Source organism: Leptolyngbya sp. PL-A3, assembly GCF_039962325.1.
GTDB lineage: Bacteria > Cyanobacteriota > Cyanobacteriia > Elainellales > Elainellaceae > Vacuolonema.
Genome location: NZ_JAMPLB010000048.1, coordinates 1 through 52,455, shown reverse-complemented (window position 1 = coordinate 52,455; position 52,455 = coordinate 1). Strand labels below are relative to the sequence as shown.

The 52,455-nt window shown below is 49.3% G+C and carries 38 protein-coding genes; 18 read left to right on the top strand and 20 right to left on the bottom strand.

Annotated elements, in window-relative coordinates:
• Positions 1 to 315: 315 nt before the first annotated feature.
• From NDI52_RS25675 to NDI52_RS25660, 4 genes are all read right to left on the bottom strand, one after another.
• The gene (locus tag NDI52_RS25675) at positions 316 to 690 is read right to left on the bottom strand and encodes a response regulator (RefSeq protein ID WP_348256551.1); all 375 of its coding nucleotides are present in this window, start codon (positions 688 to 690) and stop codon (positions 316 to 318) included.
• A gap of 7 nt (positions 691 to 697) precedes the next feature.
• On the bottom strand, positions 698 to 2,449 hold the full coding sequence (locus NDI52_RS25670) for an ATP-binding protein (RefSeq protein ID WP_242035643.1): 1,752 nt from the start codon (positions 2,447 to 2,449) through the stop codon (positions 698 to 700).
• Between the two features lie 612 nt (positions 2,450 to 3,061).
• A complete protein-coding gene (gene ilvB, locus NDI52_RS25665) occupies positions 3,062 to 4,948 on the bottom strand; it encodes a biosynthetic-type acetolactate synthase large subunit (protein ID WP_190772055.1) in 1,887 nt (628 codons plus the stop codon).
• A 283-nt stretch (positions 4,949 to 5,231) separates the two neighbouring features.
• Positions 5,232 to 5,765 carry a hypothetical protein gene (locus NDI52_RS25660; protein ID WP_190772054.1) on the bottom strand — a complete coding sequence of 178 codons (534 nt, stop codon included), beginning with the start codon at positions 5,763 to 5,765 and terminating at the stop codon, positions 5,232 to 5,234.
• Between the two features lie 293 nt (positions 5,766 to 6,058).
• Here NDI52_RS25660 and NDI52_RS25655 point away from each other — a divergent pair, with 293 nt between their 5' ends.
• From NDI52_RS25655 to NDI52_RS25640, 4 genes are all read left to right on the top strand, one after another.
• On the top strand, positions 6,059 to 7,147 hold the full coding sequence (locus NDI52_RS25655) for a glycosyl transferase (RefSeq protein ID WP_190772053.1): 1,089 nt from the start codon (positions 6,059 to 6,061) through the stop codon (positions 7,145 to 7,147).
• Positions 7,148 to 7,219: 72 nt separating this feature from the next.
• Positions 7,220 to 7,636, top strand: a complete 417-nt coding sequence (locus tag NDI52_RS25650) for a secondary thiamine-phosphate synthase enzyme YjbQ (protein ID WP_190772052.1) — start codon at positions 7,220 to 7,222, stop codon at positions 7,634 to 7,636.
• Positions 7,637 to 8,017: 381 nt separating this feature from the next.
• The gene (locus NDI52_RS25645) at positions 8,018 to 8,143 is read left to right on the top strand and encodes a DUF4278 domain-containing protein (protein WP_190789245.1); all 126 of its coding nucleotides are present in this window, start codon (positions 8,018 to 8,020) and stop codon (positions 8,141 to 8,143) included.
• A 124-nt stretch (positions 8,144 to 8,267) separates the two neighbouring features.
• Positions 8,268 to 8,396, top strand: a complete 129-nt coding sequence (locus NDI52_RS25640) for a hypothetical protein (protein ID WP_277874859.1) — start codon at positions 8,268 to 8,270, stop codon at positions 8,394 to 8,396.
• 166 nt (positions 8,397 to 8,562) lie between these two features.
• On the opposite strand, the gene NDI52_RS25635 is transcribed toward NDI52_RS25640, so the two are convergent.
• Entirely contained in the window at positions 8,563 to 8,817 is a 255-nt protein-coding gene (locus NDI52_RS25635) for a SemiSWEET transporter (protein ID WP_190773683.1), read from the bottom strand.
• A gap of 470 nt (positions 8,818 to 9,287) precedes the next feature.
• Between NDI52_RS25635 and NDI52_RS25630 the strand changes: the two genes are divergently transcribed.
• Both NDI52_RS25630 and NDI52_RS25625 read left to right on the top strand, forming a co-directional pair.
• Positions 9,288 to 9,602 carry a YbjQ family protein gene (locus tag NDI52_RS25630; protein WP_190773682.1) on the top strand — a complete coding sequence of 105 codons (315 nt, stop codon included), beginning with the start codon at positions 9,288 to 9,290 and terminating at the stop codon, positions 9,600 to 9,602.
• A gap of 98 nt (positions 9,603 to 9,700) precedes the next feature.
• Positions 9,701 to 10,147 carry a heavy metal-binding domain-containing protein gene (locus tag NDI52_RS25625; RefSeq protein ID WP_190773681.1) on the top strand — a complete coding sequence of 149 codons (447 nt, stop codon included), beginning with the start codon at positions 9,701 to 9,703 and terminating at the stop codon, positions 10,145 to 10,147.
• A 188-nt stretch (positions 10,148 to 10,335) separates the two neighbouring features.
• Here NDI52_RS25625 and NDI52_RS25620 read toward each other — a convergent pair whose 3' ends face one another.
• Positions 10,336 to 10,590 carry a hypothetical protein gene (locus NDI52_RS25620; protein ID WP_190773680.1) on the bottom strand — a complete coding sequence of 85 codons (255 nt, stop codon included), beginning with the start codon at positions 10,588 to 10,590 and terminating at the stop codon, positions 10,336 to 10,338.
• Between the two features lie 47 nt (positions 10,591 to 10,637).
• Positions 10,638 to 11,792 carry a Gfo/Idh/MocA family oxidoreductase gene (locus NDI52_RS25615; RefSeq protein ID WP_190773679.1) on the bottom strand — a complete coding sequence of 385 codons (1,155 nt, stop codon included), beginning with the start codon at positions 11,790 to 11,792 and terminating at the stop codon, positions 10,638 to 10,640.
• A gap of 1,412 nt (positions 11,793 to 13,204) precedes the next feature.
• On the opposite strand from NDI52_RS25615, the gene NDI52_RS25610 reads away from it, so the two are divergent.
• Positions 13,205 to 13,750 carry a response regulator gene (locus tag NDI52_RS25610; RefSeq protein ID WP_190773004.1) on the top strand — a complete coding sequence of 182 codons (546 nt, stop codon included), beginning with the start codon at positions 13,205 to 13,207 and terminating at the stop codon, positions 13,748 to 13,750.
• Positions 13,751 to 13,992: 242 nt separating this feature from the next.
• Here NDI52_RS25610 and NDI52_RS25605 read toward each other — a convergent pair whose 3' ends face one another.
• Together NDI52_RS25605 and NDI52_RS25600 are read right to left on the bottom strand one after the other, a co-directional pair.
• Positions 13,993 to 14,538: a hypothetical protein gene (locus NDI52_RS25605; RefSeq protein WP_242035972.1), complete on the bottom strand. Its 546-nt coding sequence runs from the start codon at positions 14,536 to 14,538 to the stop codon at positions 13,993 to 13,995.
• Between the two features lie 538 nt (positions 14,539 to 15,076).
• Positions 15,077 to 16,885: a ShlB/FhaC/HecB family hemolysin secretion/activation protein gene (locus NDI52_RS25600; protein WP_199330831.1), complete on the bottom strand. Its 1,809-nt coding sequence runs from the start codon at positions 16,883 to 16,885 to the stop codon at positions 15,077 to 15,079.
• Positions 16,886 to 17,356: 471 nt separating this feature from the next.
• On the opposite strand from NDI52_RS25600, the gene NDI52_RS25595 reads away from it, so the two are divergent.
• Together NDI52_RS25595 and NDI52_RS25590 are read left to right on the top strand one after the other, a co-directional pair.
• A complete protein-coding gene (locus NDI52_RS25595; RefSeq protein WP_190773002.1) occupies positions 17,357 to 20,557 on the top strand; it encodes a TIR domain-containing protein in 3,201 nt (1,066 codons plus the stop codon).
• 24 nt (positions 20,558 to 20,581) lie between these two features.
• The gene (locus NDI52_RS25590; RefSeq protein ID WP_190773001.1) at positions 20,582 to 21,382 is read left to right on the top strand and encodes a DUF928 domain-containing protein; all 801 of its coding nucleotides are present in this window, start codon (positions 20,582 to 20,584) and stop codon (positions 21,380 to 21,382) included.
• A 218-nt stretch (positions 21,383 to 21,600) separates the two neighbouring features.
• Here NDI52_RS25590 and NDI52_RS25585 read toward each other — a convergent pair whose 3' ends face one another.
• Together NDI52_RS25585 and NDI52_RS25580 are read right to left on the bottom strand one after the other, a co-directional pair.
• The gene (locus tag NDI52_RS25585) at positions 21,601 to 23,448 is read right to left on the bottom strand and encodes a hypothetical protein (RefSeq protein ID WP_190773000.1); all 1,848 of its coding nucleotides are present in this window, start codon (positions 23,446 to 23,448) and stop codon (positions 21,601 to 21,603) included.
• Between the two features lie 48 nt (positions 23,449 to 23,496).
• Positions 23,497 to 24,462 (bottom strand): lysylphosphatidylglycerol synthase transmembrane domain-containing protein, encoded by a 966-nt coding sequence (locus NDI52_RS25580; RefSeq protein WP_190772999.1) that lies wholly within the window; start codon positions 24,460 to 24,462, stop codon positions 23,497 to 23,499.
• On the opposite strand from NDI52_RS25580, the gene NDI52_RS25575 reads away from it, so the two are divergent.
• Positions 24,461 to 24,604, top strand: coding sequence for a hypothetical protein (locus NDI52_RS25575; RefSeq protein ID WP_348256550.1), 144 nt, complete (start codon positions 24,461 to 24,463; stop codon positions 24,602 to 24,604). The two genes, NDI52_RS25580 and NDI52_RS25575, sit on opposite strands and share 2 nt — an antisense overlap.
• Before the next feature lie 108 nt (positions 24,605 to 24,712).
• On the opposite strand, the gene NDI52_RS25570 is transcribed toward NDI52_RS25575, so the two are convergent.
• The 3 genes from NDI52_RS25570 to NDI52_RS25560 all read right to left on the bottom strand — a co-directional run bounded on the left by NDI52_RS25570 (position 24,713) and on the right by NDI52_RS25560 (position 29,433).
• Positions 24,713 to 27,484, bottom strand: coding sequence for a glycoside hydrolase family 15 protein (locus NDI52_RS25570; RefSeq protein ID WP_190772998.1), 2,772 nt, complete (start codon positions 27,482 to 27,484; stop codon positions 24,713 to 24,715).
• A gap of 168 nt (positions 27,485 to 27,652) precedes the next feature.
• Positions 27,653 to 27,964: a hypothetical protein gene (locus NDI52_RS25565; protein WP_190772997.1), complete on the bottom strand. Its 312-nt coding sequence runs from the start codon at positions 27,962 to 27,964 to the stop codon at positions 27,653 to 27,655.
• Positions 27,965 to 28,356: 392 nt separating this feature from the next.
• Entirely contained in the window at positions 28,357 to 29,433 is a 1,077-nt protein-coding gene (locus NDI52_RS25560) for a zinc ABC transporter substrate-binding protein (protein WP_190772996.1), read from the bottom strand.
• Positions 29,434 to 29,501: 68 nt separating this feature from the next.
• Here NDI52_RS25560 and NDI52_RS25555 point away from each other — a divergent pair, with 68 nt between their 5' ends.
• The 3 genes from NDI52_RS25555 (at position 29,502) to NDI52_RS25545 (ending at position 32,120) form a co-directional block, all read left to right on the top strand.
• Entirely contained in the window at positions 29,502 to 30,245 is a 744-nt protein-coding gene (locus tag NDI52_RS25555; RefSeq protein WP_190772995.1) for an ABC transporter ATP-binding protein, read from the top strand.
• A 99-nt stretch (positions 30,246 to 30,344) separates the two neighbouring features.
• Positions 30,345 to 31,205 carry a metal ABC transporter permease gene (locus tag NDI52_RS25550; RefSeq protein ID WP_190772994.1) on the top strand — a complete coding sequence of 287 codons (861 nt, stop codon included), beginning with the start codon at positions 30,345 to 30,347 and terminating at the stop codon, positions 31,203 to 31,205.
• A gap of 141 nt (positions 31,206 to 31,346) precedes the next feature.
• Positions 31,347 to 32,120 (top strand): hypothetical protein, encoded by a 774-nt coding sequence (locus tag NDI52_RS25545; protein WP_190772993.1) that lies wholly within the window; start codon positions 31,347 to 31,349, stop codon positions 32,118 to 32,120.
• 255 nt (positions 32,121 to 32,375) lie between these two features.
• Here the strand turns inward: NDI52_RS25545 and NDI52_RS25540 are convergent, their stop codons facing one another.
• The 4 genes from NDI52_RS25540 to NDI52_RS25525 form a co-directional block, all read right to left on the bottom strand.
• Positions 32,376 to 35,540 (bottom strand): hypothetical protein, encoded by a 3,165-nt coding sequence (locus NDI52_RS25540; RefSeq protein WP_190772992.1) that lies wholly within the window; start codon positions 35,538 to 35,540, stop codon positions 32,376 to 32,378.
• Positions 35,541 to 36,769: 1,229 nt separating this feature from the next.
• Positions 36,770 to 37,834 (bottom strand): LysR family transcriptional regulator, encoded by a 1,065-nt coding sequence (locus tag NDI52_RS25535; protein ID WP_190774337.1) that lies wholly within the window; start codon positions 37,832 to 37,834, stop codon positions 36,770 to 36,772.
• 210 nt (positions 37,835 to 38,044) lie between these two features.
• On the bottom strand, positions 38,045 to 38,209 hold the full coding sequence (locus NDI52_RS25530) for a hypothetical protein (protein ID WP_190774338.1): 165 nt from the start codon (positions 38,207 to 38,209) through the stop codon (positions 38,045 to 38,047).
• A 605-nt stretch (positions 38,210 to 38,814) separates the two neighbouring features.
• Entirely contained in the window at positions 38,815 to 40,431 is a 1,617-nt protein-coding gene (locus NDI52_RS25525; RefSeq protein WP_348254093.1) for a DUF6798 domain-containing protein, read from the bottom strand.
• A gap of 792 nt (positions 40,432 to 41,223) precedes the next feature.
• On the opposite strand from NDI52_RS25525, the gene NDI52_RS25520 reads away from it, so the two are divergent.
• The 3 genes from NDI52_RS25520 (at position 41,224) to NDI52_RS25510 (ending at position 47,133) form a co-directional block, all read left to right on the top strand.
• A complete protein-coding gene (locus NDI52_RS25520; protein ID WP_190774340.1) occupies positions 41,224 to 43,380 on the top strand; it encodes a S8 family serine peptidase in 2,157 nt (718 codons plus the stop codon).
• A 575-nt stretch (positions 43,381 to 43,955) separates the two neighbouring features.
• Positions 43,956 to 45,926, top strand: coding sequence for a CHASE2 domain-containing protein (locus tag NDI52_RS25515; RefSeq protein WP_190774341.1), 1,971 nt, complete (start codon positions 43,956 to 43,958; stop codon positions 45,924 to 45,926).
• Positions 45,927 to 46,245: 319 nt separating this feature from the next.
• Positions 46,246 to 47,133, top strand: coding sequence for a hypothetical protein (locus tag NDI52_RS25510; protein ID WP_190774342.1), 888 nt, complete (start codon positions 46,246 to 46,248; stop codon positions 47,131 to 47,133).
• A 169-nt stretch (positions 47,134 to 47,302) separates the two neighbouring features.
• Here the strand turns inward: NDI52_RS25510 and NDI52_RS25505 are convergent, their stop codons facing one another.
• The gene (locus NDI52_RS25505; RefSeq protein ID WP_190774343.1) at positions 47,303 to 48,076 is read right to left on the bottom strand and encodes an ABC transporter permease; all 774 of its coding nucleotides are present in this window, start codon (positions 48,074 to 48,076) and stop codon (positions 47,303 to 47,305) included.
• Entirely contained in the window at positions 48,069 to 48,992 is a 924-nt protein-coding gene (locus NDI52_RS25500) for an ABC transporter ATP-binding protein (protein WP_190774344.1), read from the bottom strand. The genes NDI52_RS25505 and NDI52_RS25500 overlap by 8 nt, the downstream gene beginning before the upstream one ends.
• Before the next feature lie 719 nt (positions 48,993 to 49,711).
• Between NDI52_RS25500 and NDI52_RS25495 the strand changes: the two genes are divergently transcribed.
• Positions 49,712 to 50,980, top strand: coding sequence for an HhoA/HhoB/HtrA family serine endopeptidase (locus NDI52_RS25495; RefSeq protein WP_190774345.1), 1,269 nt, complete (start codon positions 49,712 to 49,714; stop codon positions 50,978 to 50,980).
• A 39-nt stretch (positions 50,981 to 51,019) separates the two neighbouring features.
• A complete protein-coding gene (locus tag NDI52_RS25490; protein ID WP_348256549.1) occupies positions 51,020 to 52,375 on the top strand; it encodes a carotenoid oxygenase family protein in 1,356 nt (451 codons plus the stop codon).
• Positions 52,376 to 52,455: the final 80 nt, after the last annotated feature.

Here is a 52,455-nt window from a genome sequence, read left to right as displayed (position 1 = left end):
ATCACGCAGGGGATGTTTTTGGCGACGGGTCATAGCAGGGCACCCAAGGGTTCCCTACTATCTTGACAGCCGCCTATAAAAAATGGCGATATTCGAGTCAAATGACCCACTAGTAGGCTGCGGTCTAAGTTCGCAACCTATGTTTTGTGTGGGGTGCGAAGCACCCCACACAAAACATAGGTAATGGATTTCTGCCTCAGCGTACTAGTAGGCTACGGCCTAAGTTCGTTGCCTATTTTTTGTGGTGGGGTGCGAAGCACCCCACCACAAAAAATAGGTTGTACACTTCTGCCCCAGCCTACTAGTAACAGGGCTCTACAACACCCAATTAAGAATATGGGCGATCTTTGACGGTAGCTCCAGAGCGTTGAAAGGTTTTGGAATCATTCCGTCCACAGGTAATGACTGCCATTCTTCGCCATGTGTATGGGTTTGAGCGGTTAAGAAAATGACAGGAATGTGTTGAATTTCCGCATGGGCTTTTAGCTCTTTGAAGGTCGCTACCCCATTCATCTCAGGCATGATGAGATCCAGTAGGATGGCGTGGGGTTGGTGCGTGCGGGCGATCGCTACTCCCTCTTCCCCCGAACTAGCGGTCAACACCTGCCACCCCGCTGTCATCTGGATGCCAAATTGCACAACGGTTTGAATCGTTTCTTCGTCGTCAATCAGTAAAATCCGTCGAGCCACAATACATTCATGATTCACAATCGGGTTTAGCGACAGGCAGTGTGAAGGAAAAGGTGCTGCCCTCACCCCAGACACTCTCGGCCCAAATCATACCGTGATGTTGGGTAATAATTTTACGGCAAATGGATAATCCCAGGCCTGCTCCTCCTTTACGACGAGAGTGGGGATGGGCCTGCTGAAATTCCTCAAAAATCCGCTCCAACTGATCAGGCGGAATTCCTTGACCCTGATCCCGAACCTGGAACAGGGCGGCGCTTTGGCTAGCCGTGGAGGGCTGTTCTTGAGGAGATGACAGGCCCGGTTTAACTGTCAGAGTTAGCCGGACGGTTCCCCCAGGAGGTGAAAACTTGATGGCATTACTCAACAAATTAGTTAATACCTGCACGAGGGCATCGGGGTCGGCCCAGAGTTTCGCATCAACAGGCTCGGATACAAGGATGACCTGCTGCTGCTGGGCCAGGGGCGCCATGGCGGCGATCGCCTGCTCCATCAGCGGGGCCGCTGCACAAATTTGGGGATTCAGCACCACCTTACCTGCTTCAAACCGTTGCAGGTCCAACACATTCGTCACCAATCGCATCAACCGCTCGGCGCTCTGGTCAGCGATGGACAGCATTTGCTGCCCCGCTGCCGAGAGGGAGCCAAGTTGACCTGTCGCCAGAATTTTTAGGGCGCTATGCAGAGAAGAGAGAGGAGTTCTCAATTCATGGCTGATGACTGAAACCCATTCATTCTTGGCCTGCTCACGGCTTTTATACTCACAGATGCCCTGATGCAAATGATGATTGGTGACTTGCAATTCGGCAGTACGGGCTTCCACTTCTGTATCGAGGTAATGGGCCCATTGCAGATGGGTGAGAGCCAGGCTGACTTGATCCGCCAGTTGCCGCATCAGATTTAGCTCAAAATCGACCCACTGCCGGGGACGGCCGCATTGATGAGCCACTAATAGCCCCCATAGAGCATTCTGCCTGCTTGCTCTGCCCACATCATAGGCAATGGGCACCACTAACTTAGCGGTAACGCCGAACTGTGCGATAAAGTCCACTAGGCAGGGTGCCAGCCCGGCCCCTGGGTCATGCACGTCAGCGATCGCTCGCACCCGCCCAGCCGCATATAGGTGCTGAGCACTGCGCGGAAACACCTCCTCCGAAAAGGTCTGATGCATCAGGACGGGAACATAGGGCAACGTAGCTTCGCTGACCGCTTTGCCAGAACCATCGGGCAAAATTTGGTACACCAGCACCCGATCTGCTTCTAAAATGCGCCGCAACCCTGATACCAGGCTATAGAGAATGTCGTTGAGCTGTGTTGCCTGTCGGATTTGTTGGGTCAGTTCGTTACACAGGGCCAACCCCTGCTGATGCCGCTGCAGTTCGGCTTCCATAGCGGCTCGTCCCGAGTGAATGGGGTGAAAGCGCACCAGATGGGTCTGGGCGATCGCCCGTGGAGTCAGTGTATAGGTAACCTCTCGATAGGTTCCATGGGGGCTCAGGAGCAGCAGCTCACCACATAAGGGGTAGCCACTGGTGCACTGAAGGGGAATTGTGGCGACATCAGCTCCAACGCCACTGAAGTCGGCTAGAGCCTTACCCAGAAGGCGATCGCGGGGTATACCAAATAGATTACAGGCCGCATCGTTGAGGTCAAGGAAGTGGCCCTGGTCGCTGAGGAGGGCGATCGCCTCCTGAGCCTGCACCATTGTGACGGGCAAAAACCGGGAAGACGCAGCTGCGATTGCGGAGGAAACCCGAAGCATCCCTCAACTCCATGGCGACAACTTGGGAAAAAGCGCTCAGATACCTATTGTGTTACATGAATTTTGCGAGCGTTGTTTATTCAAATTATCGGGAGCTTTAAGGTATGTGACGCAGGTGTAGCAAAAATTAATCAAAAAAGCCGGCATTACTGAATAGGGGAATGAAATGGAACGCCAACCCATAGTTCAGCGCTCCATTTCACTTCCCTATTCAGCAATGCCAGACAAAGTCGATTGTAGTGGGATACTTTGCCCCGCCGTTAGTCTAAGGAGGTTTCTGCATAAGAATTTACCCAGAATGTTGGTGCTTTGCCCGCTTAGCGGGCAAAGCACCAACATTCTGGGGGTAATTTCATTACTGGAAATCTCCTAAGTTCTAAGAGGACAGCCCGTTGAATAGGAATGGCGATCTAAAATTTTGGGAAAAACGTAGATGCACCCTGATTTAGGTTGCATTAGGAGCCAATAAAAGCACGCAAGAGAAACTACATTTGACAAGTTTGCCATTTCGCAAAAAAAACAGCTTTTACTTGGCGAGCAACGCTACGCAAAATAAAAGCTGTTTTCAGTCTGGGCTATGGAGTGAGCTAAAACTCACCCCATCGCTATTTTCTACAGTTTCGTGCCGCACTCGGGGCAGAAGCGATTGCTGGGCTGATTCTCGGCACCACAGTTGGTACAACCAGTGGGCTCAGTAGCCGCTTCAGAAGGGCGCTCGGGAAGCCCAATCATCTGAGCGTTGCTCTTGCCGGGGGCCACCATGGGATAGCAGTTTTCGTTACGCTTCACAACTACATTCAGCAGACAAGGGCCGTCGTGAGCAATCATTTCGGCGACGGCTGCGGTCAAATCTTCTCGCTTGTCGATGGAGATGCCTTTGATGCCGTAGGCGTCAGCCAACTTCACAATGTCGGGTGCGCCGGTCTTCATGTCCGAGCAGGAGTAGCGCTCTTCGTAGAAGGTTTGCTGCCACTGGCGAACCATTCCCTGCCAACCGTTGTTGACGATGACCACTTTGACGTTAATGCCGTACTGAGCCAGCGTTCCCAACTCTTGCAGGTTCATCTGAAAGCTAGCATCGCCGCTGATACAGATCACTTCTTCCTCAGGCAGCGCCACCTTCACACCCATCGCAGCCGGAACCCCGAAGCCCATAGTTCCCAGGCCAGCGCTAGAAATCCACTTGCGAGGGCCGTTCTTGAGGAACTGAGCAGACCACATCTGATGCTGCCCTACATCAGTGGTGTAGTAAGCCTCAGGTGCCTGACGGCCCACTTCCACAATCACTTCCTGAGGGGATAGGGAATCCTCGTAGTGAGGCACGACCAGCGGATAGTCTTGCTTCCAACGGTTGATGCGATTGAGCCATTCCTGAGTCAGGGTCGCGTCGGGGTGTACACCGCTTTCGTAATCACGGCGTAGCATCTCAGACAGTACATAACGTACGTCGCCCACGATAGGCACATCGGGAGTACGGTTCTTACCGACCTCAGCGGGGTCTACGTCGATATGGATGACTTTGGCATGGCAGGCGAACTCGTCGAGCTTCCCCGTTACGCGATCGTCGAAGCGAGCACCAACAGCTATCAGTAGGTCACACTCGCTCACAGCGTAGTTGGCGTAGGCGGTGCCGTGCATCCCCAGCATCCCAACGGAGAGAGGGTGATGCTCGTCAAAGGCCCCTTTGCCCATGAGAGTGGTGGTGACGGGAAGGTGATAACGCTCTGCCAGGGCTTTGATCTCGGCGTGGGCATCAGCACTGATGGCACCGCCACCCACGTAGAGCAAAGGACGACGGGCCTGACGGATTAGCTTAAGAGCCTGATTGATCTGACGGGGGTTACCCTTGACCGTGGGCCGATAACCGGGCAAACGGACTTCACCGGGTTCGACGGGGGTGTAGTCAAATTCTTCGAGGCCGACATCTTTGGGGATGTCTACCAGTACGGGGCCGGGACGACCAGAACGGGCGATGTAGAAGGCTTCTGCAACGATCCGTGCCATATCTTTGGTGTCACGAACCACATAGGAGTGCTTCACAATGGGCAGGGTGATGCCGTAGATGTCGGTTTCCTGAAAGGCATCAGTACCAATGGCGGCACGGCTAACCTGGCCGGTAATGACCACCATGGGGATGGAGTCCATCTGGGCGTTGGCGATGCCAGTGACGAGGTTGGTGGCACCGGGGCCGGAAGTCCCGAAGCATACACCCACTTGCCCAGTGGCACGGGCATAGGCGTCAGCGGCGTGCGCGGCTCCCTGCTCGTGGCGCACCAGGATATGTTGGATTTCGCCCCGGGCTTCGGCGCGATACAGTTCATCGTAGATGGGCAGAATGGCCCCGCCGGGATATCCGAAGATATGCTTGACCCCATGACGGCGCAGGCTGTCAATCAGGGCGAAGCCTCCGGTTGCCCGGACTGGACCAGTAGCCTTAGAGGATGTGGCGGTGTTAGTACCAAGGGCGATCGCCGGAGTAGCAGGGAGCACTTCTTGCATAGGTCTAGATGTATCGCGTGATGCAATAAATGTTAATTTCTCAGTCTAGTGCTGATTTGGCCAGCCTGTCGAGATCTAAAACTTGAGCAAATGATTACGCTGGACTTCTATCCTCTGGTGAAAATCCTTAAATTCGTGCTGGGGATCACGATATTCCGTTCTATTAGTTCAGGAATGGTTTGTTGAGCCTGTTGCAGACTTCCCCTTAAAAAATGTTGTTTTGTCATCGTTTGCCAGCTTTTAATCTTGTTTGAAGCCTTGCTATGTCTGACTTTTGGATGATTTACTGGGAAGTTTGTGTCAGAATTTCATGAATAAAAACTGCGGCAGTGGTGTGGCTACGGAGGCCCCAACCCGATGTTCGCCAGCCAGAGGTTTGCTGGGGCGATCGCCACAGCTCCAAATGCTCGACTGCTGGGTCGGCATAGAAATTCAAGGTTGAGCTGCCCGTGACTTGGGAACTCCAGTGAGTGAACCTATCGTGGCTGAGGCGGTAGATGGGGAAGTTAGCCCAGGCAGGGACCCCCCAACCATCTAAAGCGATGAGGTAGGCAATCTGGCCACCCTGCATTTGCCATAGATGAGCAGCTCCCATCGCTCCAACGACGCCTGCACTGAAGGCGATGATTTGTAGGGGAGGAGCTGAGTGAGGGTGAGGAAGCGATCGGCGGAAAAACGTCAGCACCGCCAGGGGAGAGTAAGGCTCTTCCTGGGATGCGGGAAACACGGCTACGGTTTCGGGTGCAAGCCCCAAGCCCGTGAGGAATGCCTGGGTTAATGCGGGATCATGAACCCCAGGGCAAATGAATAATGTCATAGACCTATCTACGCTTTAAGTGCGAGCTTGTGGTTTTATGCTCAAAACCTTACTGCATTGTTGCTATGACCCGAGACAGCTTGCCCCTGGCGGAGTGGAGCTTGGCCCCGTCCCGCTCCTTCAGGTACAAGCTTTGGAGGTGCATCCCACTTCTGTAAGTGAAGCTCCAAATTTGCAAAAGTGGGATGCACCCCAAGCTTTGTACTGATGCCTATGGAATGTGGATTGATTTTGCTACAAGATAAATGTCGTTTTGAGCTAGGGTCTTAGCAGAGCAACTTACCCCCTTCCCTATGCCTGAGCCTATCCTTTACGTGGCCGTTACTAACCACGGGTTTGGTCATGCGACCCGTACCGCATCTGTGGTAGCTGAGATTCAGCGGCAGTGCCCGGATATTCGTATCATCATTACCACAACAGCACCCCGGTGGTTGTTAGAGTCTTATATTGAAGGGGATTTTGTTCATCGGCCCCGGGCTTTTGATTTGGGTGTGGTGCAAAGTGATAGCATCACGATGGATAAAGCGGCCACTCTGGAAAAGCTGAACCATATTCGAGAACGGGCTCGAGCTACGATTGCCTCTGAAGTGACGTTCCTGAAGCAGAATCGGGTCGGGCTGATTTTAGGAGATATTCCACCTCTGTTGCCACCTATGGCTCGCGCCGCCGGGATTCCCTGCTGGATGATGAGCAACTTTGGTTGGGATTTTATCTACCGGGATTGGGGCGAAGAGTTTTATGGCATTGCGGATTGGATTGGAGAGTGTTTTGGGCAATGCGATCGCCTCTTTCGTCTCCCCTTTCATGAACCGATGAGTGCCTTTCCTCATATTGAGGACATTGGTTTGACGGGAGGATCGCCCCGTCATAGTGCTGAGGAGATTCGGCAGCTATTTGATCTGCAAACTCCGCTAGAAAAAACGGTGCTGTTGACCTTTGGTGGGCTGGGATTAGCTGAAATCCCCTACCAGGGGCTGACGCAATTCCCCGATTGGCAGTTTATTACCTTTGATCAAGACGCGCCAGAGTTACCGAATTTGCTTAAGGTCAAGACTCGGTTTGGCTCAAAATACAGACCAGTAGATGTGATGCCGGTGTGTGGGCGAGTGGTATCCAAGCCGGGATACGGCACTTTCTCCGAAGCCTGTCGCACAAATACCCCGCTCGTTACCCTGACACGCCGAGACTTTGCGGAGGCTCAGGTGCTGATTGATGGGGTGTGTGACTTGCTTCCTCACCAGATACTGGAGCCGCATGAGTTTTACCAGGCCAATTGGGAATTTCTGCATGAACCGTTGACCTCGCCGCGTCATCCAAATTCAGTGACCTGTGATGGCAATGAGGCGATCGCCCGTGCCGTCATTGATTACCTGATGCCCTAGAAGACTTGTTTTTCCTTGCTCAAAGCACTACAAAAACAATCCTTCAAATAAGTCCTGATCGTTGGTACTGTTATGCCCCACCATCAACAACTACTCCGCATTCAAACCCGAGGCAAATCTCTGCACAAAATTACCCGTGAGGTTAATGCTGTGGTTGCCCAATCAGGGGTTCGCACCGGGTTGTGCAATTTGTTTTTGCGCCACACCTCCGCCAGCCTCATCATTCAAGAAAATGCTGATCCCGATGTGCTGACGGATCTGGAGAATTTTCTGGAGAAACTGGTGCCAGAAAGCTATCCCTATATCCACAGTACCGAGGGCCCAGATGATATGCCCGCTCATATTCGCAGCGTGCTCACCCACACATCTGAGCAGATTCCTGTAGGGCACGGCCAACTCATGTTGGGTACCTGGCAGGGGATTTACCTGTGGGAACATCGCGATCGCAGCCACCAACGGGAATTGGTAGTACATGTTTGGGGAGATTGATTTCTCGTACTCCTAAAGCCAGAAGGGTAATTTTTCCATCGCTCAACGATGGAAAAATTACCCTTCTGGGTTCTGATGCAAGATCTGAACATATCTCATTGAACAAGCGAGCGGCATCTAATGCTGCCGTTCGCTTGTTCAATGAGATATCTACTGTTTTTAAGGAGATTTCCAGTAATGAAATTACCCCCAGAATGTTGGTGCTTTGCCCGCGAAGCGGGCAAAGCACCAACATTCTGGGTAAATTCTTATGCAGAAACCTCCTAAGCAGTCATCCGACTGGCGTAGAAAATTATCCCTCCAATGGGTGAGACGTTTGGATGAAGTAGTTTCGTAATGCCTCTCCTAAGATAAAAGCATGACTGAAAGAGGAAATGGGTTATGAAACTCTCCTATCGCGGTGTGAAATATGAAGCCAAAATTCCTGTTGTCGCTACAGAAACAGGTAAAGTGATTGGTCACTATCGAGGTGTGGAATTGCGTTCCCAAGATGTAAAAGAGCGATAGACGCAGGCTCATTGCTTCGTCAACTGTCTTTAGCTTTTGACTCCCTGAGAAACCGAGATATCCCGGCCTTTACAAGGGCCGGGCTTTTTTTATAAAGCCTGCTTTAATTCGCTTTAATATAGCAATGTGTAAGTGCGTTAAGTACAGCAACGGTGGTGTGGGGCACGAAGTGCCCCACACCACCGTACTTAATCAACCCGTACAGCGCTATAGTGCGATCGCTCGGTTAGTTGGGTTTAAGTCTAAAAGATAGAGTCAGAACTTACACATTGTTATTGGAATAGTATGGAAAACACACCTCATCTAATAACAATGTGTAAGTTCTGAGAACCTGTTTATGAAACCCTTGTAGCAGGACTTGAAGACCAACCAGTTGGCTTTTTCTACTTTCTTGTGCATAAGTGATCACTACTGCACAGTTACTTAAAACGCAATTTGAAGAACAAAATCAAGAGAGTTAGCAGTAATGTAATGCCATTCGACAGAATAACTGGTAAGGCTTGAATTGATAAGCCATAGATAAACCATAGGAGAATCCCTGTGGTAAATGTTGCTAACCATGCCATAGAAATATCGCGAGCCGAGCGAGACTGCCAGGTCTTTAATAATTGTGGGATGAAGGCGGCAGTGGTGAGGGTTCCAGCTACCATACCGAGTAGGTTTGTAAATTCCATAAGGTTAAAGTTTGGCCAATTTTGGGCTTAGGATTAATGCGTGCAACGCAAATGCAAAGACTACACTCTCACAAAAACTGGTTTTAGAGAGTGCTCAAATGGTTGATCTTTCTATATCCCCTGGAGCAAAGGTATTTTCTATGCCCCAGAATAGATAACTCTGTCCAGTACGCTGAGGCGCAAATCCATCACCTATGTTTTGTGTGGGGTGCAAAGCACTCCACACAAAACATAGGTTGTGAACTTAGGCCGCAGCCTACTAGCCCCGTGAGGGAGGGAAGATGAGTGTAGGACAAAGTTCAAGTTTCACACTCATCTCCCCTCTCTCACCGAATCGGTAAGTGCAGTAGCGAGCTTCTGTAGGGTCTGATTTTGCTAAGTTGACGAAGAAACGTTGCGAGGGGCGATCGCCCCCGATTCTGGCGAATACAATTGCGGCTATCCAACTTGCTTAGGACTGTTAAACATCTATGATTCTGACCACCCTTGAAGGCGTGCCGGGTCGCCGTATCGTGAAACATTTTGGTGTGGTTCAGGGAAGCACCGTGCGGGCTAAAAATATTGGTAAAGACATCTTGGCCGGGCTTAAAAATATTGTTGGTGGAGAGCTTAAAGGCTATACAGAGTTATTACAGGAAGCCCGTCAGGAAGCCACTAACCGTATGGTGAAAGAAGCCTCCATGATGGGAGCCAATGCTGTGGTTAATATACGTTTTGCCACTTCTTCTGTTGCTGCCGGGGCTGCTGAGATTTTCGCCTATGGCACGGCTGTAGTTGTCGAATAAACCCTTAATTTGCAATCTGTCGTTTCCGACGGAGAAATGGCAGATTGCAAATTAATTATGTTCTGGTGCTATACATTCCGTCACTGCACTTAAGGCTTATGGAATACTTTGAACTCTGGTTTTTTCTGGCCCTGCTGCTGATCGGTTTATTCGCAGGTTCCCTTAATGAACAGCAACACTTTCGCAACTTACGGGAGCGGGAAAAGCGGGTACGGCAGCTTTCGGTGATTAATTTTGGGGCTCATGAGCCTCTACCGGATGCAAGGGACGCCATTTTGGTAACAGGCAGTGTAGTCATTGCTAGTGACCTGTTTCGTTATTATGTGGCAACTTTGATAAGCCTGATTGGAGGCCAAATTGGAGTGTATGAAACCCTATTAGAACGAGGACGGCGAGAAGCAATGTTGCGCATGAAGGAGGCGGCGATCGCCCAAGGTGCCCGACAAGTTCTCAATTTTCGTATGGAAACCGTCAGTATCAATAGTGAATCCAGCAACCAAGGAGCTGTTGTAGAAGTCATCGCCTACGGAACAGCAATTCGATAATTTGGCGCATTCTTTTGAAACTTTTCGCTTTGCATCGCCTTACACAATCTTGTTAGGACTGTTTATTGTTAAAAAGCCGCGCTCTGCGCGGCTTTTTAACAATAAACCTCTTAGTTTTGAGCGTGTACCGCCTCAAAATGAGGAGTTTCAGAAGAATCGATCATTGCTGCTTTAAATGGAATGCAGCGTTAAAGCGCACCGGGTACATCCGGGTCTTCCTCGCCGCCGATGACGCCGGGTTGTACAGCGGAGGTGTCGTACAAATCCTCAAAGGAGGGAATGTCAACTCCAATGTGTTCGCCAGCCTCGCGGAGGGCTGCTTCAAACGCTGCAATATTGCTGCCGTAGCCACATCGTGAGGCAGCCGCTCTGATGCCCTGCGAGCTATTGGCACGGGCGCAATCAATTAGTTCAGAGCCAGTAAGACGTTCAGTGGAAGCCATAGTTTGGGTACTAGGTAGTGGACAACAGGTTGTAGGAGTGGAAGGAGTTAGGATTTGCCCGATGGATCGGCCGCGTGTACCAGTGGAGTAGAGCCCTGTTTAGCGGGATAGCGGATAATTTGATCGGGGCCGGGGCGCTGCTTACGGGGGAAGGCGGGAAGTTTGATGGGGTGTCCTTCCATTTGGGCAGATCGGGTAATGGCCGAAATGATGGCAACGTCAATCAGCCCTTCTAGTCCCGAAGGTTCAGGTTCTTTGTCCTGTAAGATGCAGTCGGAGAAGTAGGCAATTTCAGCAGCAAACTGATCACCTACAGGAATAGATTGTTCTTGCTTCTCGCCATTGATGGTAAGGGTTTGCTGGATTTCGCCCTGATAGGTGTAGGAGGGGTCCAAACGCAGGCTACCCTTCGTGCCAATGATCTGAAAATTGGATGTGGGAGTGACGCCGAAGCTAGAGGTGAAGGTGGCGAGGCGATCGCCCGGGAACCGCAAGACCACGCTTGTCATCTCATCGCTCTCACGGAAGCGAGAATCGTTGTTGTGGTTGCTGGATAGAGCGATGACTTCCGTTGGGTCTTCTTGAAACAGGTAACGGGCGGCATTGATACAGTAAATCCCCATGTCATAGACCGTACCACCACCGTTATCAATGGGTTCTAAGCGAACGTTTTCTTCTTCAACCTGTTGAGACAGGATGGATTGGAAGATTCGCAACTCCCCCAAATCTCCGGATTGGGCCACTCGCACTGCTTCCATATTGGCGGGGTCAAAGTGCAGACGATAGGCAATCATCAACTTGACATGATTATCCTGAGCCGCCCGGATCATCTGCTCGCATTCTGCTTCAGTGACGGCCATAGGTTTCTCACACAGGACATGAATGCCCTGTTGAGCTGCTCGTACCGTGAAGTCGCAATGCAAGTGGTTCGGCAGAGCAATGTAGACCGCGTCTACCAGGCCACTGCTGAGGCAATCGTCGTATTCCTCATAGGAGAATACACGCTGCACGCCTCCCTGCCGTTGCACCAATTCGGCTAGTTTCACCGGATCACCAGAGACCAGAGCTACCAACTCTGAGTTTTCGGTTTGCTCAAAAGCTGGTAAGACATCTTCTTGAGCAATCCAACCGAGGCCGACAACGGCGTAGCGGATTTTACGAGGCTCTGAGGGTGAGCGATCGGACTCAGACGCATGAACCATAGCTGAACTCCAGCATCTGCGGATGTTTTCTCAGCGTAGGAAGTTATGGCTTGGTGTGCCTCTTTCAAGAGGTTGATTTGATTCAGTCTTCTGATTCGGTAAATACAGTGCTGCCATGTTATACGAGTACCCCGAATATTTCTGAAAACCTTATTTCTGTATGAGCTTTGCGTATACAAGATCAAAGATTTCAGAAATACCCAAGGCTCAGGATGTCCTACAAAATGGAACCCCGATTTTTTGAAAAAGCTTGGCTACGTCGAGCTTTTTCAAAAAATCGGGGTTCTATTAAATTCACGATATAACATTAGTTCGGACAGTTTTTCTGAAGCCCTTGATTTTGCGTGCGCGAAGCGCACGCAAAATCAAGGGCTTCAGAAAAACTGTCCAGAGTATTGGATATAAGGAACTGATTGAATAACTCTGAGCTAGAGACACACGGTGTACGGAGCCTTCTGTACTTACGAAACTGGTTTATTACCTTGTAAAAGGGCGATTACACGATCGCATAGTACCGATGCCTTACTGGTGGCCCTGGGCGATCGCCAATGCATAAATAAACACCTTCAGTCTTTCACTAACAGATTGAGCTGATTAGAAAATCATTAGTTCGGACAGTTTTTCTGAAACCGTTGATTTTGCGTGCGCGAAGCGCACGCAAAATCAACGGTTTCAGAAAAACTGTCCAGAATATTGAAAATTAGACGTTGTTAAATAGGGGATGGGAACAAACTACAGGGCGTTTCATTTCATCCCCTATTTAGCAACGCCAGAATTTGAATCAATTACTGAGTATTAAAAGTCCGCTATTTTGAAAGATGCTAGGCTTAGCTCTCAAAAGTCAGGTGGTATGAAAATTTTTTGTATCTCAAAAGGTACTACAGATTTATGTAGAAATAATGTAACGGTTGGTATCAGTTACCTGGAGCTGGCATAAGCTCTTTTTTGAAGTGCTAGTCATCCTAAGATCGCCTGAAATAGTTGCACCCAATACGTTTTTAACAAAAGACAAAATAAATACTTTAGCTTGGTTAAGCAACAGTTAGTAAGGATTTATATTGAAGCGTTAAGATAGGGGTTGGCAAAGTGGAAGATGTGTTCTACTATAAAACCTAACTAAATAATTTTCGTTACTTTCATAATCATCAAAAATTTTCTGGGTTTATAACTTCATCCCTTTGTTCGTTGCCTGACGGTTTGTCAAACAGCATCAAGCCTGATTCGTTCAAGATTCATCTTGCTAAAAGGCTTGTCAAATTTTCCATACTCCACAAGCTGTTTGCTCTTCCGAAGTAATTTATCAATGGCTCTGCTTAATCATTCGTGTTCAACATTAGCAATAGATGTGCAGGTTTGGTGTTTCTGTTGCGATAGCTGAACTGCCGATCTGATCTTCATTTGGTGTTTGGCCTATGAACAGCGATCGCGTGCGAATTCTAGTTGTCGATGATGAGCCAGATCATCGACTTCTCATTCAAACCATCCTTAATGAATTCATTTCCCAAAAACTTGACTTAGCTGAGGCCTGTGATGGATTGGAGGCCCTGAAGCTTTTTCAAACCTGGCGCCCCGATCTGATTCTGATGGATTTGTGGATGCCTCATATGAATGGAGAAACTGCAATTCGACAAATTCGTGCCCTTGAAAGCCAGTGGTGCAAGGCAGACTCTCTATCCTTCCGCTACCCTTCTGTACGCATTCTGGTAGTGACAGCGGCAACCTTTGAGTCCGATCGCGCCTCTGCTTTTACAGCAGGTTGTGATGGCTTCATCCGTAAACCTTTAGACCTTGATGACTTTTTGTACAAACTTACGCAGCACTTGGATAGCCTTAACTCTGGCTTTTCAAAAGCTTTTCAACATCCATGGCCGGCCCCCCAAATCAATTCCCAAGCGGGTCTATGTAGCCAGTTAAAGCCCAATTCAGGAGATGTCCGCTGTACAGCAGGCATTTTCTGAATTGGGCTTTAACTTACATCGTGCACCTTCTCTGTCTGCGATATTGCATCAGGTGTGGCTGGCTTACGTCAGTCCTCCGGTTATGAAGTGTATACCTTTGGGGCCTGTTTCAAATGTGGATGGGGTGTGGTGAAAGGGGCACTTCGTGTCCTTTCACCGCACCCCATCCACGTGTTTAGAACACTACCAGATTCTCATTACGGCCTGGAGATTATCTTCAGGCCGTAATCGAGTTTAATCTGTTACACAGATGGATAGACTTGCAGCAGCACCTCGGCAATGTAGCCATAACCCAGAATGAACTGGCTGCACTTGTTCTGTGCAGGGCCAACTTCAGCCGTAGCAGATACCACATACAGGCCAGGGTCCATATTCCACTTCCGAGCAGTGCCGGGAAGTTGGACGGTGTAATTAAACACGTCCTTTTGGGTGTAGATCGCGATCGCCTGATCCACTTCGTCTGCGATATTACCTTGACCTTCGAAGTGGAAGTTCATGGTGATTTTGGTTTCTAGACACATCAGTAGAGCAGACAAAGGTGACTTATTGAATGCGATTTTCACACTAGCAATAACCTCTTCGTCTTCTGCCACAATGTGGGGAGATTGTTTGGGGGCCACGAAGTCAGGGTACAGGGGATCTCCAGCGGTACCATCAACTCTCAAGTCGGACAGGGTAAAGAACACAGGACCCAGAATATTCCGGGAGTAAAGTTCTGAATCTGTAACCTGTTCGCGTTGAGCTCTAGCAGCGGCCATAGCGGGGGAGAGCGTTGTTGTGTTAGCCATGAATCATGTCCTCTTAGGTGATGTTTGTTCGTGTATTTATTGACAGCACTGCCAGTATTCGTTGGGCTTATTTCGAATACTTTGCTTGCCAACTGAACCTACTATGGCATCCTAATTTTTCTGAGGCAGTCCTCACTGTGGGTACTATTTGTTCTTTGAAGTTATTTCAGCCAGAACTTATGTAAACCTGAGTTCGGGCTAAGGACTTTTTCGAGGGGCGCGCTTTGCGCGCCCCTCGAAAAAGTCCATTTTGTAGTGCGTGAAGCGCACTACAAAATGGACTTTTGAGCTTATCCCGAATTGAGGTATGTAACTTGGGTTTGGGTAAGTTTTTTTCGAGGGATGCGCAAAGCGCATCCCTCGAAAAAACACTTTGGCGTGCGCAGACTGTATACAAAAACGGATGCTTCAGCTTATTTCTAACGGGTGCATCCCACTTTTGTAAGTGAGGCGGGCTTAGCCCGCCTCACTTACAAAAGTGGGTTTCCAAATCTGCAAAAGTGGGATGCACCCTTTCTAACTGACGTTGAATCAGCAATCAGAATGGGGTGTAGATAATCGAGAAGTAGATTCCCTCTTCTTGCAAAGAGTCGCCCCGTGACTCGACATCGGTTAATGGAAGGCCCCAGTCAACGCGAGCCGTAAAATTGTCGCCCATCTGCCACAGCAAGCCTAGTCCTAACCCCATTAATAAATTGGGATCTGGGTCTTCGGTGCGGTTATTCCAACCCAGGCCGACATCGAAGAAAGGGGCCACTTGCAGCAGGCCGTCTACCTCAGGAACCCGCAGTACCGGCCAGCGTAACTCCGCTGTCAAGACAGCACCGTTGTCGGTTAAGAGAGTATCCTGGCGATAGCCGCGCACAGTGTCCTGGCCACCCATACCAATTTGCTCAAGGGAAAGCAGATCATCCCCGGTAAGTTGCACATCGCCCCGTACTAGTAGCAAAGTATCCCTGTCTAGCAGACGTACCCACTGCCCCTGCCCCCGCCAACTAAAGAAGCGGCTATCGGGTTGATCTTCGTTGACAGTAGAGCCCAGCAAATCAAGCCCCAGGTTGAATTGCGATCGCGCGGCCAGTACATGACGGCTGCTGCGCTCCACCCACTCCTGGTAGAACCGTAGGGCTGAAACGCGGGTACGTCCTTCCTCGTCAGCACCGGGGGACAGGGGAAAGGGGCCAATGTCTTCAATCCCCAGTTCCGTCTGGCTAGCCTGGCGCGAAGCCGTTAGCCCCAGTACCACTTCCTCTGTGGGAGATTGAAAGACGGGTTGGCGCACTCCCAGTTCGAAATAGCTGGAGTCAGAGTTGATCTCCAGGACATCAAAGGGTTCTTCAATCACATTGCTGTCAGTGAAACCGAGGGAAAGCTGGACGGTGCCGTTACGAGGATTAATGGGGACGCTGTAGCTGCTATCAATGCCGTTGCTGCCATCGGTGTTGGTGTATTCGAGACGGATGCGATCGCCAAACCCTAACAAGTTGCCCTCCTGGACCGCGATCCGGCGACGGATGCTACCAACACTGGGCGATCGATTGTTATCGAGGGTGAGAGTTGCGTCAAAACTATCCGCTTCCACTACGGCTACTTCGAGTCGGTTCGTGCCGGGCTCAACGCCCTCTTGCAGGTCAGCGGAGATGGTCTCAATCAGAGGGTCGAGTTGCAGCAGTTGCAGCCCTTCTAACAGGCGGGGCACATTTAGAGGGGAACGTCCAGCCAGACGCAGACGACTGCGGATGTAGCTATCATTTAGCCGTCGATTGCCAGTGATATTAATGTCTTCCAGGCGGCCTTCAACCACCTGAATTCTGACCACGTTGTTCTCTAGGGATTGGGGGGGAATGAAAGCCCCAGACGTGAGGTAACCATTGTCTGTGTAGAGGGCAGTGACGGCAGATCGGGCCTGCAACAGGTCGGTAAAGGAAACCTCAGGGCCGGTGAAGGGGCGTGTTACCGCTTCTAATTCTTCCTCGTCAAAGACGGTGCTACCAACAACCTCGTAGCGATCGACTTGAATAGTGCCTGGTAGATCTGAGGGCAGTTCCGGGGAGGTCGGTTGCTCGGCGGGGCTGGGGAGTAACTCGCTGGGGGGCGGCAGGGGGGGGAGGGGGGCATCGGGAAGGGGAGGCAGGGGGAGGGGGTCAGTCGGGAGGGATGGCTCTGGGACGTCAGGGGTAACGCGTTGTTTAGAACGAATATCAGCCGGATTAGAAAAGGGCCTGGTGGACAGTGAGGCTGGGGATTGGGGGGCAGCAGTGGCGATCGCAGGCCACAGGGAAGGAATAGGTATGGCAATTCCCAAAGCAATAACCAGACGAACCGTTCGTAAACCAGATGTAGCCATAGCCATTTTTATGAGGACAGAAGATTCTGGATGCGGTACGCTCAGTATCTTCTGTCTAAATAAAAATAGTTGAGAGCGCAGAAAACGAGGACCCCGAATCACGGCAATCTCCTGATAGACGGAACGGACGCAACCATACTGTACTGTGTTGGGGGCTTGTTTGAACCTTAAGGAGATTTCTGAGAAACAATATCCCCATTATTTGGAAAAAAGGCGCGGCGAAGCCGCTCCTTTTTCCCAAATAATGGGGAAGTTCTTATCTGGAAATCTCCTAAGTAGGTTGATGGATTGATATAGAGAATGGTTAGGATTTGTTGCGGCAGGTATTAGGCGATCGCTCAATACCCCTAATATCAACCTCACCCTGCTTCACCCCCAAAGATTGCTGTTTCCGTAATTTTTCTCGTGGCTTAGATAATTGTTGATATAGTCATGGTCAACAGGATGCAGAACCCCCTATAAAGAGTCGGTATGACTGAGTTCCAGGATGCATTTATCTCCTACGGACGGATCGATAGCAAAGAGTTCGTGATTCGGCTGCATGAGCGCTTGCAACAGGAAGGCGTGACAGCCTGGTTTGATCAGACCGACATTCCTCTCGGGGTCAACTTTCAAACCCAAATTGATACCGGCATTGAGCAGGCTGATAGCTTCCTGTTCATCATTTCGCCCCATGCCGTCAACTCACCCTACTGCCTGAAAGAAATTCAAATGGCAGTGTTGCAAAATAAGCGTATTATTCCACTGCTGCACGTTGAGGAGATTTCCCGCGATACCTGGCAGGAGCGTTATCCCACAGGCACGGGTGAGGAGTGGGATGCTTACCGAGCAAAGGGGTTGCACTCCTCCTCGAATATGCATCCAGAAATTAGCAAGATTAACTGGGTTTATTTTCGGGAAGGGGTGGATGATTTTGAGCGATCGCTCCGAGGCCTACTCGACCTTTTCCACCGTCATCAAGACTACGTGCATCAGCACACCGTATTGCTAACCAAAGCGCTGGAATGGGAACGCCACCAGAAGCAAAGCCAATACCTTCTGGTGGAAGAGGAGCGCATGGAGGCAGAGTTCTGGCTAACCCATCGCTTTAAGGGTGAGCAACCTCCTTGCGAACCGACCGATTTACATTGCGAGTTCATTTGTGAAAGCATCAAAAATGCCAATAATTTAATGACTCAGGTATTCCTCTGCCACACGTCAGAGGAATACGACATTGCCGATAGCGTTAGCAAAACCCTGATGCGTGAGCGGTTCACTATTTGGGCTAGCGACCTCAGCCGTAGAGGCCGCATTAATCCCTGGAATGATGTGCGCCAGGGCATTGAGCGAGCCGATCACGTCGTGTGTTTCCTCTCCCCCAGCTTCAATGACTCGGAGGACTGCTTAAAGCAGATGGCCTATGCCTTCGAGTTGAATAAGCCCATCATTGCCATTCGGTTGCGATCAACCACGTTATCTGCCCAACGCAAACGAGGCATGGTTGACATCTACAACCGTCTGGGGGTTGGAGATGAAAACTCTGTGCTGAATCGTTTGAAATCCCTGCCCGTGATTCATCTGGTACCCCAGGAAATTGATGCAGCCGAGTACCAGACGGGGATCGATATGCTGTTGTGTGAATTGAATAAGGAATCGGCTTATCACGAACAGCATAAGATGTTGCTGGTGCGAGCGTTACGCTGGCACGAACAGGGTCGTCAACCCAGCCTGTTGCTGCGGGGACACAATTTGCAAAAAGCCAAGGCGTGGCTGGCCTCTTCTAAAAGCTCTGACTTGCAACCCCCCGTTGCTTTGCAGGAGGAGCTCATTGCGACCAGTTTGGAACAGCCTCCCCAGATTTCTACAGCAGCATTCCTCAGCTACTCTCCAGTAGATTCTGACTTTGCCCGCAAGCTGAACAATGCCCTGCAGGATCAGGGTAGGAGCACCTGGTTTGATCAGGACGCCATCGTTTCTGGAAGCGATATTGAGAAAGAGCGGAAAACCGGTATTGAAACCGCCGATAACTTTGTGATTGTGCTGTCCCCCAGTGCAGTGCGATCGCCCCGCTGTCAGGAGGAACTGGCCTATGCGGAGGCGTTAAATAAGCGAATTGTGCCCCTTTTCTACCAAGCGGTTGAGCCTGATGGTCTACCGTCTGCGGTCGCCAACCGCCATGCGATTGACTTCACGAAGAAGACGAATTTTCTGGTAAATCTAGGGTCATTAATGACCAGCCTGGATACAGACCAGGAATACCTCCGGATGCACACCCGGCTTCAGGTGCGTGCCATGGAATGGAAGGCGGAGGGGCGGGATAACAGCTTTTTGCTGCGGGGGAAAGACCTGGCCGGTGCGGCCCGGTGGTTTGAGCAGTCGGCGACGCAATCGCCCCCCGCTACTGCACTGCAAACAGAGTTTATTGCAGCCAGCCAATCGCTTCCGTCTCGGCGTGTCAAACTGCGTACAGTAGCCGTTACGAGCGTTGCAGCGACCGCTCTGGTGGCGATCGCCCGATTTATGGGCATGTTGCAAGGCGTAGAACTGGCAGCCTACGACGCATTCCTGCGGGCCCGTCCCAGCGAACCTCAGGATGAACGGTTTTTAATGATTGGGGTGGATGAACCGACGTTGCAGTTTTTGCAGAACCAGTATGAACCGGGACGCGGTACCATTCCCGATGGTGCGCTGGCCGATATGTTGAAGGCATTAGAACCCGGTCAACCCCGCATGATTGGGCTAGATTTCTATCGCGATTTTGCAGCCGAGCCAGAGCTGAATGGCCTCCTTGCACAGACCCCAAATTTGATCACTGTTTGCAAAAGTAGTTACCGGGGTTGGAGTAACCAGACGGTAGATGCGATCGCCTATCCTCCTGAGGTGAAACGGGAACAGGTCGGCTTCAGCGACTTACTGGATGACGACCAGGGCGATCGCTATGTGCGCCGTCATTACCTGATGCAACAATCGGGTGATATGGGGGTGTGTGACACCAAGGAAGCCTTTAGCCTGGTCTTAGCTCGTCGTTACCTGGAGGCCGAAGGGATGCCGTTCACTTCTCCTGAGAATGCGCAGGGAACGGCCTATCAGCAAGACATGGTACTGGGCGATCGCCCCATTCCTCAACTGCTGGGTACCGGAGCCGCCTACCAATATATGGACAATCAACTACGGGGCTACCAAACCATGCTCAACTATCGCACCCATAATGGCAGTGCCCCTGGGTTTGCTTCCATGGTTAGCCTGAAGGATGTGATTCAGGGCAAGGTGCCTGCTGAGCAGATCCGCGATCGCATTGTCTTGGTTGGTTTTACGGCACCATCTTCTACCGCTGCTGATTTTTGGAATACTCCTTTTGGGGAACTGCCTGGGGTAATTTTGCAGGGCCAAAAGACGAGCCAATTGATCAGTACTGTGCTGGATAATCGGCCGCTGATCTGGTGGTGGCCTTTGGGGCTCGAAACCGTGTGGACGCTGGCTTGGGGGTGTGTAGGTGGAGTGGTCGTGTGGAAAATAAGCCGGGTCAAACTGCTAGCCTTAAGCCTGGGGTTAGCTCTAGCCAGCTTATATGGGATTAGTTATGTTGTGTTTGTCTTTGGCAGTGGCTGGCTACCCCTTGTGCCCCCGGCGATCGCTCTACTCATGGCCGGAGCAGTCGTAGGGTACTTAAATTATCGTCTCCGCAAAATTTGACAATACAGCTCAGGAGCCTGAGACATGAAACGCCTGAATTCGTCGTTACGCGTACAACGCCCGCTATATACTTGCTTGAGGTCGTCCCGCCTGTGGGGTCGGGCGATCGCCGTTATCATTTGTGGAGCTATGGTGTTCCCGGTTGTACCTGCTCCAGCGGAAGCTCAAAGCTTGAGTGAACGGATTCAAGCGCTCTTTACTCGCAATCGTGAAGTGGGTCGTGCTTCCGGGAGGGCACGAGGTGGAGCGATTCGGTCGGGGTGCCAGACATTGGACGTGGAGGGCGATCGCCCTCTGTTGGCATTGATTCCAGCTAGCAACTTGGGAAAGACATCTGAAGATTACCCCACCTTCTGGTTCTACTCGCCATTTACAGCTTCCAACACAAACCTCTCGGCGCTCTTCACGCTGTTAGATAAGGATCGTAACCCGGTGTTGCAATCGATTTCTATCCCCGTTAGTCTTCCTGAAACGCCTGGGCTTGTCAGCTTTCAGTTACCTAGTACAGAGGCCCCGCTGCAAACCGGCGAAACGTATAATTGGTATTTCACCATCGTCTGCAATTTACCCTCGGGTGGCGAACAGGATCTGACGGAAGTGAGTGGTTGGGTTGAGCGAGCTCAACTTTCGCCTGAAGCCGCTCAGCAACTGACCGAGACTGCCGACCCATACCCCATCTACGCAGATAACGATTTCTGGTACGAAGCTGTAACACAACTGGCTCAAAATCGTACTACCTATGCTGGTGACTGGAATGCCCTGCTAAGTCTGTTTGAATTACAAGATTTGGCGAGCAGTTCAGTTACACCGTTACGGTCTGAGTAAATCCCAGGACATAAGGCAAAAATGGCTGTAGCTAACCTCAGTTCGGGATAAGCTGAAGTGCTCATTTTGTCGTGCGCTTTGGGCACTCGAAAACGCCCTTAACCCGAACTCAGGTTAGCTATTAGTACTTAGCGCTCTTCAGCTAAAAACCAGAGCCTTGATTTCGACCTTCGAAATCAAGGCTCTGGTTTTGTTTGGGCAAGGGGTAAGGGCTCAGGTTACGGAGTAGCTCGAGGGGGTTTGCCTGGTTTCGGGGCGCTTTGTTTTAGCAAACAGGTAGTGTTTAGAAGTTGCAGAACGTGCTTTGAGGAAGCGCTTTCTGCAACCACACATTTTTTGCTAATCACCGCTAGTGCAGGTCGATACCCCTTAAGTATCCGCTCTTTCAGGGGTTTGCGGAACTCCGGAAACTGTGCGAAGACCTCATTCTGAAGGTAATCAACAGTGGCAAAATCACGGTCGATGAGCCAGTAATCAATACCTGTACGCCGAATCATCTTTTTGATTTGGTTCAGGTTGTTGCTGTATTGCGTATTCAGAACATCCAGCAATCGCGTTTGGGCCTCCTGGAAGTAACCCTTGTGGTAGGGCAAAACGTAGCCACCTCCACCTACATACACGGGGCGTTCTGCAAAGCTGGGAATATTGTTGACTTCATTATCAATAGAGGCGATCAGCGTGTCTTTAGGCTTAGAGAGCAAAAATTCATAAATTTCTGGGTAAAGCCCCTTCTCATAACGAGCGATGGGAAACCGCTCACGTTCGAAAGTGAGCTGGTAAGGATTTGCCAACAGGATTGTAACCAGTAGTGCTGTTAAACTAAGGGCTCCAAAAGAACGAATTTTTAGGCTAGGCTTTGCCTGACTCTGAATCCAACTCAGTAACCGATCGCCAAGAATGACAAGGGTAACCCCTGCCGATAACGCCATGATGATGCGTAGGCTATGTTCTCCGTAACGATTGGGCAGGTGCATCCGAAATAGCAACATGTGGGCCAGCAAGAATAACCCGAAGGATGCCACCAGAGTTTGAGGCACCACTAGGGATTCTGGACTAACCCGCTTTGCCAGCGGAAACCGCTGTCGTTCAAGGATCAGGAGTGGCAGGAGGAACCCCAGACCGATCTGGGGCAGCGAGAACGATAAATCACACCATTCAGAGGGCAAAAAACCACTACGTTTGCCACAAATCCAATATCGGCTGAAGTAACTTTCAAAAAAGCGTGACCATCCATTGCGCCCCATAGCTGTCATGTTGAGCGCTTCGGCACGGCTTAGTACCGGGCCATAGGGTGACGATTCGACGGCATAGGGGATCAGTAACAGAAAAACCGTTCCTAATCCCATCAAGTAAAAGCGTAGATCGGATGAGGGAGCGAACCCCAAGCGTCCATTTTTGAACGAGAACAACCGCAAGCAGAGAACGCCACTGGCTATCAACATTACCTGGGGGTAGAACAACCCTAAAAGTACCAGGGAGATCAGGAAGGGGATGAGCGATCGCCGCATCAAGTAATAGAAAAATGCGGTGAAGAATGGGTACACAAACGCAACGGGCGTTGCCGAAACAATGTCATCCCGCAACCACAGGTTCTGGTTCATCAGCGTGGCCGAGATGAAGGCCGCAACAGGAGACGGCAGAAACTGCATCGTTCCTAAGAAGATGTAGACCGTTGTGACCAGTGCCAGAATAGGGGGCAAGAGCTTACTGAGGACGATCGGATCAACGCCGACCTGGCTAAACAGATGGTAGAACGTGCTGTAGCCCCAGGGAGCAACAGACTGAAAATAGTCCGCCATCAGGTCGTTAGGGTAGATGTCGGGGTCTAGAAAACGCCGCATCCAGGAGACATGTTGCCGCGCGTCATCTTGAATGATGAAGCGAGAACTCAGTGCCCTCAACATAACGGGTAAGCTGTAGCTCAGCGATATCAGTAGACTCAGCCCTAACCACAGGTAGCGCTGAAACTGGCTGACTTCAGTCGTGATGTACTTACGGAGATAGGCCAGATCCATGATTGAGAAGCGGGATGGAGATGCCGTCGAGCCGGAATACGTTTGAGTCACGTTGTAGGAAGGGGGAGACAGATGAAGTTGCTTGTTATTGTAAGGGGACTATTTTGTAGCCGTACGAACGTCCTGGGCAAGTTTGATGTACTGTCCCAAAAACGGTAGACCCCCAACGGCCGGTAATAGATAGCGTGAGGTGCATAACAAACCCAGAGCCGCACCAACGGTTGCTGGAAAGTAGGGTTGGTAAAGGGCAATTAAGGCGGCATCACGGGTACCCACCCCAGCGAATGTGAGGGGTAGAAGCCCAGCCAGAATAGCTAGAGGAGAAAGGGCTAAATTTGTCAGGAACGGTGCCCAGGCATTGAGGGCCAGGATGAAGAACCAGATCTGCAACAGATGCAGAAACCAGATAAAGACCGAGGTGAGAGAAACAATCAGCAATCGGCGGCGATCGCCCCAAAAATAATCATGCATTTCCTTCCAGGAATAGCTGAGCTTGTTGATTTTCAGCTTCAGCTTTTTAGGAGCGATAGCATGGGCTTTGCCAAAGAAAAACTGGGCAAAAGCAGGCGACCCAAGGAGCATGAGGCCCAGCCCCAGGCCGAGGGCAACACATAAGGTCATGCCCCAGAAAAAGGCATCCTTTTGGGGGTAGAGCAACAGGCCAAATGCACACCACAGCAGCAACGAGAGCATGTCGCAGGCTTTCTCAAAGACCACCAGGGAAAGCGCCAGGGAACCGCTGAGGTGACCGCGATCGCGCATGAAGTAGGCTTTGGCGATGTCTCCCATTTTGGAGGGCAACACCATATTGAGACTGCTGGCAGCCAGGATGAGCTTATTGGCCTCCCAAAACCCAAGATTGCGGGTGGTATCCGGAGAGCTGGGCATCAATTGCTGCAAGCGCCAGGCCGTAAACAGGGTAATAGGGATAACCATGCCGAGGCTGACGGGCATCCAGAGGCGATCGCAATCTTGAAAGACCTTTACTAGACCGGCAAAATCAATCTTCCAGTAGATCAGCAGCAATATGACCAGGCTGACCGCGATGGAAATGAGTCGCTTCATGCCAACACCTCCTCAACGGATACACAGTAGCACGGCAGGGGGGACATCCGGTTCTTCTAAAACCCCACAGCATCGTATTGCTGGCTACAAATTGATTAGGCCATTAGAGGCGATGGGAGGATTAGCCTCCCATCGCCTCTAATGGCCTTCAGCTTACATAACTAGAGGAGGGCGATCGCCCTCCTCTAGCTCGTTCGCTCTTTAGTTACCTAATCATCGGTTGTGCAAAGCAGGGTTGCTAAAGAACCGATTAAATGGGTGCTACATTTGCTTCCTGGTCAATGTTGACCTGAAAGTCCCGCCCCTCCCACTGGTTCGTATCGATCCAATAGAAGGTGAAACGGATGGGTGTTTCCTGGCCGAAGGGGATGGGGACATCGACGTAATGAATGCCAGCCGGGGTAGACTTTGCAGTTGCGTCGTGAATGTCTGCCCACTCGGTATGGGTGCAACGCAGGCGGAAGGGCCGAGGGGCCTGAACCCGCAGTAGCTCCTGGGGAGTGATAGCCTCAATCGGAGAATCGATGCTCCAGGTGCGGAGCGCCTCTAGACGAATTTCGGGGGTGCTGTTTTGCTGAATCATAGTGGGTGTGGGGGTGAGAACTTCGGTTGTGTGAACGTTGACTTGAAAATCGCGTCCTTCCCATTGCTCCGTATCCAACCAGTAGAAGGTAAAGCGGATGGGCTTTTTCTGACCGCACGGCACGGGGATATCGACATAATGAACGCCAAGGTCGGTGGGCTTTGCAGTCGTGTCGTGGGTATCGTCCCAGTCGGAATAGGTGCAGCGCAGACGGAACGGGCGTGAAGCCTGGATGCGCAGTAGTTCTTGCTGGGTAACCTCTGCCATTTGAAAATGGGTGCTCCAAATCTGGGGTGCTCTGGGGCGTCCCTCCTGGCTACCGTACCGCTGAGCCACTGCGGGAATGAAGTTGAATACCTGACCATCCATCGTTGAGCGAAGCAACGTCAAATACTCTGCGTGAGCCCAGGCCAGGGGCATCGCTGAACCTGTAGGGCCACCTAGATACATGTGGGCTTCGGGTAGATCAGGGGCATCCCAAATTTGTTCGGGCAGGAGACCTGTGGATGAGGCAAAGCCTTCCATTGCAGAGATGTAGGGTTGAGGGTCCTGGTGGGCCGCGATCGCATAATGCCCCCGTTCTCCTGTCAACAGCGGCCAGGCTCGGCCCTGGCCCCATTCCTGCCAGGGGCTACCATCGGCCCGTTGACCATAGCCATCATGGCTGTACCGTCGCCAGCAGGGACCAAAGGGCGTATCCACTTTCAGGTCTGCATCAACGACCCGTAATGAATCGACAATGAGTGGGTCATCAGCTTGACGAATGCCATAACGAACCAATTCCAAAAAGCCGGCATCGACCACTTCGCTGGCTCGCAACTCCTGGGGCTTGCCGGGGCCTTGATGGGGCAGGAAGACAATGCCCCGGTTGGGGTCAGGAATGGCATCAGGGGTAGCAGGGTCGATCGGGGCAATATGAACGAAATGTCGGGAGATGCCGGGTACCCGGCTACCCTCGCGAGTCACCGTCCAGGCTTCAATGTGAGATTCTAAAAAGTCAGCATAGTCCTCAACGAATTGGGCCGTTTGATGGTCGCCGCGATCGCGCATCATCTCGGCTGCTGCAATCAGCGCTGCAATGGTTACCGCCAGCGTCGCGGGGGAGTAACCACCGCTTTGTTCCCAACGATCTTGCTGTGTGACGGGGCCATGGTTGATCAGGTAGCGTACGGCTTGTTGCACCATCGGATAGGGGTCGAACTGCCGCAGTGCTTTTTCTTGATGCAGGTGCCAGGTCAGCAAGATGGGGAAGGCGACCTGATCGAGCTGCACGCCATCCTGTAGGGGTTCACCATTGAGCCAGGTGACCTGGGCAAAACTCCCATCGGGGAGCTGACTGGTCGCCAGGTAGATGAGCGATCGCAGAGGGGTTTCTTGATTTCCAGCGGCCAGTAAGCCCAGGGCACAGTGGACGAGATCTCGAATCCAGACCGCATGGTAGCCCCGTTGGTGGGGGTCAGATGAGCCTTTGCTGGATGGATCGCCTTTTGTTTCTCCCCAAGGTATCGCTAGAGATGCAATCATTGCCCCCTGGTAGCGCTTGTCTTCATGGGCCAGTAACGTGCTGATGCTGCTGGCGCAAAGGTTGCCGCCATCTGTTGCGACCTGAGCCAGGGGCAGCACATTGTGGCAAGGGCGCTCCCACTGTTCCATGTAGCGCTTCTGCTGATCCACAAAGGGCACATCTAAGGATTGCAGCAAAGCGGTGATGGCTTTGGAGAGGCAGTCACCAAAGGCCAATCCAACCGTGAAGGGCACATCCATTTCGGGCTGAAGCTCTCCAGTGAGGGCAACATTGCCATCTAATGCACAATCGAATTCCCAATCCATTTGAAAGTCGTTGTGCAAATCTGTCCAACCATCACTCTGCCCAACATAACCGCAGGAAAGACGGGTAAAAGGTAAGGTTGCTCCCAACGCTAACCACTGTCCCTGTTTCTCCGCGACCAGCAGTTCACGCCCTGCCACAGTCACCACGTGGGCATTGTTACCCCACCCTCCCACTTCTAGATGGGGAGCGCAGAGCAGATATAGCCGCAAGTCGGGCAAATTACCCGTAACCCTGGTCTGTTGAAGCAGACACGGCAGGTGCGGATCAACAATAATTTCTTTGGTGATGCGATATTGCCCGTTAGGGTCAGAATTGGTGACACTGTATCCCAACGCGTATTGCCACAGGCGTTTGGTTTCAGAATGGAGATGCGCTTTTTCTTCATGAAAAAAGCTTTTGCCATCCGTAATTAAAAACTGCAAATCGCGCAGTTGAGGCCAGTCAATTGTGGGGTGATACACCTCTGTGATGACTCCATTCCACAGAGTAGACCAGACCTGGCTGGAGGTTGAGTAGGCTGTACCGATACCCGCCTTATTGCCCTGAGTCCAGCGGGGCTCGATGCCAGGTTGACCAAAGGCCTGGGTCTGTCCGCGAAATTGGGTCATGATGGTTGCTTCAGCGCGACGGCGAGGACAGGGAAGCTGTAATGGATCAACTTCCACCCTTTGAGGTTAGCGATCGCAGCAAACGCCAAACACTTTCCTACGGAAGATTCAAAAGATTTAGATATCTAAACAAAGATAGGTGTGGCGCTTTGCACCACACCTACTTTTTTATGCACGCTCAAATGAAGCGATCGCCCTCAAATAAGCATCATTTAACTCATTCCAGGCTTGTTCAAAATCCTGTTGCAGTTCATTCCAGTGAGCATTGTTTGCCTGTTGTAACCGTTGTAGCTTCCGTTGTACCGTATTTCGTTTCACCGATAGATGCTCTAACTCAACCTGATATACGGCTGAGAATGTTGCTTTGGCATGTTGTGCTCGCTTACGATAGGCATCCACTTGTTGGCTCAGGCGAGAAAATTCTGTTTCAGCATTTTGTAAGTAGTTTTGATGCTGTGTTGTATCAATGGAAGTGCTCATTTTGATCTCCCTTTTTCATAACTGTGAAAAAGTTTTTAGGATGCTAATTTGGCGTGGTTTATGCAGGAAAAATCAACACCACCACAAAAACTTTTCAGAAGTTGCTTGAGAAAATCCCATATAAGAACTAATTTTCCGCAGATCTGGATCTACGGAAAATTAGTGTTTTCAGTACCTGCTCAAGTTCTGTGAAAGCCTGTTATTTAGGATTTAGGAGTCCACTCAACAAGCTGTTCCGTTGAACACGCCAGAATTGAAATTCTTACCCCTCTCTTATACTTTGCCGAATGCGTAGGGAGATTGGATCTGCCTTTTGCTTGAGATTGCGATCGCCCGAAATTGAAACCGCTAATTTTCAGTTTCTTATAAGTAGATACCTTTTCAACCAGCCTCTAGGGTACTGCAGGTGCATCTTCGGGCTTACAGGTTCCTCCAAGCGCGTTGACGATGGTGCAGGTATTGGTCACCAACATGGTCTGATAATGATCTACGGCTGTGTTGGGACCGGTTGGGCCTTCGACATAGAGGGGTTGAGGGGCAACGGTGACTCCGGCGTTTCGGGCGATCGCCTCGATGCTTTTAGGATTGGTGGTTGCTTCAGCAAAAATGGCTGGGACACCTGCCGATTTCACCTCATCCACCAGGTCTGTCAGATTTCCTGCGGCGACCTCTTCAGATGTGCTGAGGCCACTTAAGGTTCCTCCCACAGAAAAGCCATAGGCGGCTGCGAAATAGTGAAACGCATCGTGAGGCGTCACTAATTTGCGATTTGCTGGGGGAACTGTGCTGACTTGCGCTTTAATCCAGGTATGAATTCCTGACAATTGCTCCGTCAGCTTAGCGGCATTGGCTTCGTACTGAGCGGCATGGGTTGGGGCGATCGCTGCCAGGTTTTCTTCAAGCACCTTGACGATAGCCACCCCATTCTCGGCGTCGTGCCAAACGTGCGGGTCTGGGGTTTCAACGTCTCCAGCGTTTGCTGTGTCAGTTTCATGACCATGCTCGTCTTCGGCTTCTGCGTGGCCTGGTTCGTCTGCCTCATGCTCATGGTCATGACCCTGACCCATCAAGGGTTTGGGTACGGCTTCTTCATAAACCGCCACTTTCGGAGCCGAGTTGGTGGTTGATGTCACCAGTCGAATAATGTCAGGGGCGTAGTTGTACCCCTCGTAAAGAATCAAGTCGGCATCATCAATGGCACGGCGGTCAGAAGGCGTCGGCTCGTAAGTATGGGGGTCTTGTCCCGGGTCAATCAGACAGGTGAGCTGAATCGTATCCTGGGCGAGTTGCTGGACTAAATCGCAGACAACGCTTGAGCTCGCAACGACATCAGGGCGATCCTCTTGAGTGGAGGACGCGGCTTCTCCGGACGTGCTGGAGGTTGGCGTGCAACTGGTGGCTAGAGTCACGATGAGCGCGATCGCTGTCCATTTCCAGGCTTGGGCGGGCCGATATAAGAAGTGCTGCATGATCTTTGCCGCTTCCGAGAGGGTCTGCTATGATCTTGTGAGAATGATTCTCATCCCAACTCGGGTTCATGTTAGAAGTTCAAAATTTGTCTGTCAACTATCGAAGCGTTCAGGCGCTTGAAAACGTACAGTTCAAGCTGCATCCCGGTGAGCTGGTAGGGCTGATTGGTCCCAATGGTGCCGGTAAAAGCACGCTGCTAAAGGCGCTTCTTGGGCTGATTCCGGTCAACGACGGGCAAATTTTGTTTCATGAGCATCCAGTACGACGACTGCGGCATCGGATCGCCTATGTGCCCCAGCGATCGCAAATTGATTGGGATTATCCCATCACAGCCTGGAACGTAGTGATGATGGCTCAAACGCCGTCTCTAGGATGGTTTCGTTCTCCCAGCCCGTCAGCCCAACGGCGCGCCCTGGAAGCGCTAGATCGGGTGGAAATGTTGCAGCTGCGTAACCGCCAAATTGGTGAGCTTTCGGGTGGGCAGCAACAGCGTGTTTTCCTCGCCCGAGCCCTGGCCCAAGAGGCTGATTTGTTTTTCTTTGACGAGCCTTTCACGGGCATTGATCGTAAAACCGAGGCGATCATGCTTCGTGTGTTTGACGAGCTGAAGAGTTTGGGTAAAACCTTGCTGGTGTGCAGCCACGAGTGGGGTGATGCGTTGCGTCGATACGATCGCCTCCTGCTCCTCAACCGCCAGCTACTGGCCAACGATCATCCTGATCAAGTGATGACCCTGGAAAACATTCAGCGGGCCTATGGTTCTAATTTGACTCCTGCTCAGCGAGCGGAAGAAGCTTTTTTGTTCTGTTAACTCTGGAGGTCGGTTGGCCGCCTCTGCAAAACTTAATCAGGCGAATGTCCATTTGCCTTTACCGTATTCGAACCTCGTCTAAGGGCAATCGTTTCTGCAATGCTAAACCTGCTGCTTGACCCCTTCGCTTATGAATTCATGCGAAACGCGCTTCTGGTAGGGGTCTTAGTTGGTTTCCTCTGCCCGGTAGTGGGTAGTTATTTGATTGTGTTGCGAATGGCCTTGTTGGGAGATGTGATTGCCCATGCAGTCATGCCAGGCTTGGCGATCGCTCACTTCCTAAACGTGCAGCTGGCAATTGGGGCCTTTATCTCTGGTCTACTCAGTACCTTTTTAATCAATTGGATTCGCCATCAAACACGAGTCAAGGCGGATGCTGCGATGGCGCTCATCTTTTCCAGCTTTTTTGGTCTGGGAATTCTCTTGCTCACGACCCTCCGTACCCGCTTGGATCTGGAGGGGTTGCTATTTGGTGACATTCTCAGCGTTACGTTGGTAGATGCTTTGCGCACAGGGGCGATCGCAGCGGTTGTGCTGCTGCTCATTAAGTTGTTTTATAAAGAGCTTCTCTTTTTTACCTTTGACCGGTCTGGAGCAGAGGCTATGGGACTTCCGGTAAGCCTGCTGAACACGGGTTTGATGGCCGGAATTACCATGACCATCATTGCTGGAATGCATACGGTGGGTGTAATTCTGGTTATTGCGTTAATGATCGGGCCTGCGATTGCGGCTTACCTGCTGGTTAAAGAGCTACACCTGATGATGATTTTAGGGGGTGTGTTAGGGGCGATCGCGACTGTGATCGGAATGTATGCCAGCTATTATTTCGACTGGCCATCAGGTCCGGCGATCGCCCTGGTTGTGTTCAGCTTTTTCATCCTGGCTCTGCTGTTCAGCCCTAGCCAGGGTGTGCTGACACAGAAATGGAAGCGTATGCAAACGCATGTTCGGTCTAATTAAATAACTATGAAATTAGGCAGTGCTTTGGACTGCCCAATTTCATCGCTTAAATGAGAAACCGCAGCAAAATCAGCTGATTGGAAGACTCATTAATCGCGGAATTTAGCCAAGCTAGAGATTAATTGGATCCTGGCTTGACCCATGTTTGCGATCGCGGCCGAAGCTCCAGTAGCTTCCATCAACTTAATTCCTATAACAGGCCTGTTTGCCGTAACCCTGGCTCTCGTTCACCTCTTTTCAGGGCGATTGCGATTCTTGGGTACGGTTCCTCGAAGCCGCTGGCTATCGATTGGCAGTGGTGTATCCGTTGCCTATGTATTTGTGCATGTCTTGCCAGATTTGAGCGAGGCCCAGGAATCCGTTCAACGCAGCCTGGATGAAAACCTGGCCTATTTGGAGCATCACGTTTATTTGGTCGCGTTGCTTGGGTTGATTATTTTTTATGGGTTAGAACGCGTGGCTAAAGTATCGCGGCGGCGCAATCGTGATACAGGCCATGGCGACACCACCAGTGCCGGAGTGTTCTGGCTTCACATAGCGTCTTTTACAGCCTATAACATGCTCATCGGTTATCTTCTAGTCCATCGGGAAGTGCCAGGGCTGATGAGCCTGTTGTTCTTTGCGATCGCCATGGCCCTACATTTTGTTGTGAATGATCATGGATTGCGTGAACACCACAAAAAAATGTACGACCATACCGGTCGCTGGATTTTAGCCGCTGCCATCATCGCCGGATGGGTGATTGGCAGTGCAACTGAGCTTTCGGAGGCAGCGATCGCAATGCTATTCGCATTTCTTGCAGGAGGTGTCGTGCTCAACGTGTTGAAGGAAGAACTCCCCGAAGAAAGAGAAAGTCGCTTCTGGTCGTTTGTTCTTGGAGCCGGTGGATATACAGCGTTGCTGCTGGTGCTATAGCTTATCCTCATTACCGATTTGCTAGCAATGAAATGAGATGTGGAACCGCAGTTCCACATCTCATTTCATTGCTCCATTCAGCAACGCCCCAATTTGTATAGCAATAGCCATTGTGGTTGGGCCATCCCCCTCTTCCTTCTAATAGCAATGGCTGGAGTTATATAGCGCTATGCGCGCTGATTAAGTCCAGTTGGGTGTTTCGTTCCCATCCCACTGGACTTAATGCACTTGCACATTGCTGTAAGCTTTGTAAGCTTAGGCGATCGCGAAATTACGACTTGTGAGTTGGCCCACTCGAACATTTTCCAAGGTTGCCAAAGTCACAAATGTGGTGCCAGCCCCAACACCATCCTGATCGATTTGTATACGGGTAGAGGTACCTGATGCCGATAGCCGCACATAGCGGTCAAACCGGGCAAAGGGTGTACCCGTACGGAACGGAGTTGTACGGAACAACGGTGACAAATCAATGACATCCTGCCCTACCTGGAAGCCACGGATAATATCACCTTTTTCAGTCAGGCTGTTGTAACGGAAAGCATCGGTTCCCAATCCGCCTGTTAAGGTATCGGTTCCCAAACCACCGACGAGAATATCGTTACCATCTCCGCCATTCAATAGGTCATTTCCAGCATCCCCCTGAAGCAGATCATTTCCAGCATCGCCTGAGAGCTGATCGTTACCTACTCTGGCAAGCAGTCGATCGTTGCCGGCTCCACCGAAGATTACATCTGAACCAATCTCACCATTTAGAAGGTCATTGCCCTCTAATCCTCGGATTGTATCGTTACCCCCTGCTCCAGAAAGAGTGTCATTCGCCCGCGTACCCAGGATGGTTTCATTACCTGACTTTCCCGTGAAACGGCGACCTACAGACCCTCCAGAGAAATTGATGTTGGCAGGAGCCAAGGCCATTGTGCCTCGCTTCCAGGAAACGGCCGCTCCTGTAGCCAAAAGATTGCCTGCCAAATCGGCAATACCAGAGCTTGTTGCCAGAATACTGAGCGTGTACGAACCATCCAGAGTGGTTAGACCTGTCAGATTGCTCAGGGTATAGCTTGTCTGGCTGCTGTTAGCAGTTAAGGTTGCTCCTGCCAGGTTAAGGGCGACTCCATTACGAGTGAGAGATACATCTGCAATGTCAACCCCTGTCACCGATTCATTGAATGTAAAGCTCAGGCTGCTGGTTGCAACATTGTCGCGCCCATCTTGTACAACCGGGGAAACAGCTACCACACTAACTGTAGGAGCGGTCGTATCGATAAGAATGCCACTGGTATTCGGGCTTCCAGGAAGTGTCAGGACGGCATTATGATTTGATGCGTCCTGAAGGGTTGCGCCATTCAGATTAAGGGTGTCCAGGGTGATGCCATCAGTATCTGAATCTGTACTGGCTACGGTGTAACGGAAGACCAGTTGCTTAGTACCTGTACCTGAAACGTAGACAGCATTGGCTAGCCCGCTATTCAAGTTCAGTCCTAACGATGGGATACCGTTATCAGTATTGACATTCACCACTTCACTGAAATTGAGCGTAAAATCAAGAGCCTGATCGGCCCGGTAACGGCCTGCATTCGGTGCTTCCACCAATAAGATACTGGGTTCATCAGATCCAATTAGAATACCGCTTGTGGAAGGAATTCCATTTAAAGCCAGAGACGCGTTATTGCCGTTCGCATCACGGATGGTACTTCCATCCAATACAAGGGCTGTACCCAAAACAATACCATCACTATCTAAATCACCTTCAGCCACGGTGTAGCGGAACAGTAATGTGTTGCTACCGTTTCCGGAGATGTAGGTTGCGTTGACGGCACGGTTTGCCAGAATCAGGGAAAGTTTCGGTGTTCCGTTGCTCGTATTCAGCGTTACGGCTTCTGAAAAGGTAATGGTAAAGTTCAGGTTTTGCCCCACCTGATAAATGTTATTAGCGGGTAAGGCAACACCCGTAACGCTAGGAGCTATACCATCGATTTGAATACCCGCAGTGGTTCCCAAAGGGGGGAACGTGAGAGGGCTATTGGTGTTTGCGCTATCACGAACTGTGGCATTACCGGTTAACTCCAGGCTAGTTCCTACGGTAATACCATTAGTGTCTAACTGGCCGTTGCTGACGGTGTACCGGAAGGTATGTCTGGTCGCCGATGTACCATCTCCTACGAGCGTAGCGTAGACAACCTCACCACTATCGAGAGTAATGGGAATACGAACGCTCCCACCACCTAAGTTAATGGTGACTGCTTTTGAAAAGGTAACGGTAAAGTCCAGGTTTTCCCCGATGGTATAGGTGCGATCGCCTGGCAAACTCACACTATCAATGCCGAGCCTGTCCAACAGTTGGTAAAGTTCTACATCACCATTGGTATCTGTAGCTTGAAAGAATAGGTTGTCGTTGACAACTGTAAATCCCTTTGGAGAAGAACTGGCAGATTGATTGATATCAATTTTGACTGGGTTGTTATTCGTATCTAAGTAATACAGTTCGGTGTCGCCATCAACTGTTGCTTGAAAGAATAACTTACCGTTGAAGCTTGTTAGGAATTTAGGTGTAGAACTTCCTGTTGCACTGATATCAAGTTTAACGGGTGTATTGTCTGGCCTTAAGTAATACAGTTCTATATCCCCGTTATCATCCGTACCCTGAAAGAATAGCCGACCTTCTACATTCGCCAAATATTGAGGAAAAGAACTGCCTGTAGGATTGATATCAATCTTGGTGGGAACTTTGTTGGCGTCTAAATAATAAAGTTCATAATCGCCTGTCGTGTCAACAGCCTGGAAAAATAGAGTGCCATTAACGTTAGTCAAGAACTGGGGAAAAGAGCTACCACTCTGGTTAATGCCAATTGCGACTGGGTTGTTGGAACTATCAAGGTAATACAACTCATAATCATTATTGACGTTTGCTGAGAAATATAAAGTGTTATTGACATTGACGAAAGAGGTGGGAAATGAGCTACCTGCAGGATTGATATCAATTTCTACAGGGGTACCATTAGCGTTTAAATACCAAAGCTCATAGTCTTCATTTTCATTCACGTCAGTCGCTTGAAAAAATAAGGTGCCGTTATAGTTAAACAGCTGGTTTGGATAAGAGCTACCTGTTAAGTTGGCGTCAATCTTGATGGGGCTCTTATTTTCGTCTAGATAGTAAAGTTCCCAATCACGAGTGACACCAACACCACTAAAAAATACCGCGTCATTAATACTTACAAAGGAACGAGCATAGGAACTACCGATAGGGTTCACATCAATCTTTACAGGAGTATTGGTGCTGTCCAAATAATACAATTCATAATCTTCTACACCATTAACAGTATCTACAGCTCCAAAGAAAAGAGTACCGTTAGCACTTGCCAAATAGCTTGGAAAGGAACTGCCGTTTCCAACAACATCAATCTTTTGCAACTCAATGACCATTTCTCTAGCCTTCAAAATTTTTCTTGAGGAAATTTCAAAACAACGCATGAACCATCTTGAAGGGCCGGATAATCGGGTTATGCTGCTCTTAAGTGTCTATACAGATGTTTTCAGGTGCTGCTATGAAGTAAAACCCATGAGTTACCTACGTACCCATAGTTTATCTATGTAAACCCCCTTAGGTCGTTCTTTAATGTAAGAATTCACAAGTACTTTGTAATATGTTTCTTTAATCTAAAGAACGAGTAAAAAGCTTCCCTGAAGCCCCTAAAACTGCAAGAATTCCGGTACTAATTTCTCGAAAATACTTTAATAAAACTTTTCCGTGTATTTACATAAGCCCGTTTTATGTCAGTCCTAAATAACTTGTAAGATGGGTTTTGAGAAGTGGAGTCGGTGCAGATCAATCTATCTCTCAAAACCTTTTGAAATTGCTATATTTCCGATCACTGGATGCAACAGGAACAGTCCTGATTTGCTCAGATTTTGTATGTAAAGTCAGTATTACAGTGGTCTAAAATTTATTTTGGAGAGCTATAAAACTCATGATTTAACTCGTAAAAATACTGAAAGTTTGTATTTTTCTATTTCATTTTAAGGTTGAGAAACGTGGCATGGCTCATATCTTACATCTGTTCATAGACAGTCCCAACAATCTGGTAGGACATACATCTCATTTCATAGCTCTATAGCGATGTGCAAGTGCGTTAAGTACAGCAACGGTGGTGTGGGGGACTTCGTCCCCCCCACCACCGTACTTAATCAACGTGCACAGCGCTATATTCAGCAACGGAGAAAATTGAGTTTTAGAGATGGTGTTTTTCGGGGAGTAATTTCTGCCCGAGTTAATGCTGGTGTTCCAGATGTGTGAAGGAACACTTTATGCCCCGTCACACTCCATCCACATATTCAGCAATTCTCAGTACGGGCTTCAAAGCTGAGAGTTCGTGCCCGAAGGGCACGAACTCTCAGCTTTGAAGCCCGAAAATAGCCCGCCGAAGGTGGGCTATTTTCGGGTTGGATTCCAAAATGAGAATTGCTGTCAACACAGGATGAGTTGAATTAACCAAAAGGGTTATGCCGCTCGTATGGAAGACGACATAACCCCTTTGGTCTTATGTTTAATTGAGCTGGGCTACTTACTGAGCGGTCTAAGCCTGCTTATGTTTGGTTTCCGCCGTGCAGTATTTTCTACCTAAATACGGAACAACAATCTTCTCAAACATCTATTACGCTGCGAGTACTGGAAAGCTTTTTACTTCACTCTTTAGATATTGAAGAAAGGTGCTGGCAACCACTGACAGTTGCTTACTCAAGGGGTAAACAGCATACCAATTGCGATTGATGGGAAAACCTTCTACATTCAGAAGCACAAGTTGACCGTTTGCTACTTCATTCATCACCATGTGGTAAGACAGAACCGAAATTCCCAGGCCATACATTACCATCTGTTTGATCGCTTCATTATTGCCCACTTCGAGCTGAACCCGGACGGATACTCCGTGCTGATCTAATAATGCTTTGACAGCACGACGGGTCGCCGAACCGATCTCACGCATGACAAACTGTTCGCCCTCCATCTGGGAGATTGGAATATGGGCTTGGGTAGCAAGACGATGATAAGGAGGGGCAACAACAACTAAGGGATTGTCAACAAAGGATTGGCTATAAATTCCTGGCTCCTCTGGTGGTTCACACATCAAGTAGAGATCGTGAGTATTCTCTGCAAGTTGGTTGAAAATTTGTTCACTGTTCATCAAGTCAACGGAGATTTCAATGCCAGGATAACGCTGACAGAAGGGGCTCAATAAACGAGAAACGAAGGTATTAATGGGAGAAATGGTCGCAATCTTTAAATGCCCTTGGCTCAGGCCCTTCAAATCAGCAATCCGCATTTCAAATTCGGCAATTTTCTCAAACATCTTGTAAGACGCTGTGAGCATTTCTTGCCCTACACCTGTCAGAAATACTTGTTTACCAACCTGCTCAAATAAAGGCATTCCTACAAGATCAGCTAATTGCTTAATCTGCATTGAAATGGTAGGTTGAGTTAAATCAAGCTCTTTAGCTGCTCGGGTAAAGCTACGGTAACGAGCCGCTGCTTCGAACACTCTCAATTGGTGCAAGGTGAGTTGTTTGAGGGAACGGGGCGATCGCGGTGAACCTAGTAAATTTGTTGCTTCCGTTGTTGAAATCCATTGCAGCAGACTCTGCGCAGGCAGGTCATTAGGACTATCAATATCTTTATGAATTGTTTCCAGTCCGTATTCCTGAGAGAACCCGTCTAGTCCCATAAGAATCAACCCTTTGTTCGCTACCGTGACAAGGATGAAAGCATTTCAAGCGATTTAGCACGTTGCTCATGACCGTCATGCCAACGAACACACAAATTTAAAGAGTTATACCGACCTATATCGAATTGGCTAGAGTCTGATTTAAAGCTATCTGGAAAAACTATTTTTCGTGCCGCCTGCACACGAAGAAATTCAACTTTCAAACAGAAACTAGGGAGCTGAAAATACGGGGACGCATTCATCCACCCCGAACCATACTTTTTTCCCTCCTTTCACTTTTACCAACACCCGATCGCGGGAGGAAATAGGAGGCGGAATAACGATACCATCACGACCGTCAGGAAGTTTCACAGGAGTACCCGGAACAATAGTCATAAAAACCTCAAAAGAACTAAAAATTAGGAACGGTATACAGCACAAATTGTCTGTTGATGCACGGGCCTTAAAAAGCCCATGTCACCAACACCGATTTTGTATTCAAAAAAATGCTACTTATCCCCTTCGTTCACATACCTAATGAGAACAAGATGTAAAGAAAATCTTAAGGATGCTAAAAGTTTATCTTATTCTAATTCTCCCTTTAATCTTGTTAGCATTTCTTTACAAAGGTGTGCGCGCTTAAAAGTACATAGCCCTACGTAATTCAGTTGTGACGTTTAGTTTTTGGGAAGCCCCACGGAGCCTAGCTTTCCAAAAACTAAACGTTCTGCTTCTGAGTCCATAGAGCTATATTAATCCTCCTACTGATTTCAATAGATACCGGTCTAGAGGTCAACTCGTTAGCTATTTTACGCAGAAGTAACCCTTGGGCGGCTGCCACGTAAAACAAAAATATTATTTTTCGTGCGCTTCTGTGCATGAAACAATAACTTTTAAAGAGAAACTTTGAGGGGGCGATGCGGTGTGCAAAGCAGGTCACATCACTTCCTCAAGGTTCCTCAGCAGTGTGCTTTTCCGCTACTCAACATTCGCTTGGCGAACTATTGGGGGTTTTGGTAAAGAATATAGGAGTGTGTTTGGTAGGCAATGGGTAAATTAAGGACGTGTCCTGATCGCGACAAAAAGTACGAAGCCTGATATTTATTCATCAGAGCAGTGGCAGCAGTTGTGTCCAGATTAAGATAGGCACTCCTAAGCTCTTTCCGGATATCGACACTGACGCCCCGAGTCCAATGTAGTTTTTCAGTATCTGTTGCCAGACTGGAGAGTTTTCCTTCTGTGAGATCATCTACCCGCTCGTACCATTCGACGATCTCTTGAGTTGTTTGGGGTAAGAACTTATAGTTGGCTACGATCGCCCGTTCTGTCATCCAGCTAAAACTATTACGATTCAAGGGCAACGTCACAAATACAGCTTCTTTTGAAGTATTGCGACGAATCCATCCGCAAAGGTCACGCCATTCTTCATCCGACTCCTGTTGAGTATCGGGATAGCCTTGAATATCCTCAATGCTGTAGACAAATTTTTCAGTTTGGCTCACCGTAAAGACTACCAGCAGGACAATACCTAAAATTGCCCAGGCTCGGTAATTCCAGTAGCGAAGTTGTTGTTCCAGCGATACCGCTATTAATAAAAACGTTGCCAGAGGTAACAGCACATCTCCTAATCGAAAGGGATAATATTGCAACAATTTTCCTTGAGCATCCAAAGGAGCCACAAGAAGCCCTATCAGGAAGGGAACCATGCTGAGTCCTGTAAATAGTATTAGGTCCCAACAGGCCTGAAATTGTGCTTCCGGTAAGCGATTTCGTTGCCGGACAATCAAAAAAACTGTAAGGCCAAACGCAGCGGTGAAAAGACCCAGCCGAACCCAGCCTACGGTATTCCAAGCAAAGGGATTGAGATGGTGGGGTAAGCGCAGAAAGACATAAATAAACGACGGCGAAATAGATGATTCCGGAACTGGTGTCAAGAGTTGCTTGACGACCGCTGGGCTGGCAAACGCAGAGAATATGCTAAAAAAAGTGCCTACAGTCAGGAATCGTGAAATGCTGAAAGACTTTCGGTTGTGCCAGAACCAGAGGGGCAAGCCGCTTACCATTGCCCAGCCTCCTACCAACACATGGAAGGAGGTTGCAATTCCCAGGAAAGCTGCCGCTTGCCGCTCGTGCCGTCGTAAAATAGCCGCGATCGCTAATAGCACAAACCCATAGGCAATTGATTTTGCCTCCAGACCTCCCACAATCCACTCTTCGGCGGTCATCCCCTGGTCTTCCCAGCTGTAGAAGAAAAGGGCGATCGCCAGCAGCAAATAGGGGAGGCTCAGGCGTAGTGCTCGCCCGATACCGACCAGTCCTGCTGCAACTAAGCCATAACAAAATAATCGCCCTATAATCGAGGTTGCCAGGAATCCCCAGACTTTAATGAGAGGGCCTACCAGGCTGGAGAAAAGAAACCGGTACCCGGCGGGTTGATTTAAGTACCAATCATTTGGCATCCAATGTGGATCGGCGAATTGACGCGCCAAGGGCAGCACATCCACTTCGTTGGTGTAGCCCATATTTTCGACTAGCACAAACCCCAAGCTAATAAATATAAAGACTGCCAGCCACTGCACCCAGGGCTGGGCCAATTTTCTTTCGAACACAGTTTTCATTTGCATGGGGATTTGATGTCAGATCATCGCGAACGATTTTGAGAGTGTGCATCACATACCCTCAAAACAGTTTTCCAGAACGTACTCATGATGAATCTTACCCCACCTGTAGGCGTGGTGTGGGAAGCCTGCTCATTCAAAGTAGTCGATCCGTTAAGAACTTGCGGCTCTCCTATGGAGAGGTAGGATGGGGCGATCGCCCTATCCACCTCAGGTACTTTCTACAAACTCATCATGCTTTCGCAAAGTAAGTACCCGAATGAGCGATGGCGTGCACCTCAGCTCAATCCCTACTCATATCTTGCACCAAAACCCAGAACCATTATTTTTTCGCTGCATCTAGAAAAATGGTGGTTCTGGATTTTGGTTTTAGAAAGGTGCAAGAGGTGAGTATATCGAATTCTATTGAATAACCATGATGTGAATGGAGGCGGTATTTGTATGAAATCGATTTACATCATGGTTATTCCAACACACACAATAGTTGTCGTCAAGGAGATAGGGAGTACAAAACCTCCCTATCTCCTTGGCGACACCCTTTCTAAGGATAGTGATGTCACGCAACGCAAGCTTATAAGCTTTGCAGTTTTCAGCAATACTGGTTGTTCATTTAGTCTTTCAGATTGATCAAAAAGTGCGGCTTACTTGGCAGAAAGCCCAAGTGAATGGCTATGGTCGTTTCTCTATTCTGGAATCAGTAAAGCGAAACATCTCTACGATTTCTGCTAAACACAGTATCGGCCACATTGACACACATTCTTCAATCGTCACTGAACAACCAGAATAAGCCCCATGACACACGAATTTCTGCCCAATGATCCGCTTTTCAATCAACAATGGTACCTGCACAACGATGGTCAATCCGGTGGTATCCCTGGCATCGATTTGAACATTCTCCCTGTCTGGGCTGATTACACAGGAGCCGGGGTTCGTGTAGCCGTTATTGATGATGGCGTGGACTACAATCATCCCGATTTAATTGCCAATTATGACTTTTTCTCCGACTTGGATGCAGAGTACCGTGTGAGCGATGGGAGTCCTGCGCGAGCCAGTGACAATCACGGTACGGCCGTAGCAGGCATCATTGCCGCGAGTGGCAATAACGGGGAAGGGGGTGTCGGCATTGCACCCGATGCCAACATCGCAGGGCTACGAATTCGGTACGGAGATGATCCCTATTTTTATGAGAACACGAGCTATGCCCTGGCTCAAATGGCTAACTTTGATGTGGCGAATAATAGTTGGGGAACCTCTGCCCCTTTTACCGCTGACTTTTTAATACAGCCTTTATACAGATATGCATTGGAGTACGCTGCCACTGCAGGCCGTAATGGTTTAGGCACCGCTATCGTATTTAGCGGTGGAAATGAACGTGAAATTGGTATGAATACCAACTACAGTAACTTTAACAATTCACGGTTTACGATTGCGGTAGCAGCCTTAACTCACACAGGGGTTTATACAGCCTACAGTAACCCTGGAGCTAGCCTTCTGGTTTCTGCCTTTGGAGGAGAACCTGAGAGGGGTGGGACAGATGGCATTGTCACGACCGATCGCCCCGGCTTCCCAGGCTATACTTCGGGAAATTATACAGGTACGTTTAACGGTACATCTTCTGCTGCCCCAATGGTTACGGGTATTATTGCCCTGATGCTGGAGGCTAACCCTAATTTGGGTTACCGGGATATCCAAGAAATCCTGGCTTACTCCGCGCGTCAAACCGATACGTCCAATCCAACCTGGCAGACCAACGGTGCCTATAACTGGAATGGTGGTGGTTTGCGCACCAGCACTGACTACGGCTTTGGTTTGGTTGATGCTCATGCAGCCGTACGTTTAGCGGAAACCTGGCAAACTCAGCACACAGCCGCTAATGAATGGTTTGTTGAGGGAACGCAGTTCTTAGACAGCTTCATTCTCGATCAAATCGATGCTCATAGTCAGATTACATTAAGTACCAATCTGACCGTTGACCATGTGGAGATCGACGTTAACCTTTCTCACCAAAATTTAGGGGATGTCCAACTGATTTTGGTTTCCCCTAATGGAACAGAGAGTGTCTTGATGGACCGACCTGGTGCATCAGCTAATAGTCCCTTCGGTATGGAGGGAGGCACGTTGCAGTTCACTTTCATGAGTACTCAGTTCTGGGGTGAAGATGCGGCAGGGACCTGGACGTTGGTGGTACGCGATCGCGCCACAGGTGATCAAGGAATTTTAGATGACTGGTCGCTACGAGCCTATGGCGATTTGCCAACACTAGATAACACCTACATCTACACTAATAGCTTTTCCGAGTTGACAATCCCGAATCGAGGATACCTCTATGATGCCTTTGGCTTTGATACGGTAAATGCGGCGGCGATCGCCTCTAATCTCACTATTAATTTGAATCCGGGCAGCACCAGTGTGATCGATGGTCGGCTTCTCACCATTACCGCCACAACAGTAATTGAAGCCGCAATTGGAGGGGATGGTCATGATGAAATTAATGGTAACTTTGCCAGTAATAGCTTGTTTGGAGCGCGTGGTGACGACGCCCTACAGGGTTTTGGGGGAGATGACTGGATAGCTGGAGGTCAAGGAAATGACTGGCTCGATGGAGGTTTTGGAAACGATACCCTGACTGGGGGTAATGGCCAGAATAGCTTTTACTTTGGTAGCCAACCTGGCATTGATCTCATTACCGATTTTGTTTCGGGGGTTGATAGCATTGTGTTAGATAGCAATGTTTTTATCCCGATTTTCGGTGATATATCCCTGACGTTCGATCTGGCTGTGAATGACTTTAATGCTGGCTTGAGCGCAGCATCTCTTGTCTATAGCCTATCCACTGGCAATCTCTTCTACAATGCGAATGGTAGCCAATCAACTTTTGGTAATGGTGGGCAATTCGCCATATTAGCAGGCACCCCTGCTCTATCCGCAGAAGACTTCGTCGTTGTTTAATTGACGTTCATCTCTAGTTTTATAAGCGCTACGCGCGTTGATTAAGTACGGTGGTGTGAGGCACTTTGTGTCTCACACCCCGTTGCTGTACTTAACGCACTTGCACACTGCTCTATTACGACATACAAGAGCTTGGGGATTGACCTGGGTTCTCACTTTATGTCGTAATAAAGTGCTAAGTGGCACAATTTTTCGGGCTTTATGTTTAATTGCAACAATCTACTTAGGAGCTTGCTGCCAAACGAAATTTCCCTTCTCGGGAATTTTTCTTTACTAAGCTATTAGTATTTGCGAGGTGAGCATTTTAGAAGATCCTACGGAATAGGGCGACGGCCAGATGGTTCCTTGTGAATGGAACGTTCCGCTATTATTAAGCAAAACTTGTTGTGCTTAAGGGGATGGATAGAGATGATTAATAAAAAATTAATAATTTTAGGTGTGCTTTAAAGCTTCTTAGAAAGATTTTTCATACACCAAGAACATGAAAAAACATGGAAAGTAGATTCTAATCGGCAAGCAGTTTGTCTGATTGCTACGGCATATTTATTGATATTCAGTGGCCTTCACACCCACCTATGAAACGCAATCTCTGGGCATCTATGCAGCAAATAGATTTTACCGCTTACTCTGGAGTGCTACCGGGTCTGATGGTAATGGGTGTGGTAGTGGCAGCTCGGCTTACGGGTTCGATGCAGGGGTTAGAATGGTCAGCCTTTGACCGAATGTTGCGATCGCGCCCTCTAGAACCTATGGATGAACGGGTTGTTATCGTTGGCATTACTGAATCCGATATTGGCCGTCTTGGCACCTACCCGATTCCTGATCGCACTCTTGCTCAATTATTAACGACGTTGCAGGGCTACCAACCCACCGCCATTGGAGTAGACCTGTTTCGTGACCTGGCTGTTCCCCCCGGAGATGAACAGGGATATGTTGCTTTGAAGCAAGCATTTCAATCCAAACCTAACATTATTGCCATTGAAAAAATCTTGCCTGGAGCGAGTGGTTATACCGTTTCTGCACCCCCATATTTGCCACCCGAACAGGTCGGCTTTGCGGATGCTCTGCCAGATAGTGATGGGGCCTATAGACGTAGTCTTTTGGGTAGCCTGAATCAACAGAAGGAGTATCGATTTTCCTTCTCGATTCGCTTGGTAGATCAGTACTTGGCCCCTCAAGGTTTGGGGTTGCGCAATGGAGAGCGTGATTCTAAAGCTATGCAGTTTGGGAATGTGGAAATTCCTCGCTTCCAGCCCAATACTGGGGGATATGTACGAACAGATGCTGGCGGTGAGCAGACTCTGCTCAATTTCCGTAAGGGACGAAATCCATTTCGTCGCGTTTCTTTAGAGGACATTGAAACAGGACGCATTCAACCAGAATGGTTTCGCGGCAAAATTATTCTCATTGGCATTACGGCAGAGAGTGCCAGGGATACAATCACTTCCTCAGCTGTCGATATTGATAATCCTTCTTTGTTTTACGGTGTGGAAGCTCAGGCTCACGCCGTCAGCCAGTTGCTCGGTGCCGTGCTGGATGGACGGCCCCTGCTTCGTACCTGGACAGAACCCTGGGAGTATACCTGGATTGCGGCCTGGAGTATCTTGGGTTTGTTGGTAGCATGGTGGTTGCGATCGCCCCTCCGGATTCTAGCAGGGGTAGCGATCGCCACCCTGGCACTTCTCGGTTCGAGTTATGGAGCTCTACTATGGGGTTGGTGGTTGCCCCTTGTCCCGGCTCTCATCGGGTTGGTGTTGAATGGGGCTGGGCTGGCACTTGCAGCGTTTTATCGGCAAGAGCAGGATTTGCGATCGCGTCTCATTGAGCGACAGGCTATCATTGAGCATACCTTTAGTGCTATTCATAATGGGCCTCTGCAAACTCTGGCCACGTTGTTGAAACAAACAGCAGAATTAGATACCTCCTCCAGTTATATCCATGAAGATTTGCAACATTTGAATCAAGAGCTGCGAGCTGTGTATGAGTCGGTACGCAAGGAGGCGCTGGTGCAGAGCGATCGCCTCTATCTCAGTGTGAATTGTGCATTAGACCTGCAATCCCCACTTCACGAATTACTTTATGAGGTCTATAGCTCTGTACTGGAACGAGGCTTTGAGGGGTTTCAGTCTCTTAAGCTCAAAGTTGTTAGATTTGAACCGATGGTTGACGAGAATCTCACCCTTGAGCAACGTCGTTCTCTCTGCCGATTTCTGGAAGAAGCATTATGTAACGTTGGTAAGCATGCTGTTAAACCAACGCGGCTTCAGGTGAATTGCAGCCAGTTGAATGGTATAAATATTATTCGTGTTGTAGATAATGGAGCCAATCTTGAAATCGAAAAGAATACGGTAATAACAGAAGTCAATCATTATTCCAAAGGTATAGGAACGAAACAAGCAAAGCAACTTGCGCGAAAATTACATGGACAATATCGGTGCTTGCTTCATTCACCTGACGGCACTATCTGCGAACTGACCTGGCCATCTCAAGAAAGATCGATTCCCTGGAATTTTGCTGCAAAAATGTTGGAAGCAAAGCAGAAATAAGATCAAGATAATCTGAACTGAGGTTCGATACTTGTGTGCATAGAATTTATCGGAGAACTGGAAATCAATTTTGGAGAGTGCGATGCCTGCGTATCGTGCTCTCCAAAATTGATTTCCGGATAGGCTCATCGTGTACAGATCTTTCACGTTTTCAATAGTCATTGCTACTCAATTACAGAGATTGGGAAGTATTAATCATGAGCCGCGATCAGCAAATTATCGGCTTCAACAAGGGTGATTGATCACTGCAAGCCTAGTTCTGCCAGAACAGACCTGCAGGGCAGCCCGATCTCTCATACAGGGCCAGAGGAGTTAATTTATGGTGAAAAAAGAAGGCTTCCTTTCTCAGCAAATGATGCGTTTTTCTACCGCTGTCATCTTGCTCAGTATGGCTGAAGTTGGATGGGTATTGCTCACTCCGGTTCGGGCTCAAGAGAGGCGACCTGGTGAAGCAATTAACTCTGTCGTCCCTCTGGGAACTACCCTTCCACAAGCCTATTGGGATGCTATTGAAGATGCCAGAACTCCAGAGCCCAATGAAGTCTTCCGCAACCTGACGGCCATCACTCCCTACAACAACACCCTGGTCCGAGATGACCAGGACCGTGTTTTAGTCACGACCTGGACCACCTGGAATGGGTATACACAGAATATAGGAAACCGGCTCATTCTCACCCGAGATCTATGGGTTACAGTCGTTCCCGATCTCCAGAATTTTTGCGAAAACTACACCCCGACAGCCGAGATACCTCTGGCTGCACGCCTCAATCAGCTTCTTGGTTTACCTCCGGAAACGAGCGATCGCCTTGCCAGCCGTCAAGTGGTCGAAATTTGGGTTGATCCTCAGTTTCTCTTTCGCCCCAGTCCCGACCCTGAAATTACCGACCATGAAGCTGAATTAGGTTTTCGATCTGCCAATGAGTTCCTGTCCGTATCGTCTGCCTATCAACAATGGTTTTATGCCCAGTACGATCAGCGCTATCAATCCAATGGGCAACCTATTACCCGAACTAGTGTAGAGGCATCTGGTACCCTACCTTACCCCTGGACACAATTGGGATATACCTACGATTGGGGAAGCTCATCGGACTGGGCAACTGTCGAGCCAAACCACCCTGAGAACGTCGGATTAAGTGAATTTGTCATTCGACAATGGTCACCTATTTCTGTTAAGGCCACACGAAGCGTTGACGATTACTGCCGCTAATCAGGAGAAGGCGTAGATCTCCAGAAAAACAATAAGATACAAAAGGCTGTGCCGCCCGCGAAACGGGCGGCACAGCCTTTTGTATCTTATGTTAATTGGGTTGAGTTACTGGGGAATGTAGTTTCCACATGCGAAAATTATGCCAATCTAGCAACGGCTGGAATGCATATTAATATCCAGCTAGCTTGCCTCTTCGCTTGGCTTCCCGTTCAGCCCAGTGGAAGGCAATCAGCCCCAGCCCAAAGTAGACCACGCCATTGAGGAGCGCCACAAGGAACTGAGCGAAGTTTAATGCTTGCCCACGTGCCATTAATTCGCGTAGGAGCCCCGCTCCGGGTGTCATTGGTAGGAGCAATGCTACCAACTTGTAGCCGCCGGGCCAACTTTCACTTGGTACTAACAGCAGGAAAAACAACATGAACTGAAAAATTCCCAACAATTGCTGAACTTGCTTGAGCAGTAGTGCCAGTGAGCCCATTCCTAGCGCTAATCCATAAGCACCCAGAAGTACACTCACAAGCGGCAGCAGTAGGACTGGAGGGAACGATAAACGGCTGCCTGTTAGCAGCATGATTAACAGGAGAATACTGACATTAAGTGTGAGTTGAGTGGTCAGACTGGCAAAGGCTCGGATCAGGAATACTCGTGTGGCACCAAAGGGAGAGAGAAAAATTTGTTCTAAAGTCCCGGTCTGGGCCTCTCGCTGTAGCCCTTGAGCAATATCGCTAATGATAAATAGCACTAGCGACCACAGGACGTAGCCGACAATAACAGAATCTAAGCGATCGCCAAATTGCGCACTTGGGCCTCCCACGTACTGGAAGCTGAGAAATAGCCCGTAGAAGACGATCGTAATACCAATTACGCCACTAATCGCTTCTGCTGAGTATCGCCTGAGCGTGATCCAATTACGCTTCAGTTCTGCCAGAAAGAGTTTAAACATTGCGGTTCTCTCGCACCAGTTTTAGAAATACGTCCGTCAGATTGGCTTGATCCTTTTGCACGCGCAGCAGTGGCAGAGGGTTCAGGATTTCCAGTACGGCATAGAGCTGAGTTGGTTCTGTCGCATGTACTACGCCATCTTCAGTGATTGTCACCCCCAATGCTTCTAATTTGCGAATACGCTCTGGCTCAATTGCCCGTTCCGGCTCAATCACATAGGTACTTCCCGAAAACCGTTGAATCAAATCTTCGGTTGCCTCTTCCGCCACAATTTCTCCTCGATTGATGATGGCAACCCGATCCGAGAGTTCTTCTGCGATCGCCAGTTGGTGTGTGGTTAGCAGAATGGCACACCCTTCGGTGGCAATTTCTCGCACTAGCTGTTTGACATCTTCGGTTGCTTCTACATCCAGGCCCAGCGTCGGTTCATCGAGCAGGAGCAGTTGAGGCTGATGCATTAAGGCAACCGAAATTGCTAACTTCTGCTGCATACCCCGCGAGAGGGATTGCACGACGGTTTGCCGCTTATCCATGAGGCTAAACCGCTCCAGGAGTTCTCGTCCCCGGCGACGGGCTGTCCGCTGGTCTAGTCCACGTAACACTCCGAAGTATTCCAGATTTTCCTCTGCTGTCAGCCGCCAGTACACATTGCGGTTTCCTTCTAGAACGGCACCCAGCGATCGCAGTGCCTGAGGATTACGATGTGGGTCGCGATCGCTAATTCTCACCCAACCATCATCAGGTTGAATCAGGCCAGCAATCATTTTGATGCTGGTGGTCTTTCCTGCCCCATTGGGGCCCAGAAACGCCAGCACTTCTCCCGCTGAGATGCTTAAGGATACATCTCGGACAGCAGCGATTGTTCGTCCTTTTTCACTGTAGGACTTCTTCAGATTGCGAGCTTCAAGAATGATCATGACAAATTTAGGGGTTATATCCCAATTCTAAAGCTATTTTAAATCCGTAGTTGCCATGGGCTTTTGCCGGATCAGGGTCATTGTTTTCCTGCTTACGCACGTAAGTTTTGTGGTTACTCTTGAAGGTTTTATTGCAATTTTCTATGAGAAGTAATCTTTTGCAAACCCATTGTCTTAAACCAGCAATTCGAAGATTATCGCGATAAATTTGGTGAAAATAGACCGTTCTTTTTTGATTATATTTAATTTCCTCCTTAGAGCATATTTTTGAACTTGAGCATTGCTCTGCTCATCGTGATTCGAATAGTTGTTGCGGAAGGGATGCTTAGCACTCCTCCCATAAGCCTAGGCAGAAACCAACCTATGTTTTGGGGTACGGATGCAACGTACCCTTACTCCAAGGAGGTTTCTGGAAAAACAATATCCCCATTTTTTGGAAAGAGGACGTGGTTTCACCGCGTCCTCTTTCCAAAAAATGGGGAAGTTCTTTTCTGGAAATCTCCCAAAACATAAGTTGGTTTTCGTTGTGAAGCCCTAGTTCACTATTTTGGTTGAGGAAAAGCCAGGTTTAGCTCTGTAACGTGTAAATGTTCTGTTTCTTTAAGTCCTTGCAGTAGCTTTGCATTATTGGGGCACTGCGGGTATCTAATACAGTCTTTACTCCATTCGATAGATTTATTTACTTGCAATATCCACTCCTAACTAGCCACTCAAGCGAAATGAGCAACATGTTCAGCGATCGCAATTTCGTCAATCTTGACCTTTACTCATCCTACTCGTCTCACAAAACTGAGCAGCGAGCAACTTTTCAGCGTTGGGCACAAAGACTAGCAATTTGCTTGCTCATTGTTTTCATAAGCCTTGGTATTGGCCTTCTGAACGGCAGTGCGGCTCAAGCTTTATCACTCCAACAGAAGGGGTTGTCAGTATTTGAGGGAAGGCAGACAGAAGGTATCTTGCTGGCTCAAAATGTGGGAGATAACTTTGTTATCACAGCTGTGAATAAAGCAGAAGCAGCTGTCGTTCAGGTAAACGTGTCTCGTTCCTTAGCAGGAAACCGATCAGTACCCGATTTCTTTAGGCCCTTTGGAGGTGGAGGACAATCTGCCCCGTCGAATGCCCCCGTGCTGCGAGGCATTGGTTCTGGATTTGTGATTGATTCGAGTGGGCTGATTCTGACCAATGCCCATGTCGTGAACGAAGCCGATACTGTAACAGTATCGTTTCAGGATGGTCGCATTCTGGAGGGGCAGGTACTGGGGAAGGACCCCGTAACCGATGTAGCGGTAATTCAAGTACAAGCTGAAGACTTGCCTACTGTTACCATTGGAGACTCTGATGCGGTACAGCAGGGGCAATGGGCAATCGCGATTGGTAATCCCCTTGGGTTGCAGGAAACCGTAACGGTGGGTGTGATTAGCGGTACTGAGCGGTCTAGCGCAGCTATCGGTATTCCAGATAAGCGAGTTGGTTTTATCCAAACAGATGCGGCGATTAATCCAGGTAACTCTGGAGGGCCACTTCTAAATGCAGCAGGAGATGTGATTGGCATTAACACGGCCATTCTCCAGGGAACCCAAGGACTCGGCTTTGCAATTCCTATCAATACCGCTCAACTGGTTGCCCAACAACTGATCACAACGGGACAGGTTCAACACCCTTACATTGGAGTGCAAATGACTGCACTGAATCCACAAGTGAAGGAGTTTATCAATACATCTCCTGATAGTGGAATGCAGGTCAAGGTAGAACAGGGAGTTTTGGTGGTTCAGGTTCAGCGAAATTCACCCGCTGCGAAAGCAGGTGTGCGTGCTGGTGATGTCATTCAAACGATTGACGATCAACCTGTCACTAAAGCTAGTAAGGTGCAGCAGTTAATTGATCGGGCAGGAGTTGGCGGTAAATTACCTGTAAAACTGCAGCGCAATGAACAAACCGTGGCTCTAACCATTGAACCGGAACAGCTTCCCCCAGTGGTAACTCGATAATGAAAGCAATACCCCCCAATGGGAGATGGAGAGTTGGTCATGCAGACAGTTTCTCAATCAAAGCCCTATTCCTTAAAGGATTGGCAAGGGGGTAATTGCTCTCTCAAGGAGGAGTTTGATTATTGGATCGAGGATGTTGAGGGTGAAATTCCAGCCGAGCTGAATGGTACTTTGTTCCGGAATGGGCCGGGATTGCTCGATGTTAATGGGCGACGAATCACCCATCCCTTTGATGGAGATGGCATGATTTGTGCGATCGCCTTCTCTCAAGGACGCGCCCACTTTCGCAATCGCTTTGTACGCACTGAAGAATATTGTGCAGAGCAAAAAGCAGGTCGAATGCTGTATCGAGGGGTATTTGGTACGCGAAAGCCAGGAGGCTGGTTAGCCAATACCTTTGATTTACACAAGAAGAATGTTGCAAATACCAATGTGATTTATTGGGGTAGGAAGCTAATGGCGCTTTGGGAAGCGTCCCACCCCTATCACATTGATCCCCATACCCTCGAAACCCTAGGGATTGAAACTCTGAATGGTGCGCTACATAAAGGTTCTCCCTTTGCCGCCCATCCCATGATTGACCCAGGAGATGAGCATCGAGAGCCCCGTTTAGTAACCTTTTCGGTGAAACCAGGCCCACTCACCACAATTACTGTATATGAGCTGAATTTGGATGGAAACGTAGTCGAAAAGCATGACCATCGGATTCCAGGCTTTGCTTTTATCCATGACTTTGCTATTACACCCAACTACTGCCTATTCTTCCAAAATCCAGTTACGTTTAATCCCATTCCTTATGTTTTTGGTCTACGGGGAGCTGCAGAGTGCATTACATTTCATGGCGAGCGCCCCACTAAAATCTGGGTTATTCCCCGTCATGAATCGAAGCCAGTACACACATTAGAAGCAGATCCCTGTTTTGTTTTCCACCATGCTAATGCGTTTGAGCAGGGCGATCGCATTATTGTCGATTCTGTATGCTACGAAGACTTTCCAAAGGTGGATCATAACCTCAACTATCAGGAAACAGACTTCGACAATATGCAGCCAGGGCAGCTCTGGCGCTTTGATCTGAACTTGAAGTCAAAAACGGCAAAACGTGATCTGCTCGTTAGCCGGTCTTGCGAGTTTCCCTTTATTCATCCGGCCCTGATTGGGCAGCGCCACCGTTGGGTGTTTTTAGCGGCAGCTCATGAGGCGGAGGGCAATGCGCCGCAGCAAGCCTTACTTAAAGTGAATGTGGAGACTGGAGAACAAGAGGTATGGAGTGCTGCACCGAAAGGATTTACCGGGGAACCCGTGTTTGTGCCAAAGCCGAACAGTTTGCAGGAAGATGAGGGTTGGGTGCTCGATCTCGTTTATCCCTCTTTCATCATTCTAGAGAAGAATAGCTAGAGTAGAAGGGTGCATCACCCTGTCGAGATCTAGTTATGGTGGAACCTCGTGCCGCGCGTCCAACCTTGCACTTTGTGGAT

Bases quoted from the DNA above. Each gene is read 5' to 3' on its own strand.
- NDI52_RS25645 (WP_190789245.1), top strand. From the start codon at position 8,018: ATGAAACTCTCCTATCGCGGTGTGAAATATGAAGCCAAAATTCCTGTT.
- NDI52_RS25560 (WP_190772996.1), bottom strand. From the start codon at position 29,433: ATGCAGCACTTCTTATATCGGCCCGCCCAAGCCTGGAAATGGACAGCG.
- NDI52_RS25575 (WP_348256550.1), top strand. From the start codon at position 24,461: ATGCCAACACCTCCTCAACGGATACACAGTAGCACGGCAGGGGGGACA.
- NDI52_RS25640 (WP_277874859.1), top strand. From the start codon at position 8,268: ATGTGTAAGTGCGTTAAGTACAGCAACGGTGGTGTGGGGCACGAAGTG.
- NDI52_RS25570 (WP_190772998.1), bottom strand. From the start codon at position 27,484: ATGACCCAATTTCGCGGACAGACCCAGGCCTTTGGTCAACCTGGCATC.
- NDI52_RS25545 (WP_190772993.1), top strand. From the start codon at position 31,347: ATGTTTGCGATCGCGGCCGAAGCTCCAGTAGCTTCCATCAACTTAATT.
- NDI52_RS25510 (WP_190774342.1), top strand. From the start codon at position 46,246: ATGGTGAAAAAAGAAGGCTTCCTTTCTCAGCAAATGATGCGTTTTTCT.
- NDI52_RS25580 (WP_190772999.1), bottom strand. From the start codon at position 24,462: ATGAAGCGACTCATTTCCATCGCGGTCAGCCTGGTCATATTGCTGCTG.
- NDI52_RS25490 (WP_348256549.1), top strand. From the start codon at position 51,020: ATGCAGACAGTTTCTCAATCAAAGCCCTATTCCTTAAAGGATTGGCAA.
- NDI52_RS25530 (WP_190774338.1), bottom strand. From the start codon at position 38,209: ATGACTATTGTTCCGGGTACTCCTGTGAAACTTCCTGACGGTCGTGAT.
- NDI52_RS25655 (WP_190772053.1), top strand. From the start codon at position 6,059: ATGCCTGAGCCTATCCTTTACGTGGCCGTTACTAACCACGGGTTTGGT.
- NDI52_RS25630 (WP_190773682.1), top strand. From the start codon at position 9,288: ATGATTCTGACCACCCTTGAAGGCGTGCCGGGTCGCCGTATCGTGAAA.
- NDI52_RS25525 (WP_348254093.1), bottom strand. From the start codon at position 40,431: ATGAAAACTGTGTTCGAAAGAAAATTGGCCCAGCCCTGGGTGCAGTGG.
- NDI52_RS25505 (WP_190774343.1), bottom strand. From the start codon at position 48,076: ATGTTTAAACTCTTTCTGGCAGAACTGAAGCGTAATTGGATCACGCTC.
- NDI52_RS25565 (WP_190772997.1), bottom strand. From the start codon at position 27,964: ATGAGCACTTCCATTGATACAACACAGCATCAAAACTACTTACAAAAT.
- NDI52_RS25520 (WP_190774340.1), top strand. From the start codon at position 41,224: ATGACACACGAATTTCTGCCCAATGATCCGCTTTTCAATCAACAATGG.
- NDI52_RS25540 (WP_190772992.1), bottom strand. From the start codon at position 35,540: ATGGTCATTGAGTTGCAAAAGATTGATGTTGTTGGAAACGGCAGTTCC.
- NDI52_RS25500 (WP_190774344.1), bottom strand. From the start codon at position 48,992: ATGATCATTCTTGAAGCTCGCAATCTGAAGAAGTCCTACAGTGAAAAA.
- NDI52_RS25610 (WP_190773004.1), top strand. From the start codon at position 13,205: ATGAACAGCGATCGCGTGCGAATTCTAGTTGTCGATGATGAGCCAGAT.
- NDI52_RS25595 (WP_190773002.1), top strand. From the start codon at position 17,357: ATGACTGAGTTCCAGGATGCATTTATCTCCTACGGACGGATCGATAGC.
- NDI52_RS25635 (WP_190773683.1), bottom strand. From the start codon at position 8,817: ATGGAATTTACAAACCTACTCGGTATGGTAGCTGGAACCCTCACCACT.
- NDI52_RS25650 (WP_190772052.1), top strand. From the start codon at position 7,220: ATGCCCCACCATCAACAACTACTCCGCATTCAAACCCGAGGCAAATCT.
- NDI52_RS25550 (WP_190772994.1), top strand. From the start codon at position 30,345: ATGCTAAACCTGCTGCTTGACCCCTTCGCTTATGAATTCATGCGAAAC.
- NDI52_RS25615 (WP_190773679.1), bottom strand. From the start codon at position 11,792: ATGGTTCATGCGTCTGAGTCCGATCGCTCACCCTCAGAGCCTCGTAAA.
- NDI52_RS25600 (WP_199330831.1), bottom strand. From the start codon at position 16,885: ATGGCTACATCTGGTTTACGAACGGTTCGTCTGGTTATTGCTTTGGGA.
- ilvB (WP_190772055.1), bottom strand. From the start codon at position 4,948: ATGCAAGAAGTGCTCCCTGCTACTCCGGCGATCGCCCTTGGTACTAAC.
- NDI52_RS25495 (WP_190774345.1), top strand. From the start codon at position 49,712: ATGAGCAACATGTTCAGCGATCGCAATTTCGTCAATCTTGACCTTTAC.
- NDI52_RS25660 (WP_190772054.1), bottom strand. From the start codon at position 5,765: ATGACATTATTCATTTGCCCTGGGGTTCATGATCCCGCATTAACCCAG.
- NDI52_RS25670 (WP_242035643.1), bottom strand. From the start codon at position 2,449: ATGCTTCGGGTTTCCTCCGCAATCGCAGCTGCGTCTTCCCGGTTTTTG.
- NDI52_RS25590 (WP_190773001.1), top strand. From the start codon at position 20,582: ATGAAACGCCTGAATTCGTCGTTACGCGTACAACGCCCGCTATATACT.
- NDI52_RS25605 (WP_242035972.1), bottom strand. From the start codon at position 14,538: ATGGCTAACACAACAACGCTCTCCCCCGCTATGGCCGCTGCTAGAGCT.
- NDI52_RS25555 (WP_190772995.1), top strand. From the start codon at position 29,502: ATGTTAGAAGTTCAAAATTTGTCTGTCAACTATCGAAGCGTTCAGGCG.
- NDI52_RS25515 (WP_190774341.1), top strand. From the start codon at position 43,956: ATGAAACGCAATCTCTGGGCATCTATGCAGCAAATAGATTTTACCGCT.
- NDI52_RS25620 (WP_190773680.1), bottom strand. From the start codon at position 10,590: ATGGCTTCCACTGAACGTCTTACTGGCTCTGAACTAATTGATTGCGCC.
- NDI52_RS25625 (WP_190773681.1), top strand. From the start codon at position 9,701: ATGGAATACTTTGAACTCTGGTTTTTTCTGGCCCTGCTGCTGATCGGT.
- NDI52_RS25535 (WP_190774337.1), bottom strand. From the start codon at position 37,834: ATGGGACTAGACGGGTTCTCTCAGGAATACGGACTGGAAACAATTCAT.